The sequence below is a fragment of the Roseomonas sp. KE2513 genome (assembly GCF_016107305.1).
In the GTDB taxonomy this organism is placed as follows: Bacteria; Pseudomonadota; Alphaproteobacteria; order Acetobacterales; family Acetobacteraceae; genus Roseomonas.
Genome location: NZ_RCVR01000016.1, coordinates 1 through 56365 on the forward strand (window position 1 = coordinate 1; position 56365 = coordinate 56365).

Here is a 56365-nt window from a genome sequence, read left to right on the forward strand (position 1 = left end):
GGCTGCGGATCGTGCCCTCCAGCACGCGGGAGCCGAAGCCCATCCTGCGCGGCGGGGAGCTGAGCGGCGGGCCGCCCACCTCGGTCCAGCGGAGCCGCAGCATCACGCCGGAGGGCATCTCTTCCACCGTCCAGGTCACGGAGACATGGCCCGCCTCGGACGACAGCGCGCCGTATTTCACGGCATTCGTGGCGAGTTCGTGGAGGGTCATGGCAAGGGGTTGGGCGGTATGGGCCGGCAGCATGACCGCGGGGCCGTCAAGCAGCGCGCGCTGCCCGGAACCGAGGAAGGGCGCCAGCTCGCCATCCAGCAGGGTGCGCAGGTCGGCGCCCGACCAGCGGTCGCGGGCGAGAAGCGTCTGCGCGCGGGCGAGGGCGGAGACGCGGCCCTCCATCACCGCGATGTACTCGGGCAGCGACGACGCCTTGGTCAGCCGCAGCGCCGCCTGCACGACGGCCAGGGCATTCTTGGCTCGATGGTCTACCTCGCGCGCCAGCAGGGCCTGCTGCTCCTCCGCTATCTTGCGCTCGGTGATGTCCCAGATGAGGCCGCTCATCTGCGGCTCGCCGGTCGCGTCGTCGCGCTCGGACGCCGCGCGCTCCTCAAGCCACGCCACCTTTCCATCGCGGGGCCGGATGATGCGGAACTCGCTGTGCCAGGTCGTCCCGCGCTCCCGCGCATCCTGGATGAGAGCCGAATGCCGCTCCGCGTCGTCGGGATGCAGCACGCCCAGCGCTTCGGCGCTGCTCGCGAAGGCTTTGCCCGCCGGTAGCCCGAAGACCTCCGCCACCGTATTCGAGAAGGTGACGCGGTCCTCCCTCGGGTTCCACCGCCACGCGGCCATGCGCGCCGCACGCATCGCGGCCTCCAGCTGCGCCTCGCTCTCGCGCAGGGCCGCCTCGGTTTCCGTCTGCTCCGTGACGTCCCGGGTGGTGCCGGCCACGGCCTCGACCGCACCGTCCTCGCCGATGACGGGCACGAGGAGGTAGTCATAGATCCGGCGCCCGAAGGTCCCGGCGAAGGGAACCTGCCCCCTGACCGGGGCCCGCGTCGCGATCACCTGCTCGATCTCGCGGTCGTGCATGGCGGCGTGCCACGGCTCGTAGCCGAGCTCGAGGCAGTTCCTGCCCACGGCCTCCTCCCAGGTCCGGCCCCACATCCTGAGCAGGCCCTCATTGGCGTAGATGAAGCGATGGTTGAGGTCCCAGACATAGGCGAGGTCGGGCGTGTTGGTCAGGATGGCCTCGTAGAGGCGGCGCTGGCGGTCGGCCGCCATCTGCCGGCGGCTCAGCTCCGCCTCTGCCTGCACGCGCTCCGACACGTCGGCGAAGACGCCGGCCATCCGCGCCGCCCGTCCGTCCGGGCCGATCACGGCGTCGCTGAGGCTCGCGACCGTGCGGACCGGCCCCTCCGGCAGCCGGACGCGGTACTCGGTCACGAGGCGCGAAAGCGAGTTCTCGGAGGATTGCGCCTCGGCGCGCACGCGCGCGCGGTCCTCCGGGTGGATGCGGTCGAACACCTGCCCCGCCTCGATGACCTCGCCGGGGGCAAAACCGAAGATCTCGCAGCTGCGGGCGTCAAGGACGACGGTGTTCGTCATCAGGTCCCACTCGAAGGTGCCGAGCCGGGCGGCCGCGAGCGCGGCGTCCCGCCGCTCCTCGCTCCGGCGCAGCGCCTCGTCGCGGGCCTCGCGAAGGGATCGCGCGGCCTGCACCCCCTCCGTCGTCTCGGTCGCCGCGCAGTAGAAACCCCTGACCTCCCCCGCCTCGTCCCGTAAGGGCGTCCAGGAGAAGGTGAACCAGCTCATCGGCCGGCCGGAGCGGCCGACGAGCGCGACCGGCTGGTCGACGAAATGCTGGGCTTCCCCGGCCATCGTGGCGGCCACCACGGGCGCGTACTCGTCCCAGACCTCGGCGAAGAGTTCGGCATAGGGCTTGCCCAGGCCGTCCGGGTGCTTGGTGCCGAGGATCGGGATGTAGCCGTCGTTGTAGAGGGAGACGAGTTCCGGACCCCAGGCGATGTAGGCGGGCTGGCGCGAGGCGATCATCAGATCAACGATGCTGCGCAGGCTCGCGGGCCAGCTCTCGAGAGGGCCGAGGGACGTCCGCGACCAGTCATGCGCGGCGATCTGCCGCCCCAGCTCCCCGGGAGGGAAGGAGCGGTACGAGGCCTCACCGCGCACGTGCCGAAGCCTGCTCGCCAACCGACTCCGGCTTCTGCGAGGAGCCTTCGCTCCCGCTCCGCTCCATCAGGCGCAGCGCGGCGCGCGCCACCTTGCTGGCGCCGCGACGCCCGGAGGCGACGCAGGCATCGGCGTAGGAATCGAACTCCGGCGTGAGAAGAACGTTGCGGGTTTTGCGGTTCGGCACGGCGCCGAAGGAAGCTTTCGCCCTCGGCCCTGTCAATCTCCGCCACAGCGCAAGACCGTGATCGGCGGGAACGCGCGCGCCGGTGCCGCCTGCCGCCTCCGCAAGAGCCCTCGCGGCCCCGGGCCTCAGGACCCGCGGCGGCTAGGCCGGCGAGACCAGGCTTCCGCGTTCACGGCGCCGGGCGGGACCTCGCCCGAGAGAATGGCACGGACCTGCGCGACGGTGTCGAAGGCCTGGGCCTGGATGGCCGGCGGGGTGAGGCCGCCGATGTGGGGCGTCGCGATCACGTTCGGCAGCCGCGCGAGATCCGGCGAGGGCATCTGGTCCGTGGCGCGGCCGACATCCATGGCGGCGCCGGCGATCCGCTCCTCCGTCAGCGCCGCGGCGAGCGCCGCCTCGTCCACCAGGTTGCCGCGGGAGAGATTGATGAACACGGCATCCCGCTTCATCCGCGCGAGGGCGGCGGCATCAATCAGGTTCTCGGTGGCCTCGGTCGCGACCGCCAGGCAGACGACGTAATCGGCGTCGGCCATCAGCGCCTCGAACCCGACCTGCCGGACCCCCGGCGCTTCGATCGTCACGTTCGGATCGGCGACCAGCACCTTCATGCCGAGCTGCACGGCGATCGCCGCGAGGCGGCGGCCGATGGCGCCGTAGCCGATGATGCCGATGCGGCTGCCCTGAAGCTGCCGCCCCATCCGCACGTCCGGCATGCGGCCGGCTTGGTAGTCGCGGGTGGCGCGGGAGATGCCGCGCGAGAGATCGACCAGGAAGCCGAGCGCCAGCTCGGTCACGGAGGCGACGAAACCAGGACCGGCGCGCGTCACCAGTACGCCGGCCTTGCTCGCGGCCGCGGTGTCGATGTTGCGGATATCGACGGCGCAGCGGAGGAAGGCGCGAAGATCCGGCAGGCCTTCGAAAACCTCCGCAGGGCCGGTGGTCAGCCGGTCCGCGATGATCAGGTCAGCGCCCTGCGCGAGGCCGATAAGCCCCGCCGGCGTAAGGGCCTCCTCCTCCTCGTGAAGGATCACCTCGGCAATAGCCCGTAGGTCGGCGAGGGCGCGCGGGCCGTAATACTGCTCGCGCGTGCGCGGCGTGTGCGTCAGGAGCACCCTCATCGCTGCGTCCCCTTTCTCAGTAGCCAAGCAGGCGTGGCAGGCCCGTGCTGAGCACCGGGACGAAGGCGATCAGCAGCAGGCACAGGAAGATCAGCCCGAGATAACCCATGATCGGCTTTACCGTGCGCTCGATCGGCACATGCCCAATCAGGCAGGCGCCGTAGAGGCCGAGGCCGAGCGGCGGGGCGAAAAGCCCGATGCCCATGGAGATCACCAGCACCACGCCGAAATGTAGGGGATCGATGCCGAGCTGTCCCGCCACGGGAACGAGCAGCGGACCGAAAATGATGAGGGCGGCCGCGCCCTCCAGCACCGAGCCCATGATGATCAGGATGGCGATGGAGAGAAGCATAAAAAGCCAGGTGCCGCTCGACTGCGACAAACCGACCATGATTTCGCCGAGGGCGTGGGGCACCTGCTGCAGCGTCAGCACCCAGGCCAGCGCCTGGGCTGCCGCGACGATGAAGAGCACGAGGCCGGAGCGCGTGGCCGCATGGATGAAGCTCCGTACGAGCGCCCCCCAGCTCAGCTCCCCGAAGACCGCCGCGCCGACCACGATGGCGTAGAGCACGGCAAAGGCCGAAATCTCGGTGGCCGTGGCGAAGCCGCTCTTGAAGCCGATGAAGATCATGGCGATCAGTCCGAAGGACACGATCGCGCCGACCCACATCCGGCGCAGCGCCCCGTCCGGGATGATGTCGGCCGCGATGGCCGCCTTCGTACCGAAGAGGACGGACACGCCGATGAGCGCGGCGGCCATGAGGGCGGAGGGGATGAGCCCCGCCATGAACAGCCCGCCGATCGAGAGATTGGCGACGAAGCCGAGGATGATGAGGTTGATGCAAGGCGGGATCGTCTCCGCCATCACCGCGGAGGCGGCGAGAAGGGCCACCGCCTGCCCGGGCTCCTGCTTCGAGCGCCGGGCCGCGGGAATCAGCACCGAGCCGACCGCCGCCACATCCGCCATCTTGGAGCCGGAGATGCCCGAGAAGAGCACCATCGAGAGCACCATGACGACGTTCAGCCCGCCGCGCATGCGCCCGACCAGGCGCTGGAGAAGCTCGATGAGGCGAACGGACATGCCGTTCGCCTCCATGAGGTAGCCGACCAGGATGAAGAAGGGGATGGCGAGCAGGACGAAGTTGTCGATGCCGCGCGCCATCTGCTGGGCGAAGATCACGCCGGGCAGGTAGCCGTCCACCCAGATGTAGATGAGCGCGGCGAGCGCGATCGAGAAGCCGATGGGCAGCCCGCCGAGGAGCGCCACGACGAAGCCGATGCCCATGAACCAGCCGGGCGCCGGCAGCGAGTCCGGTGCGGCCATGGCCCAGACCGCGAAGCCGGCCGCGATCACGGCGAGCACGGCCAGAGCTTCGGCGATCTCGCGGAGCGGCCGACGCCAAACGAGGCTGATGGCGAAGATCGTCATGAACAGGGCGCCGCCGCCCATGGGCAGGAAGGTCCATTCCAGCGGCAGGCCGGAGCCCGTCGTCTGTCCCGCCGTCAGCCAGCCGAGCATGAAGGCGTTGTAGGAGACGAAGCCCGAGATCACCGCCACGAGCACGGCGCCGACGGCATCGAAGCGCCGCCGCGCCGATGGACCGAGCTTCGCGACGAAGAACTCGACGCCCGGGTTCTCGCCGCGTGCCACCGCGCTCGCGGCACCGAAAAAGCTCGACCCTACCATCAGTCCGCGGGCCACGTCGTCCGACCACTCGACAGGGGCGCCGAAGAGCGAGCGCGCCAGGACCGAGCCGATAACGACGACGAGGTCCGCGGCCAGCAGAGTCGCCGCGACCGCGTCAGAGAGGGCGAGCAGGAGCCCCGTCATCGCCCGGCTCTGGCGGAGGGCGGGCGCGGCGGCAGCGTGCATCGAGACGTCCCTAGACCGAGATCGCGCGGATCTGCTCGATGACCGGCTTCGATTCCGGCCGGTTTCGCATGAACGCCTGCATCTGAGGCTCGACGCGCTTGCGGAAGGCCTCCCGGTCGCACTCGATGACCGTGACGCCCTTCTCGCGCAGGAGGCCGAGCGCCTCCTTCTCCACGGCGAGGCCGTGCGCGCGGGTTTCCACGGCCGCCTTCTGCGCGGCGTCAATGAAGCGTTCCCGCAGCGCCGGGTTCATGCGATTGTAGGCAATGTCGCTGAGATAGAGCGCCAAGGGCGAGAAGTTGTGCTGGGTCAGCGAGTAGAATTTTGAGGTCTCGAAGAACTTGCTGGCCACCATCGTCGGCGGGTCGTGCTCCAGCCCGTCGATCACGCCGGCCTGGAGCGCGGTGTAGATCTCCCCGAAGGCGAGCGGGGTGGCGGCGGCGCCCATCAGGCGCAGGCACTCCGTGATGACGGGGTTCGGCAGGGTGCGGATCTTCTGCCCGGCGAGATCCTCGGGCGTGTTCACGGCCCTCTTCGAGAGCACGCTGCGCGCGCCGAAGTTATAGGCCCAGGCGATGATGCGGATGCCCGCGCTGCGCTGCAGCGCCGCCTCGATCGGCCGGGCCGCACCGGCGTCGAAGGCCTTGGTCTGCTGCTCGAAGCTGGAGAAGAGATAGCCGAGGTCGAAGGTGCCCACGAGCGGCACGAGGTTTGCCGCGATGGAGGAGCCCGACACCATCATCTCGATCACGCCAAGCTTGACGGAGTTGATGACGTCGATCTCCTGGCCGAGCTGGTTGTCCGGGAAGAAGCTGACGTCGATCTGCTCCCCCAGCCCGTTCGCCCGGATTTGGCCGACCAGCTTGTCGTAGAAGACGCGGCCGTTGCCGAACTTCGGGTCGTTCGCCTGCGAGGAGGAAAGGCGCATCCGCAGCGCCGCGGCCTGGGCGCGGCCGATCATCGCCGGCGCGGCGAGGGACAGGGTACCTGCCGCGAGGGTTCCCTGGATGATGCGGCGACGATCGACGGGACGCATGGGTCTTCCTCCAGCCTGGCGGACGCTCTAGGCAGCCGCTCTCTTTGCAAATATTGTATGACCAGATTTTCGGCGGTGACAAGCTGCTGCTCCGGGGCAGGCGGACCCGTAAGGCGGAGGCAAGGGTGATCTTCGAGCGCTCGCAGGTTCTGCGAAACATTCAGGCTCAGGTGGCCGAGCAGATCGGCAAGAGCATCATTCGCGGGGATGTGGCGCCCGGTGAGCCCATCCCATCCGAGATGCGGCTTTGCGAGATGCTGAATGTCAGCCGTACGGTGGTGCGCGAGGCGATCCGCATGCTCAGCGGCAAGGGACTCGTGGAGTCACGCCCCAGGAGCGGCACCCGCGTGCGACCGCCCGAGCTGTGGAACCAGCTCGACCCGGACGTGCTGCGCTGGCAGTTCGACACCGCGGATCTCGCCACCTACCTCGTCAAGCTATTCCGCCTGCGGAGCGCGGTGGAACCCATGGCGGCGGCTTATGCCGCGGTATCCGGCACGGCGGAGGACATCGCCGCGATCCGTGCCGCCGCCGATGCCATGGCCGCGGCGGAGAGCAACAAGGCCTGGGTGGAGGCCGACATCGCCTTCCATCGGGCCATCCACATCGCGACGCGCAACGAGTTCTTCTGGCCCATCGCACAGATGTTCGGCGTCGTGCTCCGCCGGGCCTTCGACCTCGTCGCGCCGGGGGACCACCGGCCCCGCTCGATTAAGGAACACCGCCGGGTCATGGAGGCCATTGCGGCGCGCGACCCGGAGGCGGCGCGGGCCGCGATGGACGTGCTCATCGACCATGCCGCCGGTGACCTCAAGCGCATGTACGGCATCGACCCGCGGCGAGAGGGAGGGCGGCAGGAAGGATAAGGTGTAAAGGGCCGACCCCCCCACTGGGCTGAACGCTTGTCCTCGGCCAGGTGACCGGTTCCTCGGGCTTCGCGCGGCCGAATGCCCTTCCCAAAAACGGGGGGCCAGCTTGCCGTGCCTCGACCGGCCTGCGTTCGGAATAAGGCAAATCATCACAGGGCCGGCCTCAGGCCGCCACGATCGCGGCCGATAACACCGTCACCAGGCCCAATGATGCGGGCCGGGATGGAGAGTTCGGTGGAAAACACCTTTTCGAGCATTCAGACCTACGGCCGGTCCGGCGACCGCAAGCTGCTTGGCGTGGTCGGTATGGTGTCGTCCCTGGCCGTCGCGGTCGGCCTCTACGCCGTGGTGGGCTTCGCTCAACCAGTGACGGGTGGCGGTCAGCAGGTCCGCCCCACCTATTCCCAGGGCAGCGTAGCCGCCTCCCTCGTGCGCCCGCGCCCGGCCGCGAGCTTTCACGGGGAGGGTTGAGCCCCGTCCCGCGTCTGGCATGTCCCAGACGAGTGCCGGCGGTTGAGGAGCGGCTGACGGAGATCAGCCGATGGCAACCAACCTGGGCTGCCGCTCCTCGAACCAGGGCCCGAGCTTATCGACCGGCGCTGCCCGCCCGAAGAAATACCCCTGCGCTTCCGTGCAACCGGCCTCGCGGACCTGATCCAGCTGGGCGCTGCTCTCGACACCCTCGGCGGTCGCCGTCATCCCGAGCCTTACCGCCAACTGGGCAACGGAGCGCACGATCGCGAGGCAGTCCTCGCGCGTGGCCATGTCCCGCACGAAGGACTGGTCGATCTTGATCTTGTCGAATGGAAAGCTTCGCAGGTAGGTCAGCGACGAATACTTCGTGCCGAAGTCGTCGAGCGCCGTGCGTACACCCAGGGCACGCAGGCGGTGAAGTGTCCCGATCACCGCCTCACTGTCCTGCAGCAATGCCGATTCGGTGATCTCCAATTCAAGACGGGATGCCGCAAGCCCGGATTTGAGCAGCGCGTCGTGGATCAGTTCCGACAGATCGCTGCCCGTGAATTGCACCGGCGAGATGTTGACTGCGACCTTGGCGGGGATCGGGAAGGTAACGGCATCAGCGCAGGCCCGGCGCAGAACCCATTCGCCGAGCGACACGATTAGGCCGGTCTCCTCGGCGATGGGGATGAAGTCGGCCGGTGACACCATGCCGCGCACCGGGTGGCGCCAACGGAGCAGCGCCTCGAACCCACTGAGCTGCCCGCGCTGGAGATCAAAGAGGGGCTGGTAGTGCACCTCCATCTCCCCACGGTCCATGGCGCCGCGCAGATCGGTTTCCAGCTCCATCCGCGCCTGCAGGCCGGCAGCCATCGATTCCTCGAAGAGGCGGAAGGTCCCCCGCCCGGCTGCCTTGGCCTCGTAGAGCGCCATGTCAGCGTGCTTGAGGAGGGTGTCCCCATCGGGCGTGGACGGGGCTGCAACCGCGATGCCGACGCTTACCCCCACCGAGGCCTGGTACTTGGAAAGATCGAAGGGCATCGCCAGGGATTCGATGATGCGTCGGGCAAGCGCCTCGACCCTCTCCAGAAGAGCTCCCTTACCTTCGATCAGCACGGCGAACTCGTCGCCGCCCAGCCGTGCCACGAGGTCGCCGTCGCGCATGCATTCGCGGATTCGGCCAGCCGTCAGGCGCAGCAAGGCATCGCCGGCATGGTGGCCAAGCGTGTCGTTCACGTTCTTGAACTGGTCGAGGTCGAGGAAGAGCACCGCGACCTCGGTGCCGACGCGGTGAAGCGCCTCGTCGAGACGCGTCGTGAACTGGCGGCGGTTCGGAAGGCCGGTGAGGGCGTCATGGTTCGCGAGATGCCGGATCCTGGCCTCTGCCTGGCGACTCTCCGTCACATCCTCGTAGGTCGTGATCCAGCCGCCATCGGGGAGCGGCTGGTGCGAGATCGAGAGTGATCGGCCTTCCTCATCCTCCTGCACGAAGGTCGAGGCCTGCGATCGGGCGGCGAGCTCTTGGTGCTCAGTCCAGATGGACCCGCCGTCGCCTCCCTCGGCGTCGCCAAGCCCTGACCGGAGCTTCAGGAGCTCGGCCGCATGCACGCCCGGCCGCGCCGCCCCCGGCGCGAGGTGGAAGATCTCACTGAAGCGCCGGTTGCTGACGATGAGCCGGTGCTCCGCGTCGAACATGCCGAGTCCCTGCGACATGTTGTTCAGCGCCGCGTCGAATAGCTGGTTCTGCCGCCGCAGCTCGCTATCGCGCGCCCGCACATAGGCGTTTGAGCGGGCCAGCAGGCGGTTGCGCCAGAAGGTCGTTGCGGTCAGTGCCAGGCAGCAGGCGATGAGGCCGAGGAGGAGCCGCGAGAATACCCAGTGGAGTCGGTCGAGTTCCTGCGTGTCCCTTGCCGCGAGATCCGCGCCATGCGCATGGGCAACCGAGGAAAGCCGCGCCATCGGCCCGTTGATCTGCTGGAACTTGCCCATGAACTGGGCGATGACCGCCGGATCGTCCAGCGAGGCCAGCAGGGGGCGTGCGGTTTCCACCGCGACCTGAAGCTGATCGACCGCCCGGATCAGTTCGTCGTGCGAGCTGATGAAGGCGCCCGTCTCCCCGCTTCGCAGGGCGGAAACCCTGCTCTCGACGATCTCGAGCCAGGTCTCCAACTGGTCGTGCTCGATCTCGCCGCGGGTCAGTGTGAAGGCGGCGACGGCCGCTTGCAGCCTCGATACCTCCTGAGCCGCCTGCCCCGCCGTCCAGGCGATGTTGTAGCGGGAGAGCTTGCTCACCGCATCCTGCCTGGCAGAGATGAGGTAGGATGCGTAGACGGCGCCCGCGCCGAGAAGCAGCGCCGCGGCGACAGAGAGGATCTGTACGGCGCTACCGGCGCCTATGGCTGAAAACCGCCGGCGCACGGGATGCGCACCCTTGCGCGCGGCCAGCCCCCGCGTTCTTCCGAACCACGGGATGTTCCACCGGGTCACCGGACGACGAGCTGGGCGACCGACCAGGCCGAGCGGCTATAGTAGAGCCTGCTGCGGAGTTCCGGTTCAGAGTCGTAGGGATAGACGATGAAGAGCGGGCCCCTCTCGCTCACGCGCATCGGGGCGCCGTTCCGGCGCGTGGCCAGCAGCACGCCGAACCGTGCGAAATCGGCGATCGGGATGTCCGTCGAGTAATCGTTGAGCGCGATGGCCGTCAGTGTCTCGCCGCTCGCCCCGATCGCCTCCATCAGCGTCGCCATGGGAACGCCATCAAAGCGCACCGGCCCGTCGAACCAGGGGGTGTTGGTCGTGATGGTGGCCGAGCCCATGCTCTCGAGCATGGCCCGGTCGAAGACCGCCGCGTCGCCCGCGTTCGTCACGCGGATCTGACCCGAGACCTTCAGGATCGGCGATTGGCTGGGCCGCGCGAGCGACCTCTCCGATTGCCCCGCCGCGGATTGCGCCCGGGCGCGACCCGTCTTCGCCACGACCGCGCCCGTGCCGAGCGCAACCATAAGAGCACGCTTGCCGACCCGCAGATCCGTCACGCTGACATCCTTCCGCATCGAGGCCCTGGGTTGAACTCAGCGCGACGTCGTCTCGAGGGACGCGCACTCGCGCAGGAACTCGTCCTTCAGACCCGCTTCCTCCGAAAAAGCCCCGAAATAAGCGTTCGTTACCATGCGGCCACTTCCTGCGCGGACGCCGCGCTGCATGCGGCACATGTGCGACGCCGATATGCGGACCGCGAGGCCGCGGGGCGCGGTGTTCTGCCAAAGGAAGTCGCCGATCTGCTGCACAAGCTCCTCCTGGGTCTGGAGGCGCGTCGCGAAGTGGTCGACAACCCTGTCATATTTCGAGAGCCCGAGAACCTTTCCCGTCGCGGAGGGCAGAACACCGATGAAAGCCTCCCCCCGGATCGGCATGAGGTGATGCGCGCAGGTGGAGCGGACTTCGATCGGACCGGTCACAATCATGCCCTGGTAGACGAGCCGGTTCTCGAAATCCGTCAGCACCGGCGGAGGAACGCTGCGGCCGCGCAATAGTTCATTCACGAGCATCTTGGCCACTCGTCCGGGCGTGCCTCGCGTGTTCGGGTCGTTCCGGTGGTCGATCCGCAGGATCTCGAGGAGTTCCTCCAGCTTCTCGCTGGCGGTGCAGATCATCGCCTCTCGCTCATCCGAGGAGAGCGGAGCCTCGAGGGCTTCGTTGGCGGCGCTGGGGCGGGATTGCAGGCGGCGAAGTGCAACGCTCACTGCAGGTCAACTCCTGGATGGGGTGCCGCGGACGCAAGGTACGCGCGCGGTGCTCGGTCGTGAATGGAAGGGGAGACGATCAGCGCCTGTTGCGGAACACGACGCCCTCGCCGGCGCCCTCGAGCCCACGGCGCACCTCGACCCGGTCGATACCCGGGATCGCCTGGTCGAGGTGCCGGCAGAACCATCCGGCCACATTCTCCAGGGTGGGGATCTCCAGGCCTTCGATGTCGTTCAGATAGCTGTGGTCGACCTTCTTCCTCAGGGCGGAGATGACGGGCTCGACCTCGAGAAGGTCATGGGACCAGCCGAAGACCGGATGCGGCTCGCCGGTCAGGACAACCTTAACTTTGAAAGTGTGTCCGTGAAGCGGGGTGTCGGGGGTGGTTTTGTGCGCCGCCTCGAACGTGAACTCACTGAACATCTCGATCACGACCAATCCACCTCTGTCGATTTGGCGCGAGCCGCGTGTAACACTCGCACGCGCCCCGTGCCATCCAGCGGAGCTTACAACCGATCCGGTCTGGAATGCCAACGTTTCTTTCTTTATATCAGTACGATTTAAGAACGATTGCTTCCCCGCGATCCTTGGAATGCGGCAGCCGACTTTCCTTTGCTGGCCCCGTATTCGAGGTGGCCGGTTCCAAGGCTGTGATGCTGGGCGCGCGGCTCTGTGGAGCCGCTCTTGAAACGAGGTGGGAATTATCTTCTCTGGCGCGAAAACCCCCAGCTGCGGGAGCGACCGCCGACCGGCTGGACGCACGGCCGGCATTGCCCTCGCGGAGATCAGACTTCGGTCTGAGCCCCAGGCAGCCGCTGATCAGCCCCGCTTCTCCAGCAACCCTCCGTCCACCGGCAGGATCACGCCGGTGATGTAGCCGGCCTCGTCGGAGGCGAGGAAAAGGGCGGCGTTGGCCACGTCCCAGGCCGAGCCCATGCGTCCCATCGGCACCAGCGCCTCGCGCTCAGCCCGGACCACCTCGCGGGGCACGCCCCGCTCCTGCGCGCGCCGCTCAATCGCCATGGGGGTGTCGATCAGCCCGGGCAGGATGACGTTGGCGCGGACGCCGTGGCGGGCATTCTCGGTCGCGATGTGCTGGGTCAGGGCGTTCACCCCGGCCTTGCTGGTCTTGTAAGTGACCGTGGGCCGGGCGGAGAGGGAGGAGGTGGAGGAAATGTTGATGATGCAGCCGGACCTCTGCGCGACCATGTGCGGCAAGACGTGCTTGCACGTCATGAACATGCCCTTGAGGTTCATGGCCATGATGGCATCCCACATGTCCGCGTCCATCTCGGCCGTCTTCCGGTCGCCCCTGGAGCGGCCGACATTGTTGTGCAGCACGTCGATGCGGCCGTAGCGCTCCGTGCAGGTGCGGGCGATGGCGGCGCAATCCTCCTCTCTCGTGATGTCGGCACGCAGGACCGAGGCGGGGCGGCCGTGCCGCTCCACAGCCGCGCGCGTGGCCTCGGCCCAGTCCTCGTTGATGTCCACCAGCAGCAGGGTCGCGCCCTCCTCGGCGAAGCGCTCGGCTACCGCGCGCCCGTTGCCAACGGTCTCGCCGGGCTGCTGCCCCGCGCCGACGATAATGGCGACCTTGCCGTCCAACCTGCCCTGGGACATCCGTGCTTCCTGCCCTCTGCTGTTCATCAATCGGATGTAATGCGGCCGTCGGTGACCACCCGGCGCCAGCGAGCCTCCTCGGCGCGCATGAAGCGGGTCATCTCCTCCGGGCTGTTCACCGCGACGGTCAGCCCCTCTCCCGCCAGACGGGAGTGATAGGCGGGCGCCGCGGTCACCTTCCGCATCGCCTCGTTGAGCCGGGTGAGGATCGGGGCCGGCGTGCCCCCAGGCGCGAAGACGGCGTACCAGACCTCAGCCTCGTAGCCCGGCAGGGTCTCCGCCACGGTGGGCACGCCCTCATAGGCCGGCGTCCGCTGGGGCGAGGTCACTGCCAGGGCACGCATCCTGTCGCCCTTCACGAAGGCCGACACGCCGCCCGCCGTGCCGAAGACCATGTCCAGCCGCCCGCCGAGAAGATCCGTATAGGCCGGCCCCGCGCCCCGGTAGGGAACGTGGGTGAGGTCCACGCCGGCGGTTAGCTTGAACAGCTCCGCCGCCAAATGCACCGCCGAGCCGTTGCCGGAGGAGCCGTAGGTCAGCTTGCCCGGGTCGGCCTTCGCCACCCGGATGATGTCGGCCACGCTGCGAAGGGGGCTGTCCGGCCGCACCACGATCACGTTCGGGCCGTGGCAGACCAGCCCGACTTCCGAAAAGCCCTTCTCCGTATCGTAGGGAAGGTTCTTTACCAGGGAGGCGTTGATGGCGAGCGCCGAGGTGGTGAGCAGCAGCGTGTAGCCGTCCGGCGCCGCCTTGGAGGCGAGATCTGAGCCGAGCACCGTTCCTCCGCCCGGCCGGTTGTCGATCACCACGGCCTGGCCGAGTTCCAACGCGAGCATCTGGGCAAGCTCGCGCCCCACCACGTCCGTGCCCCCACCGGCGGTGAAGGGGACGATCACGCGGATCGGGCGGGAAGGATAGGGCTCCGCGCCCAGGGCCGGCAGGGCGCCGGGCAGGACCCAAATTCCAGCCCCCGCCGCGCTGAGGCGCAGCAGGTTTCGCCGCCCGGTTCGGAGACCATCCCCAGCCCTCCCGCCGCCGCTTCGCCCGATTCCCATGCGCATCCTCCCGCCTTCCGCTTGGCTCGGAGGCTAGGCCGCCGCTTCCACGCTGCGCAAGCATCTTCCGTGTGATGAAAGAAGCGGGTACCCTCCTGTCATGGCAAAGCAGCCCAGACGCGCCCGTGCGACCGCCGAGGACGAGTCGGCCGGTACCGCGGCCACCGGCAGCGCCCTGCGCGCCGTAGCCCCGGCCTCCCCAGTCAGCGCGCTGCCCGGTGACGGCGTGCGCGCGGTGGACCGCGCCCTTGTCCTGCTGCGCGCCTTCAGGGAGGAGGACGGTCCGCTGGGCCTGACGGAACTCTCCCGCCGGGCCGGGTTGAACCTGACGACCGCGCTGCGGTTGCTCGGCACGCTGGAGGGGCACGGCTTCGTCAAGCGCTTGCCCTCCGGTGGCTATCTCCTCGGCGCCACCCTGCTGCTGCTAGGGGACCTGTTCCGCCGATCGCTACGCCTCGAGCACCACGTCATGCCCGCGCTGGAGCGCCTGCGCGCCGAAAGCCGGGAGAGCGCCGCCTTCTTCGTGCGGGAGGGCGAGCAGCGCCGCTGCGTGTTCCGGTTGGATTCCCCGCAGCTGGTGCGCGACGTCGCTCAGATCGGGGAGGCCCAGCCGCTCGGCCGCGGTGCCCATGGCCGTTCCCTCATCGCGCTCGGGAATGGCGAGAGGCTGCCCGTGGTCACCCGGGGCGAGCGCCTGCCGGTGATCGCCGCCATCGCCTGCCCTGTCCTGGACGCGGGCGGGAACGTGGCCGGCTCCATCGGCATCTCCGTGCCGCTCTACCGCTTCACGGACGAGACGGAGGCGCTCTGCGCGCCGCTGGTGCTGCGGGAGGCGGTGGGGATGACGCGCGACCTGGGCGGCGACCCCGCGCCGCTGGAACAGGCCGCGCGTTAGGCGCGGCAGGGAGAAGATGATGGCCCGGATCGAGTTGACGCCCGAGGCGGAGCGCACGCCCGAGGAACGGGAGGTCTGCCAGGAGGCCGTCTCCGGCATTCGCGGCCGCGTGCCGGCGCCGATGATCGCTTGGCTGAAGAACCCGGAGCTGGCGCGCCGCGGCCAGCGCCTGGGCGAGCTGCTGCGCTACCAGACCACGCTGGAGCCGCGCCTTTCCGAGCTGGCGATCCTCGTCACCGCGCGCCACTGGAGCTCCCATCACGAATGGACCGCGCACAAGCGCGAGGGACTGAAGGCCGGGATGGACCCGGAGGTGGTCGCCGCGATCGCGGCGCGGCGGGAGCCGGTGCTGCGGGACGAGCGCGAAAGCACCGTCTATGACGTGGCCCGCACCCTGCTCGGGACGCGGCGCCTGCCGGACGCGCTCTATCAGCGCGGTGTCGCGGTGCTGGGGGAGCGGGGGTTGGTCGAGTTGGTCGGGATCATGGGCTACTACTCCATGGTCGCGCTGACGCTGAACGCCTTCGAGCTCGGCCTGCCCGAGAACTTCGCGCCCGAGCTGGGCGCCGAACCCGGCGACCTGCCCGGTGCGCCTGGGGCTTGACCGCCATGTGGGAACCGAGCCTCCGCTACCCCGATCCCGCAATCCGAGCGCTGGATGCCAGCTTCGAGCGCTACCACCTCGCCCTCGCGGGGGTGGAGCGCCTCTACACGGGCTGCCGCTGGGCCGAGGGGCCGGTCTGGTTCGGCGCCTGGCGCAGCCTGCTGTTCAGCGACGTGCCGAACGACCGCATCCTCCTCTGGAGCGAGGCCACCGGCACGGTCTCGACCTTCCGTGCGCCCTCCAACCACGCGAACGGCAACACGCGGGATCGCGAGGGGCGCCTCGTCACCTGCGAGCACGGCGGCGAGACCGGTGGCCGCCGCGTGACGCGCACGGAGCATGACGGCGCGATCACCGTGCTGCTCGACTCCTTCGAGGGCAAACGGCTGAACTCGCCCAACGACGTGGTGGTCAGGTCGGACGGCTCCATCTGGTTCACCGACCCGCCCTTCGGCATCCTCGGCTACTACCAGGGCGTGAAGGCGGAGCAGGAGCTGCCCGCCCGGATCTACCGGATCGACGGCGCCACGGGCCGCGCGACGGTGGTGGCGGACGACGTGAACGGCCCCAACGGGCTCGCCTTCTCGCCGGACGAGAGCAAGCTCTATGTCATCGAATCCCGCGCCCGTCCGCGCAACATTCGCGTCTTCGACTTGGCGGGCGATGCCCTGCGCAACAGCCGCGTGCTGGTGGAGGCCGGGACCGGCACGCCGGACGGCTTCCGCGTGGACGTGGACGGCAATCTGTGGTGCGGCTGGGGCATGGACCCCGAGCAGGACGGGGTGCGCGTGTTCAACCCGGCCGGCGAGCCGATCGGCCATATCCACCTGCCGGAGCGCTGCGCCAACCTCGCCTTCGGCGGGCGGCACAGAAACCGGCTCTTCATGGCCTCCTGCCATTCTCTCTACGCACTCTACGTCAACACGCAGGGAACGCCCGGCGGCTAGCCGGCCTCCCGCGCACCAAGGCCTCGAGGACAAGAACCCATGATCACCCGCCGCCAGCTCGCCCAGCTGATCCCCGCCGCCGCCCTGCCGCTCGTGCCGCCGCTGGCCCGGCCGGCCATCGCGCAGTCCGCGCGTGTTCCGGAAGGCCCCATCCGCCTGGTCGTGCCCTTCCCGCCGGGGGGGCCGAACGACCTCGTCGCCCGCGTGCTCGGCCAGAAGCTGGGCGCCGTCCTTGACCGCAATGTCGTCGTCGAGAACCGCTCGGGGGCGGGCGGCGTCATCGGTACGGACAACGTGGCGAAGGCGGCGCCCGACGGCCGCAGCCTCTGCCTCACGAGTGCCGGCGCCATCGCCATCTCGCCCGTCCTCGGCGCGCCCATGCCCTTCGACGTGGCAAAGGACCTCGCGCCGATCACGCTCGTCGCACTGATGCCCGAGATGCTGGCCGTGCCCACCGCGCTTCCCGTGAACTCGGTGGCGGAGTTGGTGGACTACGCGAAGCGGAACCCGGGCAAGCTGAACTACGGCTCCTCCGGCATCGGCTCCATGCCGCATCTGGCCGGGGAAGCCTTCCGCGCCGCGGCGGGGATCGACATCACCCATGTGCCCTATCGTGGCGCCGCGCCGGCCGTGACGGACCTCATCGCCGGGCAGGTGCAGATGATGTTCGCGGACATCCCGGCCATGCTGTCCCAGGTGCAGGGCGGCGGCCTCAAGCCGCTGGCCATCGCGAGTGGCGAGCGGACGCCCCTGCTGCCGCAGACGCCCACCATGGCGGAAGCCGGCGTGCCCGTGATCGCGGATAACTGGTACGGGCTCGTCACCTCCTCCAAGGTTCCCGCCCCGCTCCAGGCGCTGCTGCACGACGCCGCCGCAAAGGCGCTGCGGGACCCCGACCTGGTGAAGTCCTATGGCGAGCAAGGCGCCCGGCCCGTGGGTGGCAGCCAGGAGGAGTTCCGCGACTTCATCGCGAAGGAGAGCGCGCGCTGGGGCGAGGTCGGGCGCCGCGCCAACATCACGATGGACTGAGACGTCCCGTCCTTCTTGTGCGGCCCGCCGAGGCAGGCGCGGCCGCGACGCGGCAGAACAGGTGATCGGATCGCAGCATGGCAGGACGTCTCGAGGGCAAGGTCGCCGTCATCACGGGCGCGGGCTCGGTGGGCACGGGGTGGGGCAATGGTCGTGCCGCTGCCGTGCTCTTCGCGCGGGAAGGCGCGCTGGTCTACGGCGTGGACAAGAACATGGCGGCCATGGAGGAGACCGCCGCCCGCATCCGCGAGGAGGGCGGTCGCTTCGCCATGGGCGCCTGCGACGTGATGAGCAGTGCGTCCATCGCCGCCATGGTCGAGGCCGCGATGGGGGAGTACGGCCGCATCGACATCCTCGTGAACAATGTCGGCGGCTCCGCCAAGGGCGGCCCGGTGGAGATGAGTGAGGAGGTCTGGGACACGCAGATCGACTACAATCTCAAAAGTGTCTTCCTGACCTGCAAGCACGTCCTGCCCGTCATGGAGCGCCAGGGCGGCGGCGCGATCGTCAACACCGCCTCCACCTCCGGTATCCGCTGGACGGGGGCGGCGCAGGTCGCCTACGCGGCGTCCAAGGCCGGGATCATCCAGTTCTCGCGCGTGGTGGCGGTTGAGTACGCCGCCCGCAACATCCGGGTGAACACGGTGGTGCCGGGCCAGATGCATACGCCGATGGTGGAGACGCGGTTGGCCGGACAGCGCGCGGGCGGCGACGTGGCGGCGCTTCTCGCCGCCCGCGTGAAGCGCATCCCGCTGGGCTTCGCGGGCGATGGGCGCGACACCGCGAATGCCGCGCTGTTCCTCGCCTCCGACGAGGCGCGCTTCATCACCGGAACGGAGATCGTGGTGGACGGCGGCATGTCCGTTCGCTGCGACTGAACAGGGGGAGGAAGCGCTTAGGCGAGGGCGGCGGCAGGAAGCGCGGACTGGTGCACATGGCCATGATCCGCGCGCCCGCTTCCCTCACATGATTGCCGAACCTTCACCCCGGCGAGCCCGCCGGAACGGCTGTTCCACGCTCTCTGCACACGTCCTGACCCCGCGGATCGCACGGCTGAAAGATGGTCGGGAGCCCTGCGTTGGCAGGGCATCGCGGCAGGGTGGCCAGCGTATGCCTGGGAAGAGCGGTGGTTCAGGGTGCCGCCACCCCCGCGCCGCGCTGCAGGCGCTCCATCGAGACGGTGATCTCCCGGCTCGCCTCCTTCAGGGCTGGCACGAGTTCCTCGGTCAGGGCGCGATGGTTCACCGCGGAGCGGAAGTAGCTGAGGCCGATCGTGCCCGCGACCGCCCCGCCGAGGAGGATCGGCACGGCCACCGTGTCAGAGGAGCGCGGCTCCACCCGCGGGTCGCGCAGTGCATAACCCTGCTGCCGCACGCTGCCGACGATGCCGCGGATCGTGCGCTCCAAACTCGGCGGGTTGCTCTCGGGATCGGCTGAGGCCGCGAGCATGCGGACGAGGATCCGCCGCTCCGTATCCGGGCACCACCCGATATAGGCCCGGCCGAGCGCGCGGGTGACGAGGCTGAGATGCGACCCGACCGTGCTGTGGAAGGGCGAGACCGCGCTGTCCGCGATGGTGCTGACGCTGATCGCCATCCGCGCGCCGTCCAGCACGGCGATGGCGGCGGGCCAGCGCAGGCGGCGCGTCAGGTCCGCGGCCCAGGGCCGCCCGGCCTCCGCTACCAGCGGCCCGCCGTGGTAGCCGGCGCTGAGGGAGAGCACGTCGGAGGTGACGTGATAGCCGAGCCCGCGGCTTCCCTTCATCACCAGCCCCGCGACGATCAGCGTACCGAGGAGGCGCATGATGGTGGGCTTCGGCAGCCCGGTCCGGCGATGCAACTCCTCCACCGTGGTGCTGCGCTGCCGGTTCAGTTCCTTCAGGACCGAGAGGGCGCGGAGGACGGACTGGACGGGCGGATCGCTCAGGGCAGGGGGGCTCCGGCACGGTCACGGCGGGCGGCAGGGCTGCCGGGGCGAGCTTGCCGGTCCGCCGGGCCTGGCACAACGGAACAGCGCGGCAACGGCGCCCGCCTCTGACCATGCCGCTCCCGCTTCGCCGCCGGTGCCGCGCGGGTCACATGGAAATGTCGGCCTCCTTCAGCACCGGGCCCCACTTCTGCAGCTCGGAGACGATGAATGCCCTCAGGTCGGCCGGGGAGCCGCCAACGCCCTGCATGCTCAGCTTGACGAGCGCTTCCTGTCCCTTAGGGCTCCGCAGGAAGGCGTTGGTGGCCGTGTTGAGCTTGCCGATGATCTCGCCCGGCGTTCCGGCCGGTGCCGCGAGGGCGTACCAGGCGGAGGCCTCGAACCCGCGGAACCCGGCCTCCTGGACGGTCTCGACCTCCGGCAGGTCGCCTGACCGCTGGGCAGTGGTGACGGCAAGGGCGCGGGCTTTCCCATCCTGCACCACCGGCACGTAGGAGGGCAGGAAGTCCATCGCGAGGTCGATCTGCCCGCCTACGAGGTCGTTCACCACCTGTGCGGTGCCGCGGTACGGCACGCTCGTCAGGCTGATCCCGAGTTCCTTCTCCAGCAGAAGGGCGGTGATGTGGCCGAGGGTTCCGTTGCCCGGGACGCCCACCGTGAGCTTGCCGGGGTTCGCCCGCGCATGGACTACCAGCTCCCTAATATCCCTGACCGGCAGCGACGTCTTGGCCGCGACGATCAAGGGAGACTTGGCGATCAGGACGACCGGCGCGAAGGCCTGCTCGGGATCGAAGGACAGGCTCTTGTAGATCAGCTTGTTGTTCGCCAACGGCCCCGGCGTGCCGAACAGGATCGTGTTGCCGTCGGGCGCGGCCCTGGCGACGGCGGCCGCGCCGATGTTCCCGCCCGCGCCGGCCCGGTTGTCGACGACGAATTGTTGGCCCAGCGCCTCGCTCAAGTATTGAGCGAGCGCGCGCGCCAGCAGGTCGGTGCCCCCGCCGGCGGAGAAGGGCAGGACCATGGTGACGGGGCGCGACGGCCAGGCCTGGGCCCAGCCGGGCCTGGGCGCCGTCCAGAGCCCGGCCGTGCCGATGGCGAGCGCGGCCCGACGAGTGACGCATGCCTTCATGGTGTCCTCCCTCGCGGCGCTGGGGCTCCGCCGCTTGTTGCGGGCATCCTAACCGGATCGATCGCGCGCGCTGCGCCATTGTACGGGAATTCCGGGATCCGGAATGCGGCCACTCCCGGCTCGACGCGCCGGCCGCTTCGGCTAGCCTCGGCGCCGGGAACGTCGAGGGAACCGCCAGGGGCGACATCGGTCGCGCGGGCGGCCGCGTGCACCCGCTGCCCCGGATAGGGCAGGCACCTCTGGGGGCAAGGGCGCCATGGAACGGCTGAAATTCTACATCGACGGCGCCTGGGTGGAGCCGACCACGCCCGCGACCCTGGGGGTGGTCAACCCCGCGACCGAGGAGGTCTTCGCCCGGATCAGCCTCGGCTCCGCGCCGGACGTGGACCGGGCTGTCGCGGCCGCGCGCCGGGCCTTTCCCGCCTATGCCGCGACGAGCGTGGAGGAGCGCCTGCGCCTTCTCCGGCGGATCGTCGAGGGGTTCCGGGCGCGCCTGCCGGAGCTCGCGCGCACGATGACCCTTGAGATGGGCGCCCCCATCACCTTCGCGACCGAGCGGCAGGCGACCGTCGCGCTCTTCCATTTCGAGGAAGCGGTGCGGGTGCTCGAACGCTACAGGTTCGAGGAGCGGATGGGGAACGGGATCATCCGCCGTGAGCCGATCGGCGTCTGCGGGCTGATCACGCCCTGGAACTGGCCGCTGAACCAGGTGGGCTCCAAGGTTGCCCCCGCGCTCGCGACCGGCTGCACCGTCGTCCTGAAGCCGAGCGAGGTCGCGCCGCTCAGCGCCATGCTCTTCGCGGAGATTGTCCACGAGGCCGGTGTCCCTGCCGGCGTCTTCAACCTCGTGAACGGCGACGGGCCGACGGTGGGCGAGGCGATCGCCGCCCATCCCGGGATCGACATGGTGTCCTTCACGGGGTCAACGGCGGCGGGCGTGCGGGTGGCGAAGCTGGCAGCGGATACGGTCAAGCGCGTGGCGCAGGAGCTGGGCGGCAAGTCAGCCAACATTATCCTCCCCGATGCCGAGCTGAGGGGCGCCGTGATCGAGGGCGTCCATGCCAGCTACACGAATGCCGGCCAGAACTGCCAGTCTCCCACGCGCATGCTCATCCCGCGGGCGCAGCGCGAGGCGGCGTTCGAGGCGGCGCGCGAGGCTGCCGCCGCCGTCCGCCTCGGCGACCCTCTCGATCCCGCCTGCACGATGGGGCCGCTGGTAAGCGGGGCGCAGTTCGAGAAGGTGCAGGACTTCATCCAGTCGGCGATCGACGAAGGGGCGACCCTGGTGGTCGGCGGACCAGGACGGCCGGCGGAGCTCAACCACGGATACTACGTTCGCCCGACCGTCTTCGGCGACGTGACGCCGGGGATGCGGATCGCCCGGGAGGAAATCTTCGGCCCCGTGCTGTCCATCATGAACTACGACAGCGAGGATGAGGCGGTCGAGATGGCCAACGACACGCCCTTCGGTCTCGCGGGCTTCGTGCAGTCCCGCGACCCCGCACACGCGCGCGCCATCGCCAACCGGATCCGGGCAGGGCGCGTCTACATCAACGGCGCCGCGTTCGATCGCAGCCTGCCGTTCGGCGGATACAAGCAATCCGGCAACGGGCGCGAGTTCGGGGTTTTCGGGTTCGAGGAATACCTTGAGGTGAAGGCCATCCTGGGCGCGGCGGGCTAGCGGCGGTGCCGCCCTGCTCCCCGGCGGAGATGAGCGTGCCCGTTCGCGCGGGCTGAAGCAGAGGCACGGGCGCTCGACCACATTCTCTGCGGGGCGCTGCACGACGCATCCCGGACCGCGGCCAGATCGGTCAGACGAGAAGCGCGGAGATTTCCCGCGCTGTCGCCAGCATCGCCGGCACCACCTCTGCGCGAAGGGCGACGGCATCACGGCGACCGGCGTGGCTGCTGGTCGCGAGCGCCGCAACGACGCGCCCCGTGGCATCTGCCACCGGCACGGCCGCCGAGGCGAAGCCCTCCTCCAGCTCGCCGTCGAGCACGGCGAAGCCGGCGTCCCGGCACGCCGCCACGGCACGCATCAGGGCGTCCGGCTCCGTGACTGTGTGCGGGGTGTAGCGGGGCAGCGGCGCCGCGAGATGGGCCCGCGCGGCATCGGAGGACAGGGCGGCCATCAGCACGCGCCCGGACGCGGTGGCGTGCGCGGGCATCCGGGCCGAAACCGCCAGGGCATGGCGGAAGGGCCGGTCGGCCGCCTCGGCCCGGGCGACGTTCACGATGTCCGGCCAGTCCAGCACGCTGAGCGAGACGCTCTCGCCGAGGCGGTTGGCCAGCGCCTCCAGCGCGGGCTGCATCCGGCGGTCCAGCCCGGCGCCGCCCAGATAGGCCTGAGCCAGGCGAAGCACCTGCGGCGTTAGGGCGAAGCGGCGCCCCTGGCTCTCGGCGAAGCCGAGTTCCACCAGGGTCATCAGCAGCCGCCTCGCGACCGCGCGGTCGAGCCCGGCGCGCGACGCGACCTCGGACAGCGTCAGCCGGCCCGCGCCCGGACCGAAGGCGCCGATGACGTCCAGCCCGCGCGCGAAGGACGTCACGAAGCCCCGGCTCCGGATCTCCTCGCCCGCGGCCTCAGTCGACACGAATGTTCCGCTCCTTCACCAGCACCCCCCAGCGGCGGAACTCCTCGGGCACCATCGTCGCGAAATCCGCGTTGGACCGGCTGGCCGGCACGGCGCCGAAGCCCGTGATGCGGGCGCGGATGGCGGGATCGGCCATCGCTTCCGCCAGGATGGCCGAGAGCCGCGCGGCGGCGGCCGGCGGTACGCTGCGGGGCGCGAACATCGCCTGCCAGCCGTCCACCTCGATGCCGGGGAAGCCCGCCTCCGCCAGGGTGGGAACCTCCGGCAGTTCCGGCAACCGCGCTGCCCCGGCCACCGCGAGCGCCCGCAGCGTGCCGGCTCGCAGATGCGGCAGCACGGAGGAGAGGGTGAGGAAGCCGAGATCCACCTGCCCGCCGAGCAGGTCCGGCATCAGCACGCCTTCGCCGCGATAGACCACCGGTTCCAGCTCCACGCCGGCACCCTGGTTGAACAGCTCCGCCGTCATGTGGGACAGCGTGCCGTAGCCGCTGTTCGCCGCCGACAGGCCCTTCGGCCGCGTCTTCGCCGCCGCGACGAGCGCGGCCACGTCCGTGAACCGAGAGCCGGATGGCACGACAAGGAGGAAGGGCGTCGAGGCGATCTGCGCGAGCGGCGTGAAGTCCCGCACGACGTCGTAGCCCACGGGCTGGGCCTGCAGGTGCGGCACGATGGTCATGCTGATGCTGCCGAACAGGAGGGTGTGGGGGTCGTTCGCCCCGGCCGCCGCGGCCACGCCGATGACGCCGCCGGCGCCGGCCCGGTTCTCGACCACGACCGGCTGGCCCAGCTTCGGCCCGAGCACCTGCTCGCCGAGCATGCGGGCCAGGCCGTCCGCCGGCCCGCCTGCCGCGAAGGGCACGATGATCCTGATAGGGCGGCTCGGCCAGGCCGCGCCCGACTGCGCGCGGGCGGCGGGAGAAGCAGCGAGCAGCGCGAGGCCCGTGGAGAGCAGCGACCGGCGCCCGAGGGCGGATTGGCTGGGCTTGTTCATCGTTATCCTCCGTCTCCGTGAAGCCGGTCTCAGGCCGGCAGGTAGGCGCCGTCGCGCCGCAGGCGTTCGCGCAGGGCGGCCGGGTCCACCTGCCGCGCGCCACCATTGCCGGCACAGGCGAGGGCGGCGGCGGTGCCGGCGGCCTGGCCGATCGCCATGGTGGTGGGCATCACGCGCGTCGAGGCATGGGCGCCGTGGCTGGCGGAGATGCCGCGCCCGGCGACGAGGGCGTTGTCGAGCCCGGTCGGCACGAGGCAGCGGTAGGGAATCTCGTAGCTCTTGTCGCCGCCGAGGGTCTCGAAGTGCAAACCGGTGCCCTTCGCCGGATGGATGTCCATCGGATAGGCCCCGACCGCGACCGCATCCGGGAAGCGCCGCTCCGCGCGAAGATCCTCCGGAGTCAGCACGAAGTCGCCGCGCACGCGCCGTGATTCCCGGATGCCGAGCTGCGCCGCCAGGGCGACCAGCCTTCCGCCCTCGCAGCCCGGCACATGGGCCGCCAGGAAATCGGCGGCCGCGAAGGCCTGCCGGCGCCCCTCCATCTCTCCGGCCGAGAGCTGGAAGGGATCCGTCGCGTCGAGGTTGACCCGGCTGATGTTGAACCAGCCGTCATTGGTGCCGGGGATGCGGCTCTGGTGCAGGGCCGCCCGCGCCAGCGCGCCGCTCTCGACCCCCCGGGTGCAGAGGTCCTTCAGCTCGGCGGGTCCAAGGGCGCCGAAGCGGTCGAAGTCGATCGGTCCGAAGCGGAACATCATGGTGGCGGGCTGCGGCGCCTCGTCCGGCTCCAGCGGCAGGAAGGCCGCGCCCGCGCGCGCCAGGACATCGAGATCGCCCGAGGCATCAATGACGAAACCTGGCCGGATCGCGAGCGGGCCCGCCTTCGTGAGCACCGTCACGCTCGCGATGGCGGATCCCTGCCTGGCCACGTCGAGGACCGTGGCATGGAAGAGAGGGCGTACGCCGGCCTCGGCCGTTATTTCATCGAGGACGAGTTTCAGCCTTTCAGGGTCGTAGGAGACCTGGTCCATCTGATGGCCGGTGGACATGGTAAAGCGGGTGTGGCCGCCTGAGCCGCCGTGCCGCTCGAGGCGCCCGACCACCTCCTCAGCAAGGCCCTGGATGACCTGCCGGCCGGCGGCGGTTTCCCAGCCGACGAATTGCCCCACCGCCGCCGCCGTCGCGCTGCCGCCGAGGAAGCCCCAGCGCTCCACGAGCAGAACCCGGGCTCCGGCCCTTGAGGCGGCGACCGCCGCGACCGTGCCGGCCATGCCGCCGCCACAGACCATGACGTCGGCACAGGTGTCGAGATACGGCTGCATATTCCGCCTATGCGTGCGCTGTGCGCATTAAAATGCGCAATTCGCACAAATTAGATCTCTTGCTTGTTCGTGTCGAGCAGGTCGGCTGAGCTGACTTATCGAAACATCAACGAATAAATTCTGCAATAATGCCGAAGACACATCAATACATGACGGTTCAACCCTGAGTTGTTGACAAACTTTACAGATAACGTGTTTCGTCTTCGCAATATCGTAGAAGTAGTTGGAAAGGCAGGTCACCGTCATTGGGCATGGGAATTGCGTTTCCGGCTTCGCTGGCGAACGCGGCCTTTTCTGACACTTGGCCGGCTCGCAGCCAGGAGGAAACAATGACCGTTGCTTGCTTGAGATTCGGGCCGATGAAGGCTGTGGCTGCGCTGACCTTTGCCCTGGCGCTGCCCTGCGCGTCCGCCTCAGCGGAAACCATCCTCTTCGTTGGTAACAGCTTCACCTATGGCGACCCGGCCGGCGGGCCGCCGACCGTGCGGAACTACCGGCCCAACACCGTGACCGACCTGGTCGGCACCGGCATCGGCGGCGTGCCCGCGCTGTTCAAGGCTTTCACGGTTCAGGCAGGGCTCGACTATACCGTCAGCCTCGAGACCCAGGGCGGTACTGGCCTCGACTACCACTACAACAACCGCCTCGGCCTCATTAACCAGCCCTGGGACAATGTCGTTCTCCAGAGCTACAGCACGCTCGATTCCGCCCGCCCGGGCAATCCCGCGACGCTGATCCAGTACTCCGCGCTGCTGGCGAACACGTTCACGGCGCAGAACCCGAACGTCAACATCCTGCTGGACGCCACCTGGTCCCGCGCCGACCAGACCTACCTGCCCACGGGGGCCTGGTACGGCCAGGACATCAGCGCGATGCAGCGGGACGTCGAGGCCGGTTACCGCGCGGCCGATGCGAACTCGGCCCTGATCGACGGCGTGATTCCCGTCGGCGCGGCCTGGGACCGGGCGATCCGGACGGGTTTCGCGGATCCCAATCCCTATGATGGGATCATGGCTGGGCTGGTGAACCTCTGGGCGCCCGACAGCTACCACGCCAGCCCCTACGGCTATTACCTCGAGGCGCTGATGTTCTTCGGCAGCATTACCGGCCTGGATCCGCTGAGCCTCGGGGCGAACGAGTATGTCGCGCGGGACCTTGGCTTCACCACAAGCCAGGCGCTCGCCCTGCAGCAGATCGCGCACGACCAGCTCGCGGTCGCCGTGCCCGAGCCCGCCTCGCTTGTCCTGTTCGGCGTGGGGCTGCTCGGCATGGGGCTCGTGCGCCGCCGCCGTGCGACGGCCGACCTGCCGGCCTGAACCCTGCCGAGGGGCGGCACGCCGCCCCTCACGGCCGACATGACGGGGCCGGGCGCTCGGGCGTCCGGCCCTTTTTGCCGCTGGTCTTTGCCGGGGACTGAGGCGGGTGCTTCGGCCTTCCCAACCAGTAGCCCCTGGGTGCTGAACGCCGCTTCGGATGATGGTCTGGCGTCGGGGGCGATCACCCGCGGGCAATTAGCCTGCCGGCCTCGCCCTCCGCCTGTTCGTCCGATTGCCCCATGCCGTGCGGGCGGGCCGAAGCCGCCACCTCCTCGGCATCCGGGTCGCGGCCATGATGGCGATCGAGGAGGCGCATGATCGGGGTGACGGTCAGCCCGTGCAGGAGGACCGACATCAGGACGATGAGGCCCACCAGCCCCCATAGCCGTTCAGCGCCGGGCGCCTCCATGTGGTTGAGGCCATAGGCGAGATAGTAGAAGGAGCCGACGCCGCGGATGCCGAAGAAGGCGAGGGTCAGCTTCTCGCCCATGTCCGCCTTGAAGCCGGAGAGTCCGATCAGGCCTGTCACCGGACGTATGACCAGCAGGATGACGGCCGCGATCCCGGCATCGGCCCAGGTGACGGGAGAGAGGAGACCGCTGACTAGCGCCCCGCCGAAGAGCAGCAGCAGGACCATCATGGCGATGCGCTCGATCTGCTCGGTGATCTCGTGCATCTGCACCTGGAAGTCGTGCTCGCGGTGGGCGTGCCGGAACGCGACGGCCGTCACGAACACGGCCAGGAAGCCGTAGCAGTGAATGATCTCCGTCAGCCCGTAGGAAACAAGCGTGGCGGACAGGGCGATCAGCCCATCACCAGTCTTGGCCAGCTTGGTCTCGGCCGGGACATGGAAGGTCAACCAGCCGAAGGCGCGCCCGATCAGCCATCCGGCCACCACGCCGGCACCGACCTCCCATAGCACGCGGTAGCTGAACCATTCGACGAACCAGGTTTTCTCCGTACCCGCGACCGCGGCGAGCGCGATGGCGAGATGGACGAAGGGGAAGGCGAGCCCGTCATTAAGCCCGGCCTCCGAGGTGAGGCCGAAGCGCACCTCGTCCTCCTCCCCGCTCCTGGGCGGGCCCACCTGCACGTCGGCGGCGAGCACGGGATCGGTGGGGGCAAGGCTGGCCGCCAGCAGGATGGCCACCGCCCAGGGCAGGCCCATCCCCCAGCCAAGGAGAAGGGCGATCGCGAGAATGCCGAGGGGCATGGTGATGCCGAGCAATCGCCAGGTGACAGCCCAGCTTCGCAAATCGAAAATGCGGTCGAGCTTCAGGCCTGCGCCCATGAGGGCGATGATCACGACGAATTCGGTGAGGCGTTCGGTGATCTCCGGGTAGTCGAGCGGCACCGGGCGGATCGTCACCTGCGGGAGGGAGAACAGGCCGGCACCGAGCGCGATGCAGACGATCGGCAGGGAGAGCGGCAAACGCTTCAGAACAAGGGGAAGCCAGGCCACGAGAGCGATGAGGAAGCCGAAGCCGGTGAGGGCGAGGATATAAGGGTTCGGAAGCCATGAACTGTCTGTCATGTCCGCTTAACGAGCGCGCACGGACCTCGTTCCGGGGCGAGAGCGGGCCGATCCGTAAGAACGCATTCTGCGCTATCCGGGCGACCTGCAGCGCGTCGATTGGGGCTGGCATGTCTCCGAAGGGGGTCGCATTCTCGGGCCATAAACAGCCCGACCGGCCGCCACAGGCTGTCTGAGGAAAATGTCCATGATGCGGAATCCGTCGCAGGAGCGGGATCGTGCAGGCCCGATGGCCCCGGCAGGAAGGGGCCGCCGCGCGCTGCTTCTCGGCGCTGCGGCCTTCCCCTTCCTCGCCCGGCGCGCCGCCGCGGCGGAGCTGGTGGTCTTCAGCTCCGGCGGGCTCAATGCTGCCTATCTCACGCTCGTCCCGGCGTTTCAGCAGCAGACCGGCCATAGCCTCGTCAGCGTCCAGGCCTCCTCCATGGGCGCGGCGCCGGATGCCATTCCGCAGCGCCTCGGGCGTGGCGAGCCCGCCGACGTGCTGCTGCTCGCGAGCGGCGGGCTGGAGCCGCTGGTGGCGCGGGGCCTCATCATGCCCGATAGCCGGGTGGACATCGCGCGGAGCCTGATCGGCATGTGCGTCCGCGCCGGGGCGCCGAAGCCCGATATCTCCTCCGTGGACGACTTCCGGCAGGTGCTGCTGAACGCCTCCTCCATCGCCTATTCGGCGAGCGCGAGTGGGGTTTATATCGAGAACGAGATGTACCGGCGCCTCGGCATCCATGAGCAGGTCATGCCGAAGTCGCGGCGCATCCTTTCCGAGCGCGTCGCGAGCGTCGTGGCGCGCGGCGATGCCGAGATCGGGTTCCAGCAGGTGAGCGAGATCCTCTTCGTCGAGGGCGCCACCTATGTCGGAACGATCCCGGAGCCGGTGCAGCTACCGACTATCTTCTGCGCGGCGATTCCCGCGAAGGCGCGGGAACCCGAGGCGGCGCGCGCCCTCATCCGCTTCCTCGCCTCGCCCGAGGCCGCGCCGGCGCTGGAGCGGACGGGGCTGGAGCCGCTGAACCGGGGCTGAGCCCAACGTTCGGGCGTGGGGCCATCGGCTGTCCCTCCCAACGCCCCAGGCAGGACCATCAGGGGATGATCCGGGCCTCCCGCAGCGTTGTGAACAGGTCGAAGAAGGAGTCCTCCGTCGCCTGGTAGGCGAGGAAGCCGAGCTTACGGCTCTTGCTCATGTCGGTGACGACCTCGATCGGGCGGCCCAGATCGGCATCGGTGTGCCAGGCGGAGGCCAGGCGGTTCAGGTCGGGCTCGGCGAGGTGGTAGCGCTCCGCGATCTCGCGCCAGAGCGGGCCGGCATCGGCCAGCTGCTGCTCGAGTGGCGTCCCCTGGCCAGGGAAGGGCGCGGGCTGCAGGCCGAACCAGCTGGCGAGACGCCCCCACATCCAGCTCCATCGGAACACGTCGCCGTTCACCACGTTGAAGGCCTGGTTCCGCGCGGCCGGGGTGGTCGCGGCCCATTCGAGCTGGCGGGCCAGCAGGCGGGCGTCGGTCATATCGGTCAGCCCGTTCCACTGCGCGGCGGAACCAGGGAAGAGGAAGGGGCGGCCGGTCTCCCGGCAGAGCGTGGCATAGGCCGCGAGGGTGACGCCCATGTTCATGGCATTGCCGAGGGCGTAGCCGATGATGGTGTGGGGCCGGTGCACGCTCCAGCCGAAGCCGTCCCGCGCTGCCGCGGCGAAAACCTCGTCCTCCTGGGCGTAGTAAAAGTTTTCGACATCCAGCCGCGGCTGCTCCTCGCGGAAGGGCGTGGCGGGCAGGCTGCCCTTTCCGTAGTTCTCGAAGGGGCCGAGATAGTGCTTCAGGCCGGTGACCAGCGCGACGTGCCGAACGGTGCCGCCGGGTTGCAGCGCGTCCAGCAGGTTGCGCACCATGGCGGCATTAACCCGGATATTCTCCGCCTCCGTGGGCTGGCGCAGCCAGGTGGTGATGAAAACGTGGCTCGGGCGCTGGTCGCGCAGCGCGGCCTGGAGCCCGGCAGGGTTCAGCAGGTCGGCCGCGACGGGGCGCAGCCCTTCGATGTCGCCCGGCGGGCGCCGCGCGAGGCCGCTGACCTCCCAGCCCTGGCCGAGCAGGCGTCGGGCCAGGTTGTTGCCCACAATGCCGCTGACGCCCGCGATCAGTGCTGATCCCGTCATGTTTCAGCCCTGCCCCTTTGTTCGACCCTCGCAGCCAAATATGCGGGGCGGAGAGACCAGAAGGCGCCCTGCGGTGAAAGGTTTGCTCCTGGGTGTCCAAGGATGCGTCCTGCCAACGTCCTCGTCCGGCACGCCACCAGCATGGTGCGGCAACTGCTGATGCGAACCACCGTTGCTTTTTCCACCATGCCGATGTCCGACTTACGGATGGCATCGGCCATAGCGCCCAGGAGTACAACGATGGCCACGAAAGCAGCGTCAAAGACGTCCGAGAAGGCATCCGGGGATGCCGAGCCGGTGAAGGCCAAGAAGGTCGCCAAGCCGGCCAAGGGCCACAAGCCGAACGCGCTTCAGCAGCCGCTCCAGCCGTCCGCGGAACTGGCGGCCGTGGTGGGCGAGGAGAAGCTCGCCCGCGGCGAGGCGGTCAGCAAGGTCTGGGCCTATATTAAGGAGAACAAGCTCCAGAACCCGAAGGATGGCCGCGAGATCCTGGCCGACGACAATCTGCAGAAGGTGTTCGGCAAGGATAAGGTAACGATGTTCGAGATGAACAAGTACCTCGCTCAGCACCTGAAATAGGCAGCAGCCGGCCCCGCGCCTGCGCTGTGATGGAGTGTTCATCGCGGAGCGGTTCGGCGTCGGTGGGGGTGATGCTTTCATCCCCCATTGGAAGCCTTCCCAAGCGAGGTTGTGATCCGGACGGATGATCCTTCTCCACGGACCATCGCGGGCATAGCCTCCTGAGCCGATCAAATCGGCTGCGGAGATGCTCATGCCCATCAGTGAAGTCCGGATCGCGCGCCGCTCGGTTTTCATCCTGGCGGGCGCGGCGCTGCTCCTGCCGCGTGGGCGGGCAGCGACCGCGCAGCCAGCGGCGGGCGCCCGCATCGGCATCATCGGATCGGGACGGCTGGGTGGAACGGTCGGCACGCTCCTGGCGAAGGCCGGACATTCGGTCCTCTTCTCCTCTCGTCATCCGGAGCGGTTGAAGGAGCTGGTGGAAGCCGCGGGCCCCAATGCCAGGGCGGGCACGCCGGCCGAGGCGGCCGCTTTCGGCGAGGCCCTGCTGGTGGCCGTGCCCTATGGCGCGCTTCCGCAGGTCGGGCAGGAGCTGGGCGGCGCCTTGCGGGGCAAGGTGGTGCTGGACGCCTGCAACGCGGTGGTGACGCGCGACGGGGCAGTCGGGCAGGCGGCCATCGAGCGCGGCATTGGGCTGGCCTCGGCGGAGCATCTGCCGGGGGCACGGGTGGTGCGGGCCTTCAACACACTGGGCTCTCGCGTGCTGGCGGAAGGGGCGCATCGGGCAGGGGCGCCGATCGCCATTCCCATCGCGGGCGACGACGCGGCCGCGCTCGAGACCGCCGCGGCGCTGGTGCGGGATGCCGGTTTCGATCCGGTCGTCGTGGGCCCGCTTTCCCGGGCGTCCGATTTCGCAATGGGCGCGCGGGGCTACGGGCAGGCGGTGACCGCGCCGGAGCTTCGCCGGATCCTGGGTCTTCCTTCTTAAGCATTTCCTGGCCGGGGGTTCCTCGGCCATGCGGAGTGGTTCAACGCGAAGAACGATGGACAGGAGCAGCTCTTCTCGAGGCAACGCATAGGCGCAGGCAGGAGGGAACATTTGTGTCCAGCGGCCCTCCCTCAGCGCGCGTCCTGCAGAATGAGGTCACTGCCCTTCTCCCCGATCATGATGACCGTGGCGTTGATGTTGCCGGAGGGGATGCGCGGCATCACCGAGGCGTCGACCACGCGCAGCCCCTCCATGCCCCGGACCCGCAACACGTCGTCCACCACGGGGCCCATGGCGCAGGTGCCGCAGGGATGCGCGCCCGTGCCGCCGCGGAGCCGCGCATGCTCCAGCCAGGCTTCGTCCGTTTCCGTACCCGGGCCGGGCAGTAGCTCCTCCGCAACGGCATCGCTCAGGGGGCTGGTCCTGAACAGACGGCGTGCCAGGCGCAGCCCGGCCACCATCGTCGCGCGGTCGCTTTCAGTGGAGAGATAGTCGGGCTGGATGGCCGGCGCCGCCTGCGGATCGGGCGAGCGGATCCGCACCCAGCCGCGGCTCTCGGGATAAGAGGGCACGGCGGCGATCGTGCAGCCGGGGAAGGGGTGGGGCGGGCGGCCCGGCGCTTCGAGGCTGAGCGCGAGGAAGTGGTACTGCACGTCCGGCATGGGCAGGTCGGGCCGGGTGCGGGCGAAAAGGCCCACCGGCCCGCCGCCCATCATCAACGGCCCGCGGCGCGCGAGATATTGCAGGCCCGCCCAGGCGCGGCGCGGCCAGGAGTGGAAGGTCTCGTTCATCGTATTCGCCTGCCGGGCACGGTAGGCCACGCGGGCGGTCAGGTGGTCCTGCAGGTTCTCGCCCACAGGCAGGTCTTGCACCACGTCGAGGCCCACGTCCCGCAGGACGGCACCGGGACCGATGCCGGAGCGCTGCAGGAGCTGCGGCGAGTTGATCGCGCCGCCGGCCAGGATCACCTCCCGCCGGGCGCGGAGCACCTGCCTCTCCGTCCCGCGCAGGACCTCGACGCCGACGGCGCGATTTCCTTCGAGCACCACGCGGGTCACGAGCGCGCCGGTCTCCACGCGCAGGTTCCGCCGCCGCAGCACGGGGCGCAGATAGGCATTGGCCGTGCTGGCGCGCCGGTAGCCGCCCACCGCGAGCTGGTAGGCGCCGGCGCCCTCCTGCGTCGCGCCGCTGAAGTCGTCGTTGCGCGGGAAGCCCAGGGCGAGGGCGCTGCCGATGAAGGCGTCGTAGAGCGGGTGCGGCATGCGGATGTTGGAGACGGAAAGCGGGCCGCCGACGCCGTGGAACTCGTCCTCACCCCGCTCCTGGTGCTCGGCGCGGCGGAAGAAGGGCAGGACGTCCCGGTAGGACCAGCCGCGATGGCCGAGCGCGGCCCAGCCGTCGAAATCATGCCGGGCGCCGCGAACATGGATCAGCCCGTTGATGGCCGAGGAGCCGCCGAGCACCCGGCCCCGCGGCCAGGCCACGCGGCGCCCGCCCAGCCCCGGTACCGGCTCCGTCTCGTATGACCAGTTGTAGCGGGGGTGATAGGCGTTGCGGAAATAGCCGACGGGGATGTGCAGCCAAGGGTCGCGGCCGCGCGGCCCGGCCTCCAGCAGCAGCACGCGGTGGCGCGGATCGGCCGAGAGGCGGTTGGCGAGCACGCAGCCCGCCGAGCCGGCGCCGACGACGATGAAATCCGCCTCCACCGTCAGGGCGTGACGAGGTTTGCCGCCAGGGGCGGGGGGGCGATGGCTGCCTCGGGATTGGGATCGCCGGCCAGAAGCCGGTTCCGTCGCTCCAGGGCGCGGTCCAGCCATCCCGCCGCCGTGCTGGGCTGGGAAGCGAGGAGGATCTCCGTGGTCGGGTGCCAGGGGGGCGCCAGCACCTCGTCCCGGCTGCCGGATTCAATGATGCGGCCGCGCTCCATCACGACGATATCGTCCGCGATGCTCCGCACCACGCCCAGGTCGTGCGTGATGAAAAGGTAGGAGACGCCGCGCTCCCGCCGCAGCCGGTCGAGCAGCTTCAGGACTCCCTCGCCCACCAGCGGGTCGAGCGCGGAGGTCACCTCGTCGCAGAGGATCAGGTCCGGCTCGGCCGCCAGGGCGCGGGCGATGGCAACGCGCTGCCGCTGCCCGCCGGAGAGGGCCATGGGGCGGCGGTCCGCCAGTTCGGGGGCAAGCTCCACTGCCTCCAGCAGGGCGGCGACGCGCTGCCCCACCTCGGCGCGCGGCGGGTTGAAGTAGAACCTGATCGGGCGGCCGATGATGTCGCCAACCGTCTGGCTGGGGTTCAGCGCCGTGTCGGCCGACTGGAACACCATCTGGACGCGGCGCAGCAGGTCCCGGCTGCGCTGCTTCAGCGCGCGTGGCAGGGGTTGGCCGGCGAAGACCACCTGCCCGTCCTCGGCCGCATGAAGCCCGGCGATCACCCGGGCGAGGGTGGACTTGCCGCTGCCGGACTCCCCCACCACCGCGAGGGTGCGGCCCTTGCGCACGGTCAGGTCGATGTCGTGCAGCACGCGGAAGGGGCCGAAGCCCGCCCTCATCCCGCGCACGGTCAGGAGGGGCGGCGCCGGCGAAGGATCGCGCGGGGAGGCCGGCTGGGTGCCCACCTGCAGCAGGCTGCGGGTATAGGCCTCGCGCGGGCGCTCCACCACCTCGCGCGCCGGCCCCTCCTCCACCAGCGCGCCGCCGCGCAGCACCATGATGCGGCCCGCGACCTGGGACACGATGGCCAGGTCGTGGCTGATGTAGAGGGCCGCCGCCTGCTCTTGCCGGATGGCCTGCCGAATGGCGGCGAGCACGCCGAGCTGGGTGGTGACGTCCAGCGCCGTGGTCGGCTCGTCGAAGACGATGATCTTCGGACGGGGTGCGAGGGCCATCGCCGTCATAGCCCGCTGGAGCTGCCCGCCGGAGACCTGGTGCGGGTAGCGGTCGTAGAAGCCGGCTGGGTCGGGTAGGCCCAGGCGCCCCATCAGCTCGATGATGCGCTGACGGCGCTGGGCGGGGCCGCGGCTGTCGAAGCGGCGCAGCACCTCGTCGATCTGCGCGCCGAGGGTGAAGGAGGGATTGAAGGCCGCCGCTGCGGATTGCGCGACATAGGCGATGCCGCCGCCCCGCACCCCCCGCAGCGCGCGGGCGGAGGCGCGCAGCAGGTCTTGCCCCTGGAACAGCACCTGGCCGCGCACGGCTTGGCAGCCCGGGCGAATATGGCCCATGGCCGCGAGGCCGATCGTGGACTTGCCGGCGCCGGACTCGCCGATCAGCCCCAGCACCTCCCCGGCGTGAAGGTCCAGGCTGATGCCTCGCAGCAGCTCCGTCACGCCGCGCTTCCCGGCGGCCTGGATGCAGAGGTCGCGGATGCGGAGAAGCGGCTCGGTCATCCGGTCAGCCCCTCCGCGCGGCGCGGCGGCCGGAGGCGGCCACCAGCCAGTCCGCGATCTGGTTCACCGCCAGCGCCACCGCCGCGATGGCCGCGGCCGGCACGATGGGCGCGGGCAGGCCGAAGCCGAGGGCCGGCGCATTCTCCCTCGCCATGCCGCCCCAATCGGCCTGGGGCGGCGGCACGCCGAGCCCGAGGAAGGAGAGGGAGGAGAGGAAGAGCAGGGCGAAGACGAAGCGCATCGCCAGTTCCGCCACCAGCGGGACGACGGCGTTGGGCGCGATTTCCCTCGCCAGGATCCACCCGATGCCCTCGCCGCGCAGGCGGGCGGCGGTGACGAAATCCTCGGTCATGATCTCCATGGCGAGCGCGCGGGCGAGGCGGAAGACGCGCGGGGCCTCGAACACCACCAGGACGCCGACCAGCACCGGCATGGAGTTGCCGAGCAGGGCGATCACGAGGATGGCCAGGATCAGCGGCGGCAGCGCCATGATGATGTCCATCAGCCGCGACAGCACCGTATCCATCAGGCCGCCGAGGAAGGCGGCGAGGAGGCCGAAGGCCAACCCCACCACGAAGGAGAGCACGGCCACCGCGGAGGCGAGGAAGAGGGTGAGGCGCCCGCCTTCCAACATCCGCGCCAGAAGGTCGCGTCCCAGCTGGTCCGTGCCCAGCAGGTGCTCGGCCCCGAAGGGCTCCCAAGGATCGCCCGCGAGCTCCCGCACCTCCGCCGGCACGATCCCGGGGCCGGCGAGGACGAGCAGCACCACGAAGGCCAGCACGGCGAAGGAGAGCACCACCGGCCATTGCCGGAAGGAGAGCCGCAGGGCGAGGATCATCGCGGGTGCCTCAGGCGCGGGCTGGCCAGGGCGGCCGCGATATCGGCCAGCACGTTCAGCCCGACATAGGTGGCGCCGAAGGCAAGGCCGCAGACGAGGATGACGTTCATGTCGTGCTTGGCGACCGAGTCCACCATCCACTGGCCGAGGCCGGGATAGGTGAAGACCACCTCCGTCACCACGATGCCGACGACCATGTAGGCGAGGGCCAGCGCCACCACATTCGCGATCGGCCCAACCGCGTTCACCAGCGCGTGGCGCAGCACGATGGCGGTGCGCGATGCGCCCTTCAGCTCCGCCATCTCGATATAGGGGCGAGAGAGGATGGAGACGACCGCGGCGCGCGTGATCCGCAGGACATAGGCCCCGATGAGGCAGCTCAGCGTCACCGCCGGCAGGAAGCAGCGGCTCAGCCGTTCCGCCAGCCCCATCTCCGGCGTGACGGAGGAGAGGACGGGGAACCAGCCGAGGTTCAGCGCGAAGACCGTGAGCAGCACGTAGCCCACGAAGAACTCCGGGAAGGAGATGGTGGCGAGCGAGCCGAGGGAGATGGCCCGGTCCAGCAGCCGATCCCGGTAAAGCGCCGCTAACAGGCCGAGCATGATGGAGAGCGGGATGGACATGGCCGCCGCATAGCCGGCCAGGAAAAGCGTGTTCTTCGCCCGCCAGGCGAAGTCCGGTGCCACGGGGCGGCCGTTGAGGATGGAGGTGCCGAGGTCGCCCTGCGCCGCGGCCTCCACCCAGCTGAGGAAGCGCTCGTGCACCGGCTGGTCCAGGCGCAGCGCGACGCGGAGGTTCCGCACTGCCTCCTCCGTGACGCTCTGCCCCAGGATTGTGCGGGCGGGATCGCCAGGGATGAGCTCCACGCCCCCGAAGAGCAGCACGGCGATCACCGCAAGGGTCGCGATCCCCTCGATGGTGCGCCGTGCGATCAGCCGCGAAAGCGTCATGCCCTGTTCCCTTCGCGGCGGATGGCGGAGGAGGAGACCCTCCGCCCCTTTCTGAGCAAGACCATCAGCCCAGCCAGCAGCGCTCCGCGATGCGGCCGCCCGCCATCTCCATGTTCGGCGCGGTCAGGTCGCCGCCGAGGCTCTTCTTCGCGCCGTCGATGAAGCTGTTGAAGAGCGGGATCATCACCCCGCCGTCGTCGCGCAGCAAGGATTGGCACTCGGCGTAGAGCGCGGCGCGCTTCGCCTCGTCGAACTCCGTGCGGGCGCGCACCAGCAGCTCGTCGAAACGCGGGTTCTTCCAGTGCCCCTCGTTCCAGACGGAGTTGGAAGCGTAACCCGTGCTCAGCATGATGTCGGTGGTGATGCGGCCCGTCCAGTAGGACATGTGGAAGGGCTCCTTCAGCCAGATGTTGCCCCAGTAGCCATCGGGCGGCTGGCGCTCCACGCTGATGTTCATCCCGATCTTCTGCGCCTGAGCCTGCATCAGCACGGCCATGTCGATGGCGGAGGAGAAAACCGCGGTGGAGGTGTGCAGCGGAATGGTGCCGCTGAAGCCGGACTTCTGGAAGTGGAACCTTGCCTTGTCCAGGTCCATCTCGCGCTGCGGCAGGCTGGCGTGGAAGGGCAGGGCCTCCGCGATCGGATGGTCGTTGCCGAGGGAGCCGTAGCCGCGCAGGATGCGGTCCAGCAGCTCCTTGCGGTTGGTGGCCAGCTTGAAGGCCATGCGCAAGTCGGGGTTGTTGAAGGGCGCGATATCCGTGCGCATGTTTACCGTGTAGAAGCCGTAGCCCTTGGCGATGTTCGCCTTCAGGTCCGCTGCCGCTTCCACCAGCCGCACCGTGCGCGGGTCCAGGCGGTTGATGATGTCCACCTCGCCGGCGCGCAGGGCGGATACGCGGGCAGCGTCGTCGTTGACGACGGTGATCTCGACCTCGTCCACATGCGCCCGGCCGGATTTCCAGTAATTCGCGTTCCGCGTGCCGCGGAAGCGCACGCCGGGTTCCCAGGTCTGCAGCACGTAAGGGCCCGTGCCCATGCCCTTATGGGAGTTGTCACCGTCCGGCACGATGGCGAAGTGGTAGTCCGACATCAGGTAGTGGATGTCGAGCGAGCCGGTCTTGTGGATGATCTCGATCTGGTACTTGTCGGTCTTGTTGATCGCCTCCAGGTCGCGCATCAGCGCCAGCGCGCCGGACTTGGATCCTTCGGCATTGTGGCGGCGGAGGGAGAAGACGACGTCGTCCGCCGTCATCTCCTTCCCGTTGTGGAAGGTGACGCCCTTGCGGAGATTGAAGACCCAGCGCTTGGCGCCCGGCCCGATCTCCCAGCTCTCGGCCAGTTCCGGGATCGCCTTGCCGGTGGGATCGATTTCCACCAGCGTGTTGAACAGCGTGTAGTTCACCACCCGCTCGTTCGGCGAGGCGAAGATGGGCGAGGTGTGGTCCAGCGTGTTCGCCGTCTGCCCCACGATGCCGATGCGCAGCTTGCCACCGCGCTTCGGCGTGGCCTGCGCGCGGGCGGTGGCCGGAAGTCCCGCCGCGAGCAATCCTGCCGCACCCACCCCGAACAGGCCGCGCCGGCCGAACGCTTCGAACCCCGTCATCTCCCGGTCCTCCGTCTCACGCGTTTCGCCGTCAGGCGACGCGCTGGATGCTGTGCTTCACGAAGTGCTGCAAGCCGCGTTCCAGGCGCGACATGCGGCCCGGCACGAAGGCCTCGGCGCCGGCGGCGTTCTGGAGGCTCTCGACCATCTCGAAGTCCTCCTCCAGCACCTTGTTCAGCATGCCCTGGAACTCCGTGACGATCCGCTCCTTGTCCGGCCCCATCATCACCTCGCGCGGCCAGAGCGCGTAGCCGACGAGGACCATCGTGTTCACGTCCACCGGCCAGGATGTGTAGAAGGTCATGTAGTCCGGCCGCAGGAAGGCGTTCACGTTGGGCGGCAACACGCCGGTGCGGGAGTAGCGCTCCCCCTTTTCCTCCATGGAGGGGATCCGCTTGGCGAAGCTCTTGCCATCCTTGGAGAGCGGGCCCGCGTCGTACTCGTCGATATAGACCTGGCCGCGCGGGCGCAGGTCGTAGGCCGCGTCCGGCGTGGAGAGGAAGCGGCCGATCGTGTCCTTGTGCAGGATCTTCAGGTGGTAGAAGTCGATGAAGTTCTCGACCATCAACTTCCAGTTGCAGTTCAGCTTCGTCTCCGTGCGCAGGCCGACATAGAGGCCGCCCATGCCGATCCAGCCGAACTTCTCCTCGAAGTCCTGGATGTACTCCGCGAAAGGCATCGGTTCCGCCGCCATGGAGACGAAGATCCAGCCGTGCCATTCGTTCAGCTGATACTCCTTCAGCCGGCAGTCGCGCCGGTCGAAGCCCTCGCTGTCCTGCATCCAGCTCGCGCCGATCAGTCGCCCGTCCAGGCCGTAGCTCCAGCCGTGATAGGGGCAGACGAAGGCGCGCTGGTTGCCCGTGCCCTTCGCGATCTCCACGCCGCGGTGCAGGCACAGGTTGGCATAGGCGCGCGCCTTGCCCTCCTTGTCCCGCACGATCAGCAGCGGCTCCTTGCCAATTCGGAAGCTGCGGAAGTCGCCGGGGTTCTCGATCTCCTCGGACCGGGCGAGCATCAGCCAGTCCTTGAGGAAGATGTTCTGAATCTCCCGCTGCAGGATGGCGGGGTCGCTATAGAGCCCTCCCGGCGCGTGGGTGGCCTGGGTGACCGGCCGGAAGGTCTCCGCATAGCTCGGGTCGGGGAGGGGAATCTGGGTGTCGGGCATGGGTTCCTCCGGTTCTCAGGCGCTCACGGGCTGGGCGGTGCGGCCGGACTGGAAGGAGCCCAGGAAGGCCGCTAGGTTCCGGCCGAGGTCGTCGCACATGTAGCCGCCCTCCTGCACCAGCACCGTGGGTAGGTCCAGCGCCGCGATTCTCGCCGCGATCCGCGCGAAGCCATCCGTGGACAGTCCCAGGAAGGCGAGCGGATCGTTCACGAAGGCGTCCAGCCCGAGTGAGACGACCAGGGCGCCCGGCCCGTAGGCGCGGATGCGGTCCAGCGCCGCATCCAGCGCGCGAATATATTCGTCATCGCCCGCGCCGCGCGGCAAGGGGAAATTCACCGTCGCGTCCGTGCCGGCGCCGGTTCCCGCCTCCTCCGCGTATCCCCAGAAGAAGGGGTAGAACTCGGCGGGGTCGCCGTGAAGGGAGACGAACTGCACGTCGCCGCGCTCCAGGAAGATGTCCTGCGTGCCGTTGCCGTGATGCACATCGATGTCGAGGATGCTCACGCGGTCCCAGCGGTCTCGCAGGATCTCGGCGGCCGCGGCGGCGTTGTTGAGGTAGCAGAAGCCGCCGGCATAATCCGGACCCGAATGGTGCCCGGGCGGGCGACACAGCGCATAGGCCTCCCGCTCGGCGCCGTGACGGACGGCCAGGGCGGCGGCCGCAGCCGAATGCGCGTTCCACAGCACCGCGTCCCAGGTCTGCGGTCCGATGGGGCAGGCGAGATCCGAGAGGTGATAGCCGGCCTGCCCGACCACACTGCGCGGATAGGGGCCGCGGGCGCGCCGCGGATGCGCGTTGGGCACCACCTCCGGCCCCGCATTCGGGTTCGTCGCCCAGCGCTCATGCGCCGTGCGCAGGAAGTCCACGTAGTCGGGCGTGTGCACGCGGCGGATGTAGAGTTCGCCGCTGTCGGGCGGCTCGAGCATAGTGTGCCCCTGCTCGGCGATGCCGCTCATCAGCCGGTCGATTCGCGCGGGAACATCCGGGTTGGCGCGCACGCGGCCGGCCACCAGGAAGTTCTGCGGGTCGTGCGCTGCCTGACGGGGAGAAACATAGACGCGCATGCCGGGCACCGCGCTCCTTGTGAGGTCGTTGGCCAAGTCGATGGACAATCCTGGCGTTGCGTGGAACCATAGATCAAATAGAGATTGGGGATGAGAGCATCAGTCTGATGAATGCTTGTCCGCAGTGCCCGCCATGACCGCCATGACCGCCGTGCCGCCCACCCCGCCGCGCAGCCGCGCCGCCAGCCTCTCGCGCGTCTCGCGGCCGCTGGCGCATCAGCTGGACTGGAACCTCCTGCGCGCGTTCCTCACCATCGCCGAGCAGGGGAGCATCTCCCGCGCGGCCGACGTGCTGCATCGCAGCCAGCCTGCCATCTCGGCCGCGCTGAAGCGGCTGGAGCAGCAGATTGGCGCCACGCTGGCGCTGCGCACCGCGACCTCCTTCCGCCTGACAGAGCCCGGCCAGATCCTGCTGCGCGAGTGCCAGGAGATCTTCAACACCATCGCGCAGATGCCGCGTCTGCTGGATGGCGGCGGCGATAGCCTCGTCGGCACCTTCTCGCTGCGCCTTGCTTCGCACATCGTCAGCGACCTGATCGACACTACCATCGCCGAGTTCCACCGCCGCTATCCGCGCGTGACGATGGACATCTCCATCAGCCCCTCCTCGCAGATCGTGGAGGATGCGCTGAACCGCTCGGTGAAGGTCGGGATCGGGCTGGCGAGCGTCCAGCACCCGGACCTGCGCTACCAGCACCTGTACCGGGAGCATTTCGGCTTCTTCTGCGGGCCCTTGCACCGGCTTTTCGGTCGGACGGGGCTGACCCTGAAGGACCTGGAGGGTGAGAAGGCGGTTTCCTTCAGGGTCTTCACCTTCTCCGACTGGGTGCAGACGATCGGCGCCCTCAACAAGCGCGCGAACCTCGCCGTGCCGATGGTCGGCATCTCCGACCATCTGGAGGAGGTGCGCCGCATGATTCTGGCCGGCATGGGCATCGGCGCCATGCCGATCCACGTGATGGAGCGCGACGAGCGGGACGGCCTGCTCTGGCGCCTGCCGCCCTACGAGGATGCGCCGGCGATCGACGTGCACCTGATCACCAACCCGAAGGTGCAGCTTGGCCGCATCGAGTCCGCCTTCGTGCACCTGCTCACCTCGGCCGTGCAGGCCAAGCCGCTGAGCGAGCGCAGCTATCCGCCCTCCCTTGCCGGTGCCCAGCGCCGCCCGCGCGCGCGCCGCGCTTCCTGACCAGGAGCCCCCGCCATGTCATCCGCCGATCACCATCTGGAACGCGCCAGCCGGGTGCTGGTGGAGGAGCACTTCGCCGTTGCGGAGGGGGAGAGCGTCCTGCTCACCGTGGACAGCGCGACGGACCCGGCCGTGACCGCGGCCATCTCCGGTGCCGTCACGCGGTGCGGGGCAAAGCTGATGACGGCGCTGATCCCGCGGCTTCCCTTCCAAGGCGGGCTGGCCGATCCCTACGTGCCCGACAACCTGGCCGCCGCCGCGGCGGAATCAGATTGCTGGCTGGACTTCACCTTCCCCTATCTGGCCGGCTCGCGCATGCATGATGCTGCCCTGAAGGCGGGGCGGGTGCGCTACGGCCTGTTGAACATGGGCGATCCCGGGAGCTTCGCGCGCATTTATGGCGGCGTGGACTTCCAGGCGCTGATGGATTTCCAGCTCGCGCTGGTGGAGTACCTCGACGGCTGCGCCGGGAAGGAGGCGCATGTCACCTGCCCGATGGGCACCGATATCCGCTTCGGCCTGGACAAGGTGAAGATCCGCCGCTCCCGCGTGGCGAACCACCCGGGGATGCACACCACGCCCGGGGCGCAGAACCTCTATCCGGTGGACGGTTCCGTCCACGGCCGCACTGTCCTGACAGCGCTTTTCGACGAGATCTACCGCCCGTTACGCAAGCCCATCACCGTGGTTTCGGACGGCGCCATCACTGCGCTGGAGGGTGGCACGGCCGAGGACATGCCGCGGCTGGAGCGCTCGCTCCGCCGCGCCGCATCAGGCCGTAACTACGGGCGGATGATCCACTTCACCCTCGGCTTTCACCCCGCCGCCAGATTCACCGGCCACCACTTCATTGAGGATATCCGCACTCCAGGCAGCAACGCCATCGGCATGGGCCTGCCGTGGTGGGAGGAGGGCGGTGGCGAGAACCATCCGGACGGCGTGGTCCAGGACATGACCCTGCGGATCGACGGGCAGACCGTCCAGCGGGATGGCCGCTTCGTCGGTCCCGCCCATCTCCTCGCCCTGCACGGGAAGATGTCGCCCCTCTTTTACTGACCTCAAGCCGGAAGGACCCGCAGTCCGATGCGCATCGCCTATATCGAATCCGACGGCGTGAACACGCGCTGCCTCACGGCCGGCGAGCCGGGCCGGCCGCCCCTGATGCTCATTCACGGCGTGGGCTCGTCCTGCGATTCCTGGATGAAGATCATCGATGGGCTGGGGGAGCACTTCCATGTCGTCGCGCCGGATCTGATCGGCCATGGGCTCACGCAGCTCGGCGACTACAGCGGCGGGCCTCCTCAGCCGGTCATGGTGAAGCACCTGCATGGCATCGCAGACGCACTCGGCTGGAGGGAGTTCTCGGTTTTCGGAAGCTCCTACGGCGCGCTTCTCTCCGTGCTCTGCCACATGGCGGACAAGAAGCGCGTGACGAAGGTCATCATGCTCGGCAGCGCCTCCGCCACCATGGGCGATGCCGAGCGGCTGGCGAGCTTCCATGCGGCTAAGGCCGCGGCCGTGGCGACCATGCAGAACCCGACTATCGAGTACGCGCGAAAGCGCATGGGCGGGATGGTCTACGACGTCGCCTGCATCCCCGAGGCGCTGCTCTATGTCCAGATGAACATCTTCGCCCGTCCTGGCCTGGCGGAGGGCTTCGAGAGGCTGATGGACGGCATGATGGACCTGGAGGCGACGCGCCCCTGGACGATCACCGGCCGCTTCGGCGAGATCGAGTGCCCGCTGCTGATGATCTGGGGTGCCAACGACCCGCACGCCAAGATCGACAAGGCCCTGGAGGCCGCGCGCATGGTGCGCGACGTGCGCTTCATCACGGTGGAGCGCTGCGGCCATGTGCCGCATCTGGAGCATCCGGAGAGGGTGCAGGAGGCCGCGCGCCGCTTCCTGCTCGGGGATGAGATGGCGGAGTACCGGCTGGCCGCCTGACCCGCCGGGAACAGGGGGGGGCGGCGTGCCTCCCCTGCAGGGGTCAGGCCCCGATGGGCGCGCCTTCGCGTGTGACCGCGACATAGTTCGCCGAGGCCTTGGCCCGCGCCAGCATCCCGGTCTCCGCCACATGGGTGTAGGCCGCGGAGGCGTAGGAGCCAGAGGCCGGCGCCAGCACGCGCCCCGTGCGGAGGGAGGGCGCCCGCTCCAGGTACTCGACGATCGCCTTGCCGAAGGCCGGCAGATCGCTCGGCAGGCGGGAGGTGATGATGTTTCCGTCCCGCACCACCGGCTCGTCCACGTAGTTCCCGCCGGCGTTGATGACATCGTCCTTCACCAGGAAAACGCAGGTCACCGTGCGGCCGCGCGCGATCCCGGCGGAGGCCAGCATCCAGCCCGCGTGGCAGATGGCCGCCACCAGCTTGCCCTGGTCGTGCACCGCACGGACGAGGTCCACCATGGGCTTGTGCTTGCGCATTCCCTCGGGTGCCAGGCCGCCGGGGATGACGATGGCATCGAGGTCGTCCGCCGAGACCTCGTCCATCGCGAGGTCGCAGCGCGTCGGCATGCCGAGCTTGCTGGCATAGAGCTGCCCGCGGGTGGGCCCGATGATGAGGACCTTCGCGCCTGCCTCGCGCAGGCGGATCACGGGGTACCAGAGCTCCAGCTCCTGGAAGGCGTTCTCGATGAGGACGCCGACCTGCGCGCCGTTCAGATCCATGCCTTGCGTCCCCTCTCAGAAGGCGATCAGGCGGCGCGGGTTCTCCACCATCACCTGATGCATCTCGGCCTTGCCGAAGCCCTTCGCCTCCAGCCGATGGGCGAAGTTGTCGAAGATGTAGCCGACCGGCACCTGCTCGTTCAGCAGCGGCGGGTCCTCGGCGCTTGGGGGACTGCCGGCGTAGCTGAAGAAGCGGTCGTAGGAGAAGACGAGGCGGTCGAGGTAGCCCATGTCCGTCAGTTGGCACACCGCGTTCGCGATCAGCTCGTCCAGGCTCTCCTGGCTGTCGTTCTGCCAGGGGATGCCGATATGGTCGACCTGCAGGCAGGCGCCGCGCTCGACGATGGCCTTCAGCTGCTCGATGTTCGGGTGCACGAAGGAGTGGCCAATGATCACGCGGCTCAGGTCTGCGCCGTAGCGCTCCAGCAGGTCCAGCAGCTCGATGCCGGGGTTGAGGTAGGCGTAGTCCTCCGGCTGGGTATGGGTGTTGATGCAGGCGCCCGTCCGGCGCTGAGCCCGCGCCACGGCGCAGATCACCTTCGCCTCCAGCGGGCTGATCGGCGTCGGCCCCTTGCTGGGGTCGAGTTCGGTGCTGGTGGTGCCGCCGGTCGCGGCTTTCAGGATGCCGGCCTTATAGGGCGTGAGCTGATTGTCGTAGACCATGCCTTCGGTGATGTCGCGCACGAGCATGTCCGCGATGTAGTCCGGCGACTTGCGGCGCCAGTGGAAGGGGATGCCGATGGCGTGCTCCTCCGGGAAGAAGCCGGTCATCGCCACGATGTTCACTCCGCTGCGGCGGGAGACCTCGGCCAGGAGCTCAGGATGGCGCCCGATCTCCGGCGGCGTCATGTCCACCAAGCTTTGGATATGGTGGACCTCCCGGCCTTCCTTCAGAACTGCCGCGACCTGCCCTGCGAGGGTGTCGAGGCTCCACACCTGTTGGTGGTCGGTATCGGAGCCCTGGTAGGCGTAGCGGATGTGCTCGTGGGTCAGCGTGATGCCGAGTTGATCCGGCTCGATATCGCCGAGCACCGTGCGGATATGTCCCATGGCCGTCCCCTCAGGCCGCCGCGCGCCGCACCGGCATAGCGGACAGGGCAGCGGCGAAAGCGCGGTAGAAATCTGGTAGTTCGTCGGCGGAGCGGGCGGTGATGAGGCCATCCTCGGCGGCCAGGCCGTCGCTGGAGGGCTCGCCGCCACCGGCGTGCACCGTCATCTCGAGAGATGAAGGGCAGGCGACGCGCCGCCCCTTGAGAAGGCCCGCCTTCGCGAGCACCACCACTCCCTCGGCGATCGCGCCAAGTACCGCGCCGGCCTCGGCCGCCTCTGTCAGGAGCCGCAGTACCGCCGCGTGTCCGGCCAGCCGGCCTGCCATGGCGCCGCCTGGAACGATCAGCCCGGCCCACTCGCCGCCCGCATCGAAGGTTGCGTCCGGGATCACGGGGTAACCGAGCTGGCTCTCCACCTGCGCGTCGTTCCGCGGGCCCAGGACGATCACCGCGCTCCCCGCCTCGCGCAGGCGCAAGACCGGGTACCAGAACTCGATTTCCTGGAATCCTGCCTCAACGAGAACGCCGGTCCGGCAATCCTGTGTGTCTGCACCCATCCCGCATGCTCCAGCCGTCCCGGCCCGTGCGCCGACGGGAAAGTCTAGTCACGCGCATCGATGGGGCGTCAACGCCGGTCGTGCTGATGCATTCATTTGCCTGATCTTTGGGGGCATCGGTCTGCCCGGCACGGCCCAGGTGGAACTCACGCCTGGCGACGCGTTCGGTCTCGCCAGGCCGGGGGACGGTGGTTTCAGGTCGGCCTGAGGGAAGGGCCCTGGGCGTAGCCGGGTGACCGTCCACGTGCCGAAGGTCCGAAGTCCGGCGGATGAGGAACGGCTGTGTCCCAAGGCCTTCCTCGCGCGTTGACGCCGCATGATCCTGCGAGACCCCGAGGACGGCATCCGCCTCCTCATTCCCCAGCCCTCCCATGCCCTGCTCTCCGGCCAGATGATGGCCGCCTGGGGCGCTCCCGGCTTCGCGCGGCCAGACCCGGCGCCCGAGGTTATCCTCGCCGCGGGGCAGCACGACATCGCCTGGCTGTCCTGGGAGACCGCCCCGACCCTCGATCCAGAGACGGGTCTGCCCCACGCCTTCACGGCACTGGGCGCGGCCGTTCATGCGCCGATGTGGGCCCGGGGCGTGGAACTGGCCCGCGCCGCCTGGGGCCTCTGGCCCGCCCTGCTGATCTCCCTGCACGGCACGCGCATCTACACGCAGTACATGGACCCGGAGAGCTTGCCACCGAAAGACGAGGCCGCGATCGACCGCAACGCCGCCAAGGAGGACGAGCTGCAGGCGGACTGGATTGCAAAGCTCGGCGCGACGGCCGAGCAGGTGGAACGGAACTCCGCCCTCGTCGCGGTGACCGACGCGCTTTCCCTCGCCCTCTGCTTCGCCGATCCGGACAAGGCGGGGGAGGCGCCGATGGAGGATGGCAGCACCCGCAAGATGAAGCTCGTGCGGCAGGCGCAGTCCCGCTGGTCGCTCGACCCCTGGCCTTTCCGCGAGAGCACGCTGACGCTCCGCTGCGAGGCGATCCGCCTCCCCGCCAGTACCCGCTGGACGGACGAGGAGGCGATGCGCCGGGACCTGCGCGAAGCGGCCTGGAGCAAGCTGGCCGAGACCCTGGTCCCGGCCTGACGGCTGGACCGCCGCGGCTGGCGGCGCGGCTCCCATGGCGATCGCCGCTGACCGACCCTACATGCGCGACATGAACGACACGGCGCCGCTGCACGACTTCATCGACCGGCACCGGCACATCTTCGTGCTGACCGGCGCGGGCTGCAGCACGAATTCCGGCATCCCCGACTACCGCGACGAGGAAGGCCAGTGGAAGCGGGCGCAGCCCATGACGTTCCAGGCCTTCATGGGAGGCGAGCCGGCCCGGAGGCGCTACTGGGCGCGCAGCCTGATCGGCTGGCGACGCTTCAGCCAGGTGCGGCCGAATCGCGCCCACGACGCCCTCGCGCGTCTCGAGCGCGGCGGCAAGAGCGTACTTCTCCTCACCCAAAACGTGGACCGCCTGCACCAGGCTGCCGGAAGCAGCCGGGTGGTGGACCTCCACGGGCGCCTGGATCGCGTCCGCTGCACCGCCTGCGGGGAGACGATCCCGCGCGAGGCAATGCAGGAGGCGCTGATCCGCCTCAATCCCGGCTGGGAGGAGCGGGAAGCCGGCATGGCACCGGATGGCGATGCCGACCTCGATGAGGAGGACTTCGCCTCCTTCGCCGTGCCGCCCTGCCCAGCCTGCGGTGGCGTTCTCAAGCCGGATGTCGTGTTCTTCGGCGAGTGCGTGCCGAAGGAGCGGGTGGAAAGGGCTGTTGGTGCGCTGGAGGAAGCCGATGCGATGCTCGTGGTCGGGTCCTCGCTGATGGTCTATTCGGGCTTCCGCTTCGTGCAGGCAGCCGCGCGTGCCGGCAAGCCGATTGCGGCGGTGAATCTCGGCCGCACCCGTGCCGATCCCATGCTGGCGCTGAAGGTGGAGCAACCCTGCGCCGAAGCGCTCTCCTTCCTACTGTAGCAGTGCCGGAGTGGTGAGGCGGCGCGCGTGGCGTCGTCTCCGTCTGCTTCTACTGCTCGGCGGCCCGGGCAAGCTCCTCGTTGAAGCCCATGAGCCGGAAGTCGGTCATCCGCATGGGGTATAGGATGCCGTCCAGGTGGTCATTCTCGTGCTGGACAACCCCGGCATGGAAGCCGCCCACCTTGGCGGTGACGGTCCGGCCGTCGCAATCCACGCCGGCGTAGCGCACCCGCTTGAAGCGCGGGACAGCGGCCCGCAGGCCGGGAATCGACAGGCATCCCTCCCAGCGCAGATGCTTCTCCTCATCCAGGGGTTCGACCTGGGGATTGATCAGGACGGTATTGCCGACGGGCACGTCGTCCGGCACCCCGGTGGCGCGGGAGGGGAGAACCCTGAAGACGAACAGGCGCAGCGGGACATGCACCTGAGGCGCGGCGAGGCCGGCGCCCGGCGCGTCCTCCATCGTCTCGAACATGTCCTGCACCAGTCTTCGGATTTCCGGAGCGCCGGGATCGGAGACGGGCTGACACGTCTCCAGCAGGACGGGATGGCCCATGCGGGCGATCTTCAGAATGGCCATGTGCCGCTCCCCCTCGGGACGATGCCGGACTACCGATGCGGGAAACGACGTCACCCGTTATGCGGTGCCTCCGCAAGGGGGTGGGACGCGCTTCCCCTGAGGGGACCGCGCCGCCACGGCCCGGTTGCTGCGGGAACTCAGGCCGGCCGGATACCCCAGAACCTCGTAAACCCTGTTTGCAGCCCCTGTATGCCCCGCGTCGCCGTCTGCTGCTTGAACTGGCCGAGCGGGTAGTAAGGCGCTTCCTCCATGCAGGCCGCCTGTATGTCCCGGCACACGGCCTGCCGCCCCGCCAGGTCCGGTGCGTCGAACCAGGCGTTGTACAGATTCTCCAACCGCGCGCTTTCGTACCAGCCGGCGTAGCCTGCGGCGCCGTTGCCGCGCACGCCGACATGCGTCGCCGGGTTCAGCAGGTCCGTGCCCGTCCAGCTCGTCGCAAAGAGGCTCCAGCCACCGCTCTCGACCGGGCCGCGATTGTTGCGCCGCTGGAGCATGGTGCCCCAATCTGTCGCCACATAGTCCACGTTCATCCCGATCTTTCGCAGCATGTCCGCCGCGACATCGCCGAGCGCCTTGATCGTCACGTAGTCCGTAGGCACCAGAAGGACGACCTTCTCGCCCTTGTAGCCCGCGGCTTCCAGGTCGCGCCGCACCGCCGCGTCGTCCTTCGGCTTGCGCAGGGGATCGAGCCCCACCTCGTTTGCCATCGGCGAGCCCGGGGTGAAGAAGCCGGTCGGCACGTGGTACGACGCGCGGTCATCGCCGACGATCGCCTGCATGTAGGAGGCCTGGTCGATCGCTCCCATCACGGCACGGCGGATCGCGACGTTGTTGAAGGGGGCTTGCGTGCAGTTCGGCCGCAGCATCCCGACCGTGCCCGTCTCCTCCTGGATGCGCATCTGAATGCCGCGGCTTCGCGCGATCATCGGCTTCAGGTCATGCGCCACCTGTTCCCACCAGTCCTGTTCGCCGGCGACAAGCGCGCTGGCGGCGGTGGAGGCATCGGGAATGGTGGTCCAGACCACGCGGTCGTAATGCACGATCTTGGGGCCGGCGCTGCCGAGCGCTGGTCCACTCTCCCGCGGCTTGTAGCGGTCGAACCTGGCATAGACGTTGCGCGAGCCCTGCAGCCGCTCATCCGCAACGTAGCGGAAGGGGCCGCTGCCGATGATGTCGGTGATCTGCGTTCCGGGGTCGGTCCGCGCCACCCGCTCCGGCATGATCGCGGGCATCATCGCGGTGCCCTTCGCCAGCGCGTCCGGCAGCAGGGAGAAGGGCTTCTTGAGGCGAAAGACGATCGTGCGGTCGTCGGGCGCGGAGATCTCGTCCGTCACGCGCATCAGCGCGCCGCCGAAGGCGTCCCTTGCGCCCCAGCGCCGGATGCTCGCCACGCAGTCCCGCGCCAGGACCGGCGTGCCGTCGTGGAAGAGAAGCCCCTCGCGCAGCCGGACCGTCCAGCGCTTGCCGTCATCCTCGACCGTATGGCCCTCGGCCATCTGCGGATGCGCCATGTCCTGCTCGTCGAGTCCGTAAAGGGTGTCGAACACCATGTAGCCGTGGTTGCGGGTGACGTTCGCCGTGGTCCAGTGCGGGTCGAGGAAGGCAAGGTCGATCTGCGGGATGAAGCGCAGGGTGCGCGACGCGCCCTGGGCAAAGGCCGGGGCGGAAAGCGCGGCACCCGTCGCCGCAACCCCTTTCAGCAGTGAGCGACGATGCATCGACCTCTCCTTTTCATGGCCTCGGCTCAGCCCGCCGGCCAGATTGATCCTGCATATGCAGCAAGGGCTGCGCCCCCGATGCAAGATACTTTCAGGGTATTGCGCTGCCCTTCGCGTGCAGCCGTGGGGTGAGCTCGACATCGTCCAACGGGAAGAAAGGTCGCGCCCTGGCGAAGGGCAGCTCCCCTACGCGGTAGGAGGTCATGCCCGGCGTATCCACCGTGACGCACTCGCCGATGGCCGCATAGTTCAGGGTATAATGATAGCCGGAGCGGGTGATCACGATCCCCAACAACGCGGGATCAACGCCCATGGCCCGGAAGTAGCTGGGGTCGAGGTAGGAATGGGGCTGGTCCGTCAGGACCAGATGCACCTTGCCCACGCGCAGCACGGCGTAGCCGCCTAGCCTGGCCCGATAGCCCGCATCCGCCGGTCCATCATAAACCACCTCCGCCGAGCTGCCGGCCGACACGATCTCCCCCGTGACCGTCACCGGCGGAGAGACGGTCGAGTATCGCCCGCCCACGGTCAGCGTAACCATGGCCCCCGGCCCGGCCGCCTGGCACACCCTCACAGCCTCGGCATCCGCGATGGGCACGGCCGAAGGGGGCAGGTCGGCCCGCGCCATCAATGCCCGCAGCACGTAGGTTCCGTCGCCGGGACTGCCGCCGGCCACGCGATCCCCCTGATCGCCGAGGACCAGAGGCCGCTCCGTCCCGCGCGCCGCACGATCAAGGTACTCGTCCAGGGAGGGATAGGTCCCGATCAGCTCCCGCCGCCGGTCCCAGAGCGTTCCCGCCAGCTTCAGGGCGAGGTCATCGGGCGCCGTCCCGTTCCCGTAGGCCAGCACCCACTGGCCAAGGCCGTGCACGTCCAGGAACTGCTGCGCATTGAAGATCGAGACATCGTAGGCGGCGCCGGCCCCGACCGCCGCGCGGGCACGGGCGTGCAGCGAGAGCAATGGCTCCTCGTCCGTACGGTCGTTGCCGAGGGTCAGCATGGGCAGGTGCACCGCTGCCAGCGCCGGTCGCAACCGCCCATCCAGCATATCCAGCGCCGCACGGAACGCGCGCTGCCCCGTGCTGCCCTGATCGCCGTGCGGGTTGGTAAGATATCCCGCCAGCAGGTCGCAGCGCGCCAGGATCTCCGGCGTGACATGCGCGTGCAGGTCGAAACCGGCGGTCAGCGGAACCTCCGTGCCGACGATCTCGCGCAGCGCCACCATCAGCGCGCCCTCGGGGTCCTCCAGGCTCGGCGTCAGCATTCCGCCATGCAGCGGCAGCACGATGGCATCAAAATCACCGCGCCGCGCCGCCTCGCACATCCGGTCGCGCATCTCGGCGAAGACGGCATCCTCCACGGGGCCGCCGGACTGGGCGCGGAAGATGACCGGCACGATCACCTCGGCGCCGTTCTCCCCAGCCGCGTCCACGATGCCGCCGAGCACGGAGTTGCTGCCGCGCGCCGCCTCGACTGCCTCGGCCCCGGCGCGGATGTTGAACCACGATCGGCCGGTGGGGACAGGGTTGAAGCTGTGGGACTCCTGAGCGATGCCGCCGGCCAAAATTCGCCTCTTCGCCATCGCCCGCCTCCGTTCTCAGCCCGGAAGCACAGACCGGCCAGGCTGCCCGACGCAAGCGCCGCGTGGAGGCTGGGCAGAATAGTCGCCAGATCAGTAGGTGGGTGGCGTGATGGCGCTGACGATCTCGCTTATCCCTGGATCGACATTGCGGAAGCTGTGGGGTTGCTGGCTGTCGAAGTAATACGCGTCCCCCGCGCGCAGCACCGCCGTTCGGTCGCCCACCGTCACCTCCACTGCCCCGCGCATGACGATCCCCGCCTCCTCCGCCCGGTGCGCCACGCTCGCCTCCGTCGTCGCTCCCGGTGCGTAGCGCTCGGCGAGCATCAGCATTCGCCGGTTCGGGTAGTCCATTCCGATCAGCCGATAGGAGATGCGGTCGGGCCGCCCGATCTCCACCAGCTCCTCGGCACGGTAGAAGGGGCGGCTCGGCAGGCCGCTCTCCAAGTCCGCGAAGAACGAAGACATCGTTGTTCCCAAGGCCCCCAGAATGGCGCCGAGCGTGTCCACAGAAGGGCTCATCCGCTCCCGCTCGATGAGCGAGATCGCCGAGTGCGATATGCCCGACCGCGCCGCCAGTTCCCGCATTCCCAGCCCGCGCCGCGTCCGCAACGCCTTCAGCTTCGCCCCGACCATCGCCATCGCTTCAGCCCTTATGATCCCAGGACTGTCGAGGATAATCAACAGGGGCGCCGCTGCCTACTTCCACTCCTCTCGTGGCCAGAGCCATTCTCCAGCCCGTCCCGGTCAGTTTCCTGGCCGGCTCACCCGCCTGGGTTATCCCGCGCGGCCCCTCCACCGGAGGCTCGAATGATTGCTCACGACACGCCCGACGCTGGCCTGACCTTCATCAAGCCCGTTCGCCGCGACTCCTTCCAGGACAACGACGCCCTCGGCGCCACCGTGAAGGCCGTGTTGGACAACGTCCGCACCCGCGGCGACGCCGCCGTTCGGGAATACGCCGCGGCCTTCGACAGGTCCGATCTGGCGGCGTTCGAGGTGAGCGCGGCTGAGCGGGCCGGTACCCTCGCCCGGATGGACCCCGCCGCGCGCGCCGATGCCGAGTTCGCCATCGCCCGGGTGCGCGATTTCGCGACCGCCCAGCTCGGCACGATCCTGCCGCTGGAGGTGGAGCCGCTTCCCGGCCTTCATCTCGGGCACCGCGTCATCCCCATCCGCCGCGTCGGCGCCTACGTGCCCGGCGGCCGCTACCCGCTGCTCTCCGCCCCCGTGATGACCATCGTCCCTGCCCGGGTCGCTGGTTGCGACGAGGTGATCGCCTGCCTTCCGCCCACTGCGCATCCCGACATGATCGCCGTCTGTCATCTCTCCGGGGCGGACCGCATCTTCCGCATCGGTGGCGCGCAGGCGATCGCCGCCATGGCTTTCGGTACCAAGACCGTGCCCGCGGTGGACAAGATCTTCGGTCCCGGCAACGCCTATGTGAACGAGGCGAAGCGCCAGGTCTTCGGCAAGGTGGGCATCGACCAGCTTGCCGGCCCCAGCGAGATCTACGTCGTCGCCGATGAGACGGGCGACCCCGAGATGATCGCTACCGACCTCCTCGCGCAGGCCGAGCACGACGTGATGACGCGTGTCGGCCTGATCACGACCGACCGCGCCCTGGCGGAGGCTACCGTCGCCGAGATCGAGCGCCAGCTTGCCGATCTTCCCACCGCCGATGTCGCGGGTCCGGCCTGGCGCGACTACGGGGAGGTCGTCCTCTGCCCTGACGAGGCGGCGATGATTGCCTATTCCGACCGTATCGCGGCCGAGCATCTGCAAGTCCATACCGCCGACCCGCAAGCTACCGCGGCGAAGCTCCGCAACTACGGCTCGCTCTTCATCGGCCCGCTCGCGAGCGTCGTTTATTCCGACAAGTGCTGCGGAACGAACCACACCCTGCCGACGCTCGGCGCGGGCCGTTACACGGGCGGCCTCTGGGTTGGCTCGTACCTGAAGGTTTGCACGCATCAGTGGCTGGACGCGCGTGGGGTCGCTGCGGTCGCCCCGGCTGCCGTGCGGCAGAGCGCGCGCGAAGGCCTGGAAGGTCATCGACGTGCGGCCGCGTTTCGCACCGGGCATAACTATGCAGGAGCTACCTAGAAGCGGTCGGCTACAGCTTGCTTCCGTCGCGCAGCATCGCTGGTGAAGAGGAGCAGCGGGAGGCGTCCTGTGCAAGCAGTTCTCGGGGCCTGTCGCTCGGCTTGCCGATCCTCGGCTAGGTACATGGGCCACGGGCCCGGATTTGCCGGCTTCATCCCAGCTTCCGGTTTTCGGTTTTGCACAGGTGCCGTGGCCGGAGGCGACGGATCAGGCGGCGCGGGTGGATGGGCTGCTGCGTGGCTTCAAGGCCGAAGCCGCGGAGGTCCTCCGCGGGGTGGCCGCAGTGGCAGTGGAGCTGAACGCGACCGCGGGCGAGATGGCGGGCACGGCCCAGGACGGGGTGTCGCGGGCAACATCGGTGGCGGCGGCCTCCTCCGGGGAGTTGGCACAGCAATCCGAACTGCTGCGGGGCCGGGTTGATACCTTCCTCGCGGGCATCCGCGCCGCTTGAGCCCGGCAGGAGGGAGCGACGCCTCGGCCCTGGCGGCAGCCATGCGGCTGTGCAGGGGCTCACTCGGCAGTCCATCATGCCGGGGATCTATCCGGGCCAGCTTTGCGTGCCGGCCGAAGGATGATCCTGGCGGACGATCTGCGTCCGCCCCCGGTTATGCTCGTCCGGGAACGTGTTACCAGACGATGTCTTCTCCCTAAACCGTGATAGGTCGCGTGTCATCGACCTGTCACATCCGCCGCGTTAACCGCTCCGGGTCCTACCAGGCCCTCTGGAGCCCAGGCATGGTCCTAAAGCTTTTTCGCATGCTGATGCCGCGGGACGACACGTTCGTGGCCGCCTTCACCACGCAGGCTGCCCGCACCGTGGATGCCGCTCAAGTCTTCCGCGCTCTGCTGGCGGAACCTACCAACGCCGCCCACTACGCCAACCTTCGCCGGATCGAGCGCGAGGCGGACGAGATCAACCGCGCGACCATCCGCTCCATCCACCGTAGCTTTATCACCCCTTTCGATCGCGCGGACATTCTCAACCTGACCGACGCGCTTGACGACGTGATTGACCGCATGAAGGACGCGGGACGTCGCCTGACCCTCTACAAGGTCTCGGTCACACCGCAGATGCTGACCATGGCGGACTGCATTATCCGCGCCTGCGGTAGCCTGCGCGACGGCATGCCGCTGCTGGCCGACATCTCCGGCAATGCTCGCGCGCTCGGCTCGATGTGTGAGGCGGTGGATGCGATCGAGAGCGAGGCCGACCGTGCCCTGCAGGCCGGCATGGACGCCCTGTTTGACGGAGGCGACACCAGTTCCCCGGGCCATAAGCTCATGGTGCAGATGGTCTATGACGGGATCGAGGCCGTGGCCGACCGCTGCGAGGACGTGGCCGATCTCATCCAGGCCGTCATGGTCCAGCAGGTCTGAGGAACGCCGCGCGTGACTGCCGTCAGCATCGGGCTGCCACTCCTCGTCACCCTTATCGCCATCGCCCTCTTCTTTGACTTCCTGAACGGGCTGCACGACGCTGCCAACTCCATTGCCACCGTCGTTTCCACCCGCGTGCTGGCGCCGCGCGTCGCCGTGGCCTGGGCAGCCTTCTTCAACTTCATCGCCTTCCTCTTCTTCGGCCTCCATGTGGCCAATACTATCGGCAAGGGCATCATCACGGCGGATGCGGTGGATCCTGCCGTGATCGGGGGGGCGCTGACCGGTGCCATCGCCTGGAACGTGGCGACCTGGATCTGGGGCATTCCATCATCCTCCAGCCACGCCCTCGTCGGTGGTCTGGTCGGGGCCGCGATCGCCAAGGCAGGGTTCTGGGCGGTGCTCTGGGGCGGCGTCGGCACTGTGGCTGCCTTCATCGTCATCTCCCCGCTGCTTGGCTTCTCCCTCGCCCTGCTCCTTGTGCTCATCACCAGCTG

At 69.0% G+C, this 56365-nt stretch carries 53 protein-coding genes (1 of these 53 cut by a window edge); 21 read left to right on the plus strand and 32 right to left on the minus strand.

All coding sequences use genetic code 11. The features are described 5' to 3' along the window. The 5 genes from D9599_RS16665 to D9599_RS16685 all read right to left on the minus strand — a co-directional run. Positions 1-2182 (minus strand): PAS domain S-box protein (locus D9599_RS16665; protein ID WP_198382411.1); only part of this gene is annotated, 2182 nt, incomplete at its 3' end. Beyond that, positions 2172-2369 (minus strand): type II toxin-antitoxin system ParD family antitoxin, encoded by a 198-nt coding sequence (locus D9599_RS16670; RefSeq protein WP_198382412.1) that lies wholly within the window; start codon positions 2367-2369, stop codon positions 2172-2174. The genes D9599_RS16665 and D9599_RS16670, both read right to left, overlap by 11 nt. A gap of 125 nt (positions 2370-2494) precedes the next feature. Next, positions 2495-3487 carry an NAD(P)-dependent oxidoreductase gene (locus D9599_RS16675; protein WP_198382413.1) on the minus strand — a complete coding sequence of 331 codons (993 nt, stop codon included), beginning with the start codon at positions 3485-3487 and terminating at the stop codon, positions 2495-2497. A gap of 16 nt (positions 3488-3503) precedes the next feature. Next, positions 3504-5360: a TRAP transporter large permease subunit gene (locus tag D9599_RS16680; protein WP_198382414.1), complete on the minus strand. Its 1857-nt coding sequence runs from the start codon at positions 5358-5360 to the stop codon at positions 3504-3506. A gap of 10 nt (positions 5361-5370) precedes the next feature. Then, entirely contained in the window at positions 5371-6396 is a 1026-nt protein-coding gene (locus D9599_RS16685) for a TRAP transporter substrate-binding protein (protein WP_198382415.1), read from the minus strand. Between the two features lie 125 nt (positions 6397-6521). Between D9599_RS16685 and D9599_RS16690 the strand changes: the two genes are divergently transcribed. After that, positions 6522-7262 (plus strand): FadR/GntR family transcriptional regulator, encoded by a 741-nt coding sequence (locus D9599_RS16690; RefSeq protein ID WP_198382416.1) that lies wholly within the window; start codon positions 6522-6524, stop codon positions 7260-7262. A gap of 237 nt (positions 7263-7499) precedes the next feature. Further along, positions 7500-7736 (plus strand): hypothetical protein, encoded by a 237-nt coding sequence (locus D9599_RS16695; RefSeq protein WP_198382417.1) that lies wholly within the window; start codon positions 7500-7502, stop codon positions 7734-7736. A 63-nt stretch (positions 7737-7799) separates the two neighbouring features. On the opposite strand, the gene D9599_RS16700 is transcribed toward D9599_RS16695, so the two are convergent. The 6 genes from D9599_RS16700 to D9599_RS16725 all read right to left on the minus strand — a co-directional run bounded on the left by D9599_RS16700 (position 7800) and on the right by D9599_RS16725 (position 14143). Next, positions 7800-10142 (minus strand): bifunctional diguanylate cyclase/phosphodiesterase, encoded by a 2343-nt coding sequence (locus D9599_RS16700; RefSeq protein WP_198382418.1) that lies wholly within the window; start codon positions 10140-10142, stop codon positions 7800-7802. A gap of 65 nt (positions 10143-10207) precedes the next feature. Further along, complete coding sequence (locus D9599_RS16705; protein ID WP_198382419.1) at positions 10208-10759, minus strand: molybdopterin-dependent oxidoreductase; 552 nt, start codon at positions 10757-10759, stop codon at positions 10208-10210. Between the two features lie 36 nt (positions 10760-10795). Then, positions 10796-11467, minus strand: a complete 672-nt coding sequence (gene folE / locus D9599_RS16710) for a GTP cyclohydrolase I (RefSeq protein ID WP_198382420.1) — start codon at positions 11465-11467, stop codon at positions 10796-10798. A 79-nt stretch (positions 11468-11546) separates the two neighbouring features. Then, complete coding sequence (locus D9599_RS16715) at positions 11547-11891, minus strand: 6-carboxytetrahydropterin synthase (protein ID WP_232480612.1); 345 nt, start codon at positions 11889-11891, stop codon at positions 11547-11549. A gap of 396 nt (positions 11892-12287) precedes the next feature. Further along, a complete protein-coding gene (locus D9599_RS16720) occupies positions 12288-13088 on the minus strand; it encodes an SDR family NAD(P)-dependent oxidoreductase (protein WP_198382422.1) in 801 nt (266 codons plus the stop codon). Positions 13089-13114: 26 nt separating this feature from the next. After that, positions 13115-14143, minus strand: a complete 1029-nt coding sequence (locus tag D9599_RS16725) for a tripartite tricarboxylate transporter substrate binding protein (RefSeq protein ID WP_198382423.1) — start codon at positions 14141-14143, stop codon at positions 13115-13117. A gap of 100 nt (positions 14144-14243) precedes the next feature. Between D9599_RS16725 and D9599_RS16730 the strand changes: the two genes are divergently transcribed. The 5 genes from D9599_RS16730 to D9599_RS16750 all read left to right on the plus strand — a co-directional run bounded on the left by D9599_RS16730 (position 14244) and on the right by D9599_RS16750 (position 18496). Then, complete coding sequence (locus tag D9599_RS16730) at positions 14244-15038, plus strand: IclR family transcriptional regulator (RefSeq protein WP_198382424.1); 795 nt, start codon at positions 14244-14246, stop codon at positions 15036-15038. A 16-nt stretch (positions 15039-15054) separates the two neighbouring features. After that, positions 15055-15642, plus strand: coding sequence for a carboxymuconolactone decarboxylase family protein (locus D9599_RS16735; RefSeq protein ID WP_232480601.1), 588 nt, complete (start codon positions 15055-15057; stop codon positions 15640-15642). Positions 15643-15647: 5 nt separating this feature from the next. After that, positions 15648-16589 (plus strand): SMP-30/gluconolactonase/LRE family protein, encoded by a 942-nt coding sequence (locus tag D9599_RS16740; RefSeq protein WP_198382425.1) that lies wholly within the window; start codon positions 15648-15650, stop codon positions 16587-16589. 39 nt (positions 16590-16628) lie between these two features. Beyond that, complete coding sequence (locus D9599_RS16745) at positions 16629-17618, plus strand: tripartite tricarboxylate transporter substrate binding protein (protein WP_198382426.1); 990 nt, start codon at positions 16629-16631, stop codon at positions 17616-17618. 77 nt (positions 17619-17695) lie between these two features. Beyond that, positions 17696-18496, plus strand: a complete 801-nt coding sequence (locus D9599_RS16750; protein WP_198382427.1) for an SDR family NAD(P)-dependent oxidoreductase — start codon at positions 17696-17698, stop codon at positions 18494-18496. A gap of 253 nt (positions 18497-18749) precedes the next feature. Here the strand turns inward: D9599_RS16750 and D9599_RS16755 are convergent, their stop codons facing one another. Both D9599_RS16755 and D9599_RS16760 read right to left on the minus strand, forming a co-directional pair. Further along, entirely contained in the window at positions 18750-19544 is a 795-nt protein-coding gene (locus D9599_RS16755) for a helix-turn-helix domain-containing protein (protein WP_255531595.1), read from the minus strand. Positions 19545-19692: 148 nt separating this feature from the next. Next, entirely contained in the window at positions 19693-20673 is a 981-nt protein-coding gene (locus D9599_RS16760; protein ID WP_198382429.1) for a tripartite tricarboxylate transporter substrate binding protein, read from the minus strand. Between the two features lie 256 nt (positions 20674-20929). Here D9599_RS16760 and D9599_RS16765 point away from each other — a divergent pair, with 256 nt between their 5' ends. Then, positions 20930-22354 (plus strand): aldehyde dehydrogenase family protein, encoded by a 1425-nt coding sequence (locus tag D9599_RS16765; protein WP_198382430.1) that lies wholly within the window; start codon positions 20930-20932, stop codon positions 22352-22354. A gap of 130 nt (positions 22355-22484) precedes the next feature. Here the strand turns inward: D9599_RS16765 and D9599_RS16770 are convergent, their stop codons facing one another. The 3 genes from D9599_RS16770 to D9599_RS16780 are packed head-to-tail and all read right to left on the minus strand — an operon-like array spanning position 22485 to position 25577. Next, positions 22485-23267 (minus strand): IclR family transcriptional regulator C-terminal domain-containing protein, encoded by a 783-nt coding sequence (locus D9599_RS16770; RefSeq protein ID WP_198382431.1) that lies wholly within the window; start codon positions 23265-23267, stop codon positions 22485-22487. Further along, positions 23257-24258: a tripartite tricarboxylate transporter substrate binding protein gene (locus D9599_RS16775; protein WP_198382432.1), complete on the minus strand. Its 1002-nt coding sequence runs from the start codon at positions 24256-24258 to the stop codon at positions 23257-23259. Before D9599_RS16775 ends, D9599_RS16770 begins: the two co-directional genes overlap by 11 nt. Positions 24259-24287: 29 nt before the next feature. Further along, positions 24288-25577: an FAD-dependent oxidoreductase gene (locus D9599_RS16780; protein WP_198382433.1), complete on the minus strand. Its 1290-nt coding sequence runs from the start codon at positions 25575-25577 to the stop codon at positions 24288-24290. Between the two features lie 329 nt (positions 25578-25906). On the opposite strand from D9599_RS16780, the gene D9599_RS16785 reads away from it, so the two are divergent. Next, on the plus strand, positions 25907-26893 hold the full coding sequence (locus D9599_RS16785; RefSeq protein WP_232480602.1) for a DUF4886 domain-containing protein: 987 nt from the start codon (positions 25907-25909) through the stop codon (positions 26891-26893). Positions 26894-27074: 181 nt separating this feature from the next. Here D9599_RS16785 and D9599_RS16790 read toward each other — a convergent pair whose 3' ends face one another. Then, positions 27075-28427, minus strand: coding sequence for a sodium:proton antiporter (locus tag D9599_RS16790; RefSeq protein WP_198382435.1), 1353 nt, complete (start codon positions 28425-28427; stop codon positions 27075-27077). Positions 28428-28614: 187 nt separating this feature from the next. On the opposite strand from D9599_RS16790, the gene D9599_RS16795 reads away from it, so the two are divergent. Next, positions 28615-29445 carry a substrate-binding domain-containing protein gene (locus tag D9599_RS16795; RefSeq protein ID WP_198382436.1) on the plus strand — a complete coding sequence of 277 codons (831 nt, stop codon included), beginning with the start codon at positions 28615-28617 and terminating at the stop codon, positions 29443-29445. A gap of 58 nt (positions 29446-29503) precedes the next feature. Here the strand turns inward: D9599_RS16795 and D9599_RS16800 are convergent, their stop codons facing one another. Next, a complete protein-coding gene (locus D9599_RS16800) occupies positions 29504-30568 on the minus strand; it encodes an SDR family oxidoreductase (RefSeq protein WP_198382437.1) in 1065 nt (354 codons plus the stop codon). Between the two features lie 240 nt (positions 30569-30808). Here D9599_RS16800 and D9599_RS16805 point away from each other — a divergent pair, with 240 nt between their 5' ends. Together D9599_RS16805 and D9599_RS16810 are read left to right on the plus strand one after the other, a co-directional pair. Further along, positions 30809-31147 carry an SWIB/MDM2 domain-containing protein gene (locus D9599_RS16805; RefSeq protein ID WP_043830006.1) on the plus strand — a complete coding sequence of 113 codons (339 nt, stop codon included), beginning with the start codon at positions 30809-30811 and terminating at the stop codon, positions 31145-31147. A gap of 193 nt (positions 31148-31340) precedes the next feature. Continuing rightward, on the plus strand, positions 31341-32075 hold the full coding sequence (locus D9599_RS16810; RefSeq protein ID WP_198382438.1) for an NADPH-dependent F420 reductase: 735 nt from the start codon (positions 31341-31343) through the stop codon (positions 32073-32075). 131 nt (positions 32076-32206) lie between these two features. Here the strand turns inward: D9599_RS16810 and D9599_RS16815 are convergent, their stop codons facing one another. From D9599_RS16815 to D9599_RS16845, 7 genes are all read right to left on the minus strand, one after another. After that, a complete protein-coding gene (locus D9599_RS16815) occupies positions 32207-33781 on the minus strand; it encodes a GMC family oxidoreductase N-terminal domain-containing protein (protein WP_309228648.1) in 1575 nt (524 codons plus the stop codon). Positions 33782-33783: 2 nt separating this feature from the next. Then, positions 33784-35460 carry an ABC transporter ATP-binding protein gene (locus tag D9599_RS16820; RefSeq protein WP_198382440.1) on the minus strand — a complete coding sequence of 559 codons (1677 nt, stop codon included), beginning with the start codon at positions 35458-35460 and terminating at the stop codon, positions 33784-33786. A 4-nt stretch (positions 35461-35464) separates the two neighbouring features. Further along, complete coding sequence (locus D9599_RS16825; RefSeq protein WP_198382441.1) at positions 35465-36298, minus strand: ABC transporter permease; 834 nt, start codon at positions 36296-36298, stop codon at positions 35465-35467. After that, positions 36295-37248, minus strand: a complete 954-nt coding sequence (locus D9599_RS16830; RefSeq protein WP_198382442.1) for an ABC transporter permease — start codon at positions 37246-37248, stop codon at positions 36295-36297. Before D9599_RS16830 ends, D9599_RS16825 begins: the two co-directional genes overlap by 4 nt. A 64-nt stretch (positions 37249-37312) precedes the next feature. Then, a complete protein-coding gene (locus tag D9599_RS16835) occupies positions 37313-38851 on the minus strand; it encodes an ABC transporter substrate-binding protein (protein ID WP_198382443.1) in 1539 nt (512 codons plus the stop codon). Positions 38852-38882: 31 nt separating this feature from the next. Next, entirely contained in the window at positions 38883-40016 is a 1134-nt protein-coding gene (locus D9599_RS16840) for an aromatic ring-hydroxylating dioxygenase subunit alpha (RefSeq protein WP_198382444.1), read from the minus strand. A 15-nt stretch (positions 40017-40031) separates the two neighbouring features. Then, positions 40032-41117 (minus strand): histone deacetylase family protein, encoded by a 1086-nt coding sequence (locus D9599_RS16845; protein ID WP_232480603.1) that lies wholly within the window; start codon positions 41115-41117, stop codon positions 40032-40034. 97 nt (positions 41118-41214) lie between these two features. Here D9599_RS16845 and D9599_RS16850 point away from each other — a divergent pair, with 97 nt between their 5' ends. From D9599_RS16850 to D9599_RS16860, 3 genes are read left to right on the plus strand one after another with little or no spacing between them, the layout of a single operon-like run. Then, a complete protein-coding gene (locus D9599_RS16850; protein WP_198382445.1) occupies positions 41215-42270 on the plus strand; it encodes a LysR family transcriptional regulator in 1056 nt (351 codons plus the stop codon). Positions 42271-42285: 15 nt separating this feature from the next. Continuing rightward, complete coding sequence (locus D9599_RS16855; protein ID WP_198382446.1) at positions 42286-43326, plus strand: hypothetical protein; 1041 nt, start codon at positions 42286-42288, stop codon at positions 43324-43326. Positions 43327-43353: 27 nt separating this feature from the next. After that, entirely contained in the window at positions 43354-44217 is an 864-nt protein-coding gene (locus tag D9599_RS16860) for an alpha/beta fold hydrolase (RefSeq protein WP_198382447.1), read from the plus strand. 43 nt (positions 44218-44260) lie between these two features. On the opposite strand, the gene D9599_RS16865 is transcribed toward D9599_RS16860, so the two are convergent. The 3 genes from D9599_RS16865 to D9599_RS16875 are packed head-to-tail and all read right to left on the minus strand — an operon-like array spanning position 44261 to position 46544. Beyond that, the gene (locus D9599_RS16865; protein ID WP_198382448.1) at positions 44261-44938 is read right to left on the minus strand and encodes a type 1 glutamine amidotransferase domain-containing protein; all 678 of its coding nucleotides are present in this window, start codon (positions 44936-44938) and stop codon (positions 44261-44263) included. A gap of 15 nt (positions 44939-44953) precedes the next feature. After that, the gene (locus D9599_RS16870; protein ID WP_198382449.1) at positions 44954-45988 is read right to left on the minus strand and encodes a phosphotriesterase; all 1035 of its coding nucleotides are present in this window, start codon (positions 45986-45988) and stop codon (positions 44954-44956) included. Between the two features lie 10 nt (positions 45989-45998). After that, entirely contained in the window at positions 45999-46544 is a 546-nt protein-coding gene (locus tag D9599_RS16875) for a DJ-1/PfpI family protein (protein ID WP_198382450.1), read from the minus strand. Positions 46545-46860: 316 nt separating this feature from the next. Between D9599_RS16875 and D9599_RS16880 the strand changes: the two genes are divergently transcribed. Further along, the gene (locus D9599_RS16880) at positions 46861-47628 is read left to right on the plus strand and encodes a DUF3891 family protein (RefSeq protein ID WP_198382451.1); all 768 of its coding nucleotides are present in this window, start codon (positions 46861-46863) and stop codon (positions 47626-47628) included. Between the two features lie 34 nt (positions 47629-47662). After that, positions 47663-48508, plus strand: a complete 846-nt coding sequence (locus D9599_RS16885; RefSeq protein ID WP_232480604.1) for an NAD-dependent protein deacetylase — start codon at positions 47663-47665, stop codon at positions 48506-48508. A 49-nt stretch (positions 48509-48557) separates the two neighbouring features. Here D9599_RS16885 and def read toward each other — a convergent pair whose 3' ends face one another. From def to D9599_RS16905, 4 genes are all read right to left on the minus strand, one after another. After that, positions 48558-49088 (minus strand): peptide deformylase, encoded by a 531-nt coding sequence (gene def / locus D9599_RS16890; RefSeq protein WP_198382452.1) that lies wholly within the window; start codon positions 49086-49088, stop codon positions 48558-48560. A 137-nt stretch (positions 49089-49225) separates the two neighbouring features. Next, the gene (locus D9599_RS16895) at positions 49226-50806 is read right to left on the minus strand and encodes an ABC transporter substrate-binding protein (RefSeq protein ID WP_198382453.1); all 1581 of its coding nucleotides are present in this window, start codon (positions 50804-50806) and stop codon (positions 49226-49228) included. A gap of 91 nt (positions 50807-50897) precedes the next feature. Beyond that, positions 50898-52388: a M81 family metallopeptidase gene (locus D9599_RS16900; RefSeq protein WP_198382454.1), complete on the minus strand. Its 1491-nt coding sequence runs from the start codon at positions 52386-52388 to the stop codon at positions 50898-50900. Between the two features lie 90 nt (positions 52389-52478). Further along, entirely contained in the window at positions 52479-53027 is a 549-nt protein-coding gene (locus D9599_RS16905) for a cupin domain-containing protein (RefSeq protein WP_198382455.1), read from the minus strand. A 168-nt stretch (positions 53028-53195) separates the two neighbouring features. Between D9599_RS16905 and hisD the strand changes: the two genes are divergently transcribed. The 4 genes from hisD to D9599_RS16925 form a co-directional block, all read left to right on the plus strand. Then, positions 53196-54491: a histidinol dehydrogenase gene (gene hisD / locus D9599_RS16910; protein ID WP_198382456.1), complete on the plus strand. Its 1296-nt coding sequence runs from the start codon at positions 53196-53198 to the stop codon at positions 54489-54491. A 184-nt stretch (positions 54492-54675) separates the two neighbouring features. Further along, a complete protein-coding gene (locus tag D9599_RS16915) occupies positions 54676-54942 on the plus strand; it encodes a hypothetical protein (protein ID WP_198382457.1) in 267 nt (88 codons plus the stop codon). Positions 54943-55226: 284 nt separating this feature from the next. After that, positions 55227-55868 carry a DUF47 domain-containing protein gene (locus tag D9599_RS16920; RefSeq protein ID WP_198382458.1) on the plus strand — a complete coding sequence of 214 codons (642 nt, stop codon included), beginning with the start codon at positions 55227-55229 and terminating at the stop codon, positions 55866-55868. 12 nt (positions 55869-55880) lie between these two features. Next, positions 55881-56365 carry the 5' end (the start) of an inorganic phosphate transporter gene (locus tag D9599_RS16925; protein ID WP_198382459.1) on the plus strand. It continues 526 nt past the right edge of the window, so 485 of the gene's 1011 nt are visible here — the first part of the coding sequence; the start codon lies at positions 55881-55883; its stop codon lies off the right edge, out of view.

Coding starts and splice junctions, on each gene's coding strand:
- D9599_RS16820 (WP_198382440.1), bottom strand. CDS start 35,460: ATGACCGAGCCGCTTCTCCGCATCCGCGACCTCTGCATCCAGGCCGCC.
- D9599_RS16780 (WP_198382433.1), bottom strand. CDS start 25,577: ATGCAGCCGTATCTCGACACCTGTGCCGACGTCATGGTCTGTGGCGGC.
- D9599_RS16715 (WP_232480612.1), bottom strand. CDS start 11,891: ATGTTCAGTGAGTTCACGTTCGAGGCGGCGCACAAAACCACCCCCGAC.
- D9599_RS16785 (WP_232480602.1), top strand. CDS start 25,907: ATGACCGTTGCTTGCTTGAGATTCGGGCCGATGAAGGCTGTGGCTGCG.
- D9599_RS16790 (WP_198382435.1), bottom strand. CDS start 28,427: ATGACAGACAGTTCATGGCTTCCGAACCCTTATATCCTCGCCCTCACC.
- def (WP_198382452.1), bottom strand. CDS start 49,088: ATGGCCATTCTGAAGATCGCCCGCATGGGCCATCCCGTCCTGCTGGAG.
- D9599_RS16685 (WP_198382415.1), bottom strand. CDS start 6,396: ATGCGTCCCGTCGATCGTCGCCGCATCATCCAGGGAACCCTCGCGGCA.
- D9599_RS16720 (WP_198382422.1), bottom strand. CDS start 13,088: ATGTCCCAGGGCAGGTTGGACGGCAAGGTCGCCATTATCGTCGGCGCG.
- D9599_RS16730 (WP_198382424.1), top strand. CDS start 14,244: ATGGCAAAGCAGCCCAGACGCGCCCGTGCGACCGCCGAGGACGAGTCG.
- D9599_RS16830 (WP_198382442.1), bottom strand. CDS start 37,248: ATGACGCTTTCGCGGCTGATCGCACGGCGCACCATCGAGGGGATCGCG.
- D9599_RS16795 (WP_198382436.1), top strand. CDS start 28,615: ATGATGCGGAATCCGTCGCAGGAGCGGGATCGTGCAGGCCCGATGGCC.
- D9599_RS16840 (WP_198382444.1), bottom strand. CDS start 40,016: ATGCCCGACACCCAGATTCCCCTCCCCGACCCGAGCTATGCGGAGACC.
- D9599_RS16905 (WP_198382455.1), bottom strand. CDS start 53,027: ATGGCGATGGTCGGGGCGAAGCTGAAGGCGTTGCGGACGCGGCGCGGG.
- D9599_RS16725 (WP_198382423.1), bottom strand. CDS start 14,143: ATGGGAATCGGGCGAAGCGGCGGCGGGAGGGCTGGGGATGGTCTCCGA.
- D9599_RS16765 (WP_198382430.1), top strand. CDS start 20,930: ATGGAACGGCTGAAATTCTACATCGACGGCGCCTGGGTGGAGCCGACC.
- D9599_RS16885 (WP_232480604.1), top strand. CDS start 47,663: ATGGCGATCGCCGCTGACCGACCCTACATGCGCGACATGAACGACACG.
- D9599_RS16835 (WP_198382443.1), bottom strand. CDS start 38,851: ATGACGGGGTTCGAAGCGTTCGGCCGGCGCGGCCTGTTCGGGGTGGGT.
- D9599_RS16870 (WP_198382449.1), bottom strand. CDS start 45,988: ATGGGACATATCCGCACGGTGCTCGGCGATATCGAGCCGGATCAACTC.
- D9599_RS16760 (WP_198382429.1), bottom strand. CDS start 20,673: ATGAAGGCATGCGTCACTCGTCGGGCCGCGCTCGCCATCGGCACGGCC.
- D9599_RS16745 (WP_198382426.1), top strand. CDS start 16,629: ATGATCACCCGCCGCCAGCTCGCCCAGCTGATCCCCGCCGCCGCCCTG.
- D9599_RS16860 (WP_198382447.1), top strand. CDS start 43,354: ATGCGCATCGCCTATATCGAATCCGACGGCGTGAACACGCGCTGCCTC.
- D9599_RS16865 (WP_198382448.1), bottom strand. CDS start 44,938: ATGGATCTGAACGGCGCGCAGGTCGGCGTCCTCATCGAGAACGCCTTC.
- D9599_RS16920 (WP_198382458.1), top strand. CDS start 55,227: ATGGTCCTAAAGCTTTTTCGCATGCTGATGCCGCGGGACGACACGTTC.
- D9599_RS16750 (WP_198382427.1), top strand. CDS start 17,696: ATGGCAGGACGTCTCGAGGGCAAGGTCGCCGTCATCACGGGCGCGGGC.
- D9599_RS16800 (WP_198382437.1), bottom strand. CDS start 30,568: ATGACGGGATCAGCACTGATCGCGGGCGTCAGCGGCATTGTGGGCAAC.
- D9599_RS16740 (WP_198382425.1), top strand. CDS start 15,648: ATGTGGGAACCGAGCCTCCGCTACCCCGATCCCGCAATCCGAGCGCTG.
- D9599_RS16805 (WP_043830006.1), top strand. CDS start 30,809: ATGGCCACGAAAGCAGCGTCAAAGACGTCCGAGAAGGCATCCGGGGAT.
- hisD (WP_198382456.1), top strand. CDS start 53,196: ATGATTGCTCACGACACGCCCGACGCTGGCCTGACCTTCATCAAGCCC.
- D9599_RS16880 (WP_198382451.1), top strand. CDS start 46,861: ATGATCCTGCGAGACCCCGAGGACGGCATCCGCCTCCTCATTCCCCAG.
- D9599_RS16810 (WP_198382438.1), top strand. CDS start 31,341: ATGCCCATCAGTGAAGTCCGGATCGCGCGCCGCTCGGTTTTCATCCTG.
- D9599_RS16735 (WP_232480601.1), top strand. CDS start 15,055: ATGATGGCCCGGATCGAGTTGACGCCCGAGGCGGAGCGCACGCCCGAG.
- D9599_RS16675 (WP_198382413.1), bottom strand. CDS start 3,487: ATGAGGGTGCTCCTGACGCACACGCCGCGCACGCGCGAGCAGTATTAC.
- D9599_RS16895 (WP_198382453.1), bottom strand. CDS start 50,806: ATGCATCGTCGCTCACTGCTGAAAGGGGTTGCGGCGACGGGTGCCGCG.
- D9599_RS16900 (WP_198382454.1), bottom strand. CDS start 52,388: ATGGCGAAGAGGCGAATTTTGGCCGGCGGCATCGCTCAGGAGTCCCAC.
- D9599_RS16850 (WP_198382445.1), top strand. CDS start 41,215: ATGACCGCCATGACCGCCGTGCCGCCCACCCCGCCGCGCAGCCGCGCC.
- D9599_RS16875 (WP_198382450.1), bottom strand. CDS start 46,544: ATGGGTGCAGACACACAGGATTGCCGGACCGGCGTTCTCGTTGAGGCA.
- D9599_RS16825 (WP_198382441.1), bottom strand. CDS start 36,298: ATGATCCTCGCCCTGCGGCTCTCCTTCCGGCAATGGCCGGTGGTGCTC.
- D9599_RS16775 (WP_198382432.1), bottom strand. CDS start 24,258: ATGAACAAGCCCAGCCAATCCGCCCTCGGGCGCCGGTCGCTGCTCTCC.
- D9599_RS16855 (WP_198382446.1), top strand. CDS start 42,286: ATGTCATCCGCCGATCACCATCTGGAACGCGCCAGCCGGGTGCTGGTG.
- D9599_RS16680 (WP_198382414.1), bottom strand. CDS start 5,360: ATGCACGCTGCCGCCGCGCCCGCCCTCCGCCAGAGCCGGGCGATGACG.